Here is a 53704-nt window from a genome sequence, read left to right as displayed (position 1 = left end):
GCGTCTCGATGCCCTGGATGAGCAGCCAGGCGCTGTTCGGCGAGATGGCCGAGCCGAGATCGCGCAGCAGCTGCACGCGCGCCTTGATGATGTACGCGAGGCCGTCGCCGACTGCGGCCGTGTAGGACGCGCCGTGGTACGAGGGGTCGGGAACGGTGAGGCCCGGGAACTTGTCGACGTTCTTCGACCACTCGAAGGTGCCGCCGTCGACGATCACGCCGCCGATGGTGGTGCCGTGGCCGCCGAGGAACTTCGTGGCCGAGTGCACGACGATGTCGGCGCCGTGCTCGAACGGCTTGATGAGATACGGGGTCGCGATCGTGTTGTCGACGATGAGCGGCACGCCGTTCTCGTGCGCGACATCGGCGACGCCGCGGATGTCGAGCACGTTGATCTTCGGGTTGCCGATGGTCTCCGCGAAGAACAGCTTCGTGTTCGGGCGGACGGCGCGGCGCCACTCCTCCAGGTCGTCCTGGTTCTCGACGAACGTGACCTCGATGCCGAGCTTGGCGAGCGTGTACTTGAAGAGGTTGTAGGTGCCGCCGTAGATGGAGCTCGACGACACGATGTGGTCGCCGGCCTCGGCGATGTTCAGAACCGCGAAGGTCGCCGCCGCCTGGCCGCTCGCGAGGAGGAGGGCACCGGTGCCGCCCTCGAGCGCGGCGAGGCGCTCCTCGACGACCGCCTGCGTCGGGTTCTGGATGCGCGTGTAGATGTTGCCGAACTCGGCGAGCGCGAAGAGGTTCGCCGCGTGGTCCGCGTTGTCGAAGACGTACGACGTGGTCTGGTAGATCGGCGTCGCGCGAGCCTTGGTCACCGGGTCGGGCTGAGCCCCCGAGTGGATCTGCTTGGTCTCGAAACGCCAGTTCTCGGGTGCGGACATGGCCTGCTCCTGCGGGATCGGATGCCGGGAGCGTGCCCCCCAGCCGGGATCGAGAGTACGGAGGACCCGGGGTTGTCAACAACGTGGGGGAAATGTGACGTAACGCGCTGCGCGCCCGGATTCGCGCTCGATCAGTTCCGCCGGGCGCGACGTGGGTAGCGTTGTGGTCATGGCGAAAAGGCGTGCAGTGGTGACCGGGGCGAGCTCGGGGATCGGCGAGGCGGCGGTGCGCGCACTGCGCGCCGGCGGATGGGACGTGGTCGGCGTCGCACGGCGTGCCGATCGCCTCGCCGCGCTCGAGGCCGAGACCGGTGCCGTCGCGTTCGCGGCGGACCTGACGGCTGACGCCGACGTCGAGGCGCTCGCCGGCTTCCTGGCGGATTCGGGCCCCGTCCACGCGCTGGTCCACGTCGCCGGCGGGGCGCGGGGCACCGACCGCGTCGAGGACGGCAACGTCTCGGACTGGCAGTGGATGTTCGACGTCAACGTGCTCTCGGCGCAGCGGCTGGTCGCGGCGCTCATGCCGCAGCTGCGCCGGGCCGCGGCATCCGACGGTCACGCCGACACCCTCTTCGTCACCTCCACCGCCGCGCAGACCGCCTACGCCGGCGGCGCGGGCTACAACGCGGCGAAGGCCGGCGAGGCGATGATCGCGCACGCGCTGCGGCTCGAGCTGAACGGCGAGCCGATCCGTGTGATCGAGGTCGCACCGGGCATGGTGCACACGCCCGAGTTCACTCTCAACCGTCTCGGCGGCGACAGCGCAGCCGCCGAGCGCGTCTACGACGGCGTCGAGAACCCGCTCACCGCCGACGACGTCGCGGACGTCATCGCGTACGCGCTCAACGCTCCCGGACACGTCAACCTCGACCTCATCACGATGCGTCCGGTCGCGCAGTCGGCGCAGCACCTGCTCGCGCGGGGTGCGCTGCGCCCGCGCGGCACGGAGGAGCTGTGACCCTCACAAGCGGCACCGTCGTCACCTACCCTTCCGGCGCCGTCTCCTCCCGCGGCACCGTGGTCCACGTCGCCGACGCCGGCGACGGGCGGTCGGCCGTCGTGCTCGACCAGACCGCGTTCCACCCGGTCGACACCGCGTGGCCCGACCAGCCCGCGGACCGCGGAACGCTGCGGGTCGGCGCGGGCGAATTCGCGGTGGTCGACGCGGTCGTCGGCGCGACGCAGGGCGACGGCCTGCTGCTCGGCCCGGACGTCCCGGTGCGCACCGGCACCGAAGGGTGGACCTTCGTCGTCGCTCACATCGTCGAGGACGGTGCCGCGATTGCGGCGGGCGACACGGTCGAGGTGACGGTGGATGCCGGCTACCGCGCCGCCCTGTCGGCGGGGCACACCGCGTGCCACCTGGCCTCGCTCGCGCTTGACGCGGCGCTGGCCGGAGCCTGGCGCAAGCAGGTGCAGACCGACGCGCTCGGCGCGCCGGCGTTCGACGCGCTCGCGCTCCAGGAATCGCGGATCCTCCCGGACGGCTCGCGCGACGTGTACCGGATCGGCAAATCGCTGCGGCGCAAGGGGTTCGATCCCGAGGCGCTCGCAGACCTCGACGACCTGGCAGCCCGGATCAGTGCGCAGCTCGCCCAGTGGATCGCCGCCGGCGGCGCCGTGCGCATCGAGCGCAAGGGCGACACGCTCGCCGACCGCCGCGCGTGGGTGTGCGAGCTGCCGGCCGACGAGGCCCGGATCCCGTGCGGCGGCACCCACCTCGCGTCGCTCCGCGAGCTCGCCGCGGCGACGGTCGCCTTCACGTCGACCCCGGTGGAGGGCGGCTTCGAGCTCGTCATGACCACGACGGCGGAGCGTGCCTGACATGGCGATGACACTGCCCGAGCTCGCCGACGCCGGACTCATGGACCCGGAGTGGTCGACAGCGCTCGCCCCGGTGGGTCCCGACATCGCGGCGCTGGGCGAGCGGCTTCGCGCCGAGGTCGCCGCCGGACGCCAGTACCTCCCCGCCGGCGACCGCGTGCTGCGTGCCTTCCAGCGCCCGCTGCCCGACGTCAAGGTGCTCATCGTCGGGCAGGACCCGTACCCCACGCCGGGGCATCCGATCGGCCTGTCGTTCGCGGTCGATTCGCATGTGCGCCCGCTGCCGCGAAGTCTGGGGAACATCTACCAGGAGCTCGAGTCCGACCTCGGCATCCCGCGCGCCCCGCACGGCGACCTGTCGGCGTGGAGCGACCAGGGCGTCATGCTGCTCAACCGCGTCCTCACCGTCGCGCCGGGGGCGCCGGCATCGCACCGCGGCTGGGGCTGGGAGAAGGTCACCGAGCACGCCATCCGCACGCTCGTCGCTCGCGACAGGCCTCTCGTGGCGATCCTGTGGGGTCGGGATGCCGCGAACCTGCGGCCGCTGTTGGGCGCGACGCCGATCATCGAATCGGCGCACCCGTCGCCGCTGTCGGCCAGCCGTGGGTTCTTCGGCTCGCGGCCGTTCTCGCGGGCCAACGAGCTGCTCGCGCGACAGGGCGCCGATCCCGTCGACTGGCGGCTGCCCTCGTAGGGCATCAGGCCGGCCGCAGACATCGAGGAGGAGCACATGCTCGAAGAGGAATACGAGAAGGACCGCCGCAAGCTGCCGCGCCACCTGCAGCGGCAGCCCGAGCCCGAGCGTCCCTTCTCGTTCACGATCCGTCCCGTCGAGGATCGCGACATCCCCGACATCCGCGAGATCTACAACTACTACGTCACCAACTCGGTCGTGACGTTCGACGAGGACGTCTGGTCGGTGGCGCAGTGGCGCAGGAAGCGCGACGGTCTCGCCAAGCAGGGGCTCCCGTTCCTGGTGGCGGAGTCGCCGTCGGGGCAGATCCTCGGCTACGCGCTCGTGCAGCCGATGTCGAGCAAGTCCGCATACCGGTTCTCGGTCGAGAACTCGATCTATCTCGGCCAGGCGGCCACGGGCAAGGGACTCGGCCGGGCCCTGCTCGAAGCGCTCATCGAGGCGTGCGAGGCCGTCGGCATCCGGCAGATGGTCGCGGTGATCAGCGACAAGGGCGCCGAGGGCTCGGTCGCCCTGCACGAGAAGCTGGGCTTCGTCGAGGTCGGGCGCATGGGGCGCGTGGGATTCAAATTCGGCCGCTGGCTGGGCACGATCTACATGCAGAAGGCTCTGAAGCCCGCGAAGAAGAAGGGCCTCTTCGCGCGCTGACCGTCAGCGGCCTGGCCTCGCGGAGCCGGAGCTCTGCCGGTTCCAGTCCCGCACTGCATCGACCAACTCGCGCCAGGCGCCCACCACCTCCTCGTCCGGAAGTTCGGCCTCGCGCGCATCCGCGCCGGACCACGTCGCGCGGATGAACCACACGAAACCGTCGGGCATCGGATCCCGGCGGCGTGTCGCCCCCCGCGCATCGGCGGGGGCATGGCCGGCGTCGTCGCCGGTCGCGGTGCCCGCCTCGCTCCACGGGCACCGGTCGATGAGCGTGATCCAGTCGGATGCCTCCGCCTCGGGCGGCTGCGCCGACCAGCGCCGCGTGATTCCGGCGATGCCGCCGGTGCGCGCGACGTCGACCTCGACCGCCGGCGGCGCGGCGGACGGTGTGGTCGGGTCAGGACTCGGCTTCTCGGTCATCCGGGATCACGCCGACGCTCGTCCACCCGGCGCGGACGGCGTCGACCTCCTCCGACTCCTCACCGTACTCCGCAGCCGCCGCGGCGAGGGTGGCGCGGGCGAACACGGTGAAGTCCGCGGTGGAGGGGAGCGTCCCCGACGTGAGCGCGCGGTACCAGATGAGGCCGGCACGCTCCCACGCGCGGCCTCCGAGCGCCTTCGCTGCGAGGTAGAACGCGTGGTTGGGGATTCCCGAGTTGATGTGAACACCGCCGTTGTCGTCGCGGGTCTCGACGTAGTCGCGCATGTGGGCCGGCTGCGGGTCCTTGCCGAGCACGTCGTCGTCGTACGCGGTGCCCGGTGCCTTGAGCGACCGCAGCGCGACGCCCTGCACGGCATCCGTGAAGATCCCCTCGCCGATGAGCCAGGTCGCCTCGTCGACGGTCTGCCCCTCCCGGTGCTGCTCGGCGAGTGCCCCGAAGACGTCGGCGATCGACTCGTTGAGCGCGCCCGACTGGCCGCGGTAGAGCAGCCCGCCCTCGTCCTCGATCACGCCGTGGGCGAGCTCGTGCGCGATGACGCTGAGCGATCGGGTGAAGCCGCGGAACACCTCGTCATCGCCGTCGCCGAACACCATGCGCTCACCGTTCCAGAAGGCGTTGTCGTAGTCGCGGCCGTAGTGCACCGTCGCCAGCAGCGAGCTGCCCGAGCCATCGATGCTGTCGCGCGCGTACGCGTCCCACCAGAAGTCGTACGTCGCGCCGAGCCCGTCGTACGCCTCGTCCACGGAGGCGTCGCCGGTCGCCGGGTCGTCCTCGCCGCGCACCCGCGTGCCCGGCAGCACCTCGCGGTGCTCGGCGTCGGAGATCTCGCGGTCGGGCGCCGGCGTCGCCTCCGCGACGAGCGTGCCGGGCTCCTGGATCGACAGACGGAGGCGAGAGCGCACCGGACGGTAGTCGCGCGGCGCCGTGAGGGTGCGTTGCGCGGCCTCGGCCGCTCGAGCCCAGTTCTCCTCCTGCACGGCGGCGATGCGGGCGAGCAGGTACGGGGGGACGATTCCGGGGCTCATGCTCCGAACTTATCGGCGGCCTCCGACGACGCTGGTCGCCTCGCCGCCGCCGGAAGGGGTCAGGACGAGCCGGCGTCGATGACGGGGATGGATGCCAGCAGGCGTCGCGTATAGGACACCTGGGGCTGCAGCAGCACCTTCTCGGTCGGGCCCTCCTCGACGATCCGGCCGTCCTTCATGACGACGACCTCGTCGCACAGGTTCTGAACGACGCCGATGTCGTGCGATACGAGCAGGAGAGTCAGCCCGTCGCGCTCTCGCAGCTCGCCGAGCAGCTCGAGGATCTGCGCACGCACCGTGACGTCCAGCGCCGACAGCGGCTCGTCGCCGACGAGCAGGCGCGGGCGGTGCACGATCGCCCGCGCGAGGGCGATGCGCTGCCGTTGGCCGCCCGAGAACTCGTGCGGGAAGCGGTCGGCCATGTCGGCCTCGAGGCCGACGTCCCTGAGCACCTCTCGCACGCGCGCGCGGCGGTCGCCGCCGATGCCGAGCGCCCACAGCGGCTCGCCGACGATGCGGCCCACGCTCATGCGCGGGTCGAGCGACGCATAGGGGTCCTGGAACACGATCCCCGTCTGCCGTCGCAGCCAGTGCAGCGAACGCGCGGAGACCTCTGCGTCGACCGCTTGGCCGTCGAACTCCACGGTGCCCGCGGAGGGCGTGTCGAGCGCGAGCAGCAGTCGGACGAGTGTCGACTTGCCCGAGCCCGACTCGCCGATGAGCCCGACCGCCGAGCCTTCGCGCACGTCGATGTCGGCGTCCTCGAGCCCCGTCGTGTACGACCGCTTCTCGAACAGCTGCGTCTTCGGGGCGGGATAGCGGCGCGTCAGCCCTCGGCCGCGGACGAGCAAACTCATTCCGCACCCCCTTCGGAGGCGTCGCCCCAGACCCCCGACGCGGAACCGCGATCCTCCGGCCGCCACAGCGTCGCCGTCGCGTCACGCAGCAGCTCCTGGGTCACGACGGATGCCGGAGCCGACAGCAGCCGGGACACCGGAGCCGCCTCGACCACGCGTCCCTGTTCGAGCACCACACCGTGCGTCGCGATCTGAGACAGCACCGCGAGATCGTGGGTGATGAAGACGAGCGACATGCCGTCGTCACGCGCGAGCGACAGCAGCAGCTCGAGGATCTCTGCCTGGATCGTGACGTCGAGCGCCGTCGTGGGCTCGTCGGCGATCAGCAGCCGAGGCCTGCAGGCGAGCGCCATCGCGATCGCGACGCGCTGGCGCTGGCCGCCCGACAGCTGGTGCGGGTACCGCGCCACGATGCGCTGCGGATCGGGGAGGGCGACACGGGATGCCTCCGCGACCGCGCGGGCGGCGGCATCCCGCTTCGACAGGCCTTCGTGGATGCGGATCGACTCCGCGATCTGGCGGCCGACGGTGCGGATCGGGTTGAGCGCCGTGCGCGGCTCCTGGAAGACGATGCCGATCTCGTCGCCGCGGAGCTCCGCCAGCTCCGCCTCCGAGAGCCCCAGGATCTCCTGCCCGTTCCAGCGCACGCTCCCCGACGCCGCCGCACCGTCGGGGAGGAGCCCCAGGATCGCGAGGGCGGTGAGCGACTTGCCCGAGCCCGACTCCCCGATGAGTCCGATGCGCGCGCCGTCGGGCACCGCGAACGACACGCCGTCGACGACGCGGCGGTCGCCGATGTCGATCGCGAGGTCGGTCACCTCGAGACTCATGAGACCACCTCCGGGATGTGCAGGCGCGCACGTCGGGTCGCGAAGGGGCTGCGCGACAGGGTCGGGTCGGTGGCCTCGCGCAGGCCGTCGCCGAGGAGGTTCAGCCCCAGCACCGTGATCGTGATGGCGAGTCCCGGCCACACCACCGACAGCGGGTGCACGGCGATGAACTGCTGCAGCTGCGCCAGCAGCAGTCCCCACGACGGCTCGGTCACCGGCGCGCCGAATCCGAGGTACGACAGGCCGGCCTCGGCGAGGACGGCGACCGCCATGCCCCACGACAGCTGCACGATGAACACCGGCGCGACGTTGGGAAGGAGGTGCCGCCACAGGTTCTGCGCGGGCGTGAGGCCGGACGCGCGCCCCGCGAGCACGAAGTCGCTGTGCAGCACGCGGCGCAGCTCCGGCCGCGTGACCCGGGCGATGTTCACGCCGAAGCCGATGCCGACAGCCCAGATGACGACCCAGAGCGATCCGCCCCACACCGCCGAGATCATCATCGCGATGATCAGCACGGGGAACGCGATGAGGATGTCCACGAACACCGCCACCGACTCGCGCACCCACCGCGCGGTGAGGGCACCGAGCGCGGCGAGTGCGATGCCGATGATCGTCGCGATCACGCCGGCGCCGATCGCGACGAACACGGTGGTGCGGGCGCCGGCCATCAGCAGGCTGAGGATGTCGCGGCCCGAGCCGTCGGTGCCGAGCAGGTGCGGCCAGCTCGGCAGCGCCCAGCGGTTCGCGATGTCGACCTTCTGCGGGTCGAACGGCGTCCAGAAGCGGGCGACGATCGCCGTGAGGCCGACGACCGCGACCACGATGAGCCCGAAGCGTCCGGTGGACAGCGCCCACAGCCGCGCGAGCCACGCCCATCGCGACCGGCGTCGCGGTGCGGGAGGCGCCGGGGGCGCAGCATCCGCTCCCGCCAGGCTCTCCGGCGCGTCCCCGCTCCTTGAGCTCGTCGAAGGGCTCACGACGCCTCCCGCTGCCGGGGGTCGATGACGCGGTGCACGAGGTCGACGACGAAGCCGACGATGAGCACGAAGCCGGTGAGGGCGAGGAGCTCGCCCTGCACCTTCGGCAGGTCGCGCGCGGCGACGTCGGCGACGAGCATGCGGCCGATGCCGGGGAGGGAGAACAGCTGCTCGATGACGACGGCGCCCACGATGATGCCCGCGACCTGCAGGCCGAGCACCGTGATCACCGACAGTCCGACCACCGGCAGGCCGTGACGGATGAGCGCCTGGTCCCGCGTGAGTCCCTTCGCCGCGGCGGTGCGCACGAAATCCTGCCCGACGGCCTGCAGTGTCGCACTGCGCACGAACCGCAGCAGCATGGCGCCCTCGACGATGCCGATCGTGAGGGCGGGGAGGATGAGCGAGCGCAGCGCCGCCCACGGATCGCTCCACCCCGACCGGGGGAAGCCCTGCGCGGGGAGCCAGCCGAGCCACACCGCGAAGACCACGACGAGCATCATGCCCGCCCACACCACGGGTACCGCGGCGAGGGTCTGCGCGCCGACGCTGAGTCCGGTGCCCGAGGCGCGCCCGCGCCGCATCGCCGAGAGCACGCCGAGCGGCACGCTGATCACGACGGCGATGGTCAGCGACAGGATGCCCAGCGGCACGGTCACCTCCGCCTTCTGGGCGAGTTCGTCCACGACGCTCGTGCCCGTCAGCAGCGACGTGCCCAGGTCGCCGCGGAACAGCCCGCCGATCCACGAGAGGTACTGCTCGGGGAGCGGGCGGTGAAGGCCCAGCCGCTCCCGGATGGCGTCCTGCTGCTCAGGGGTGGACCCCACACCGGCGATGAGGTGCGCGATGTCGCCGGGGAGCACCCGGAGGGTGACGAAGATCAGCACGCTGGCGACGAGAAGCCCGAGCAGGAGCAGGGCGAATCGGGTCAGCGTGTACCGGATCACCCGTTGCTCTTGGCGATCTCGGCTGCGTCGAGCCGCTCGTTCACGTTGACGGTGGGCATGCCCGAGACGTTGCTCCCGATCGCGACGACGGAGGCTCCGTTGTACAGCCAGTCGGCGGCCGCGTCCTCCGAGACGATGCGGGCCGCCTGCGTGAGCAGGTCCGCGGCCTCGGACTCGTCGGTCGCGGCGAGCGACTGGGCGTACAGCTCCTGCACCTCGGGGTTGTCATAGGTGAAGTAGTAGTCGGGGTTCGCCCAGTTCTCGAAGTCGCGCGCCTCGGTGTGCAGCACGAAGCTCAGGTCGTAGTCGTGATTGGTGTAGACGTCCGTGAGCCACGTGGTGAAGTCGACCGAGTCGACGTCGAGGGTGATGCCGACCTCGTCGAGGTCCGACACCAGGATCTGCGGAATCGTCGTCGAGTAGAAGCTCGGGATGGTCAGCGTGAGCTCGAGGCCGTCCTCGTAACCGGCCTCCGTGAGCAGCTCCCTCGCGGCCTCGGGGTCGTACGGCACGACGTCCGCCAGATCCTCGTAGCCGGGGTCGAGCTCGGGGATCGGTCCGTACTGGGTCTGCCCCGACCCGAGCGCCTCGATGATCGCGTCGTGGTCGATGGCCTGGCGGATCGCCTGCCGCACGCGCTGGTCGGCGAGCGGGCCCGACGACTGGTTGAACGCGAGCGTGCCCTTGTCGGTGGACTGGCCGAGCACGAGGGCGAAGTCGCCGCCCGCCTCGACCTGCTCCTTCAGGTTCGCGTCGAAGCCGGTCAAGACGTCGACCTCGCCGGCGAGCGCCGCGTTGAGCGCGGCCTGGTTGTCGGGGATGTACTCGAACACGACCTCTGCGGCGCCGGCCGCGTCGCCCCAGTAGGCGTCGTTGCGCGCGAACGTGATGCTGTCGCCCTGGCGCCATTGGGTGAGGACGAACGGACCTGTGCCGTTGGCCTTGGTCTTGTAGTCGACGGTGTCACCCTCCTTGAGGATGATGCCCGCCCGGCCGGTGAGGTTCCACAGCAGGCTCGAGTCCGGCTCGCTGAGGGTGAGCGTGATGTCCTGGCCCTCGGCGGCGATCGAGGTGACGTTCGCCAGACGCGCCGAGTCCCGCCACTCGGGGGTGTCGCGCCGCGTCGTGAGCGACCACACGACGTCCTGCGGGGTCAGCGCCTGGCCGTCGTGGAACGTCACGCCCTCGCGGAGCGTGAAGGTGTAGGTGAGGCCGTCGGGGGAGACGGTCCAGTCGCTCGCGAGCGCGGGGACGATGTCCTGCTCGGGCGTGCGCGCGACAAGGCCCTGGTAGATGTTGTCGACGAGGATCTGGTCGAGCGCCGATCCCGCCGTCTCCCGGATGTCGAGATTGCTGGGCTCGAGCACCAGCCGGATCGCGACCGAAGCGTCGGGATCGGGCTCGCCGGGCGTCGTCGGCGCAGCGCTTCCGCCGCCACTGCTGCAGGCGGTGAGGGCGAGCAGACCGGCGGTCAGCAGCGACGCTGCGGCGAGGGCGGTGCGACGGAGCATGAAGGTCCTTTCGGGGTGCGTCCCAGGTGCGGGGCGAGGCGCCGGGCTGCCGTGGGGGTCGGGGCTGCCGGTGGGTATCAGCCTAGGGATATCGCCGAGGCTCGCGGCAACCCGGTACCCGGAACGCAACAGAAGCGTTAATGCTTCCCGACCGGCGCCGCAGCTCTCAATCGGCGGCGAGCATCGCCCGCAGTCGCGCCCCCAGCTCGAGCGGGATCTCCTCCTGCACGTTGTGCCCCGACGGGACGACGGAGACGGATGCTGAGGGCACCCGTCGGGCGAATTCCGCGGCGTCGCGCTCCGTGACGTAGCCGCGGTCGCCGCGCAGGAGCGTCGTCGGGGCGGCGACCGCGGTGAGGTCCTCCCACCCCGACTCGCCGAGCACCGAGGCGACCGCGTCCTGTCCCTCGGCGGGCACAGCGGCCGTCGGCACAGCGGACGCGGCATTCGCCAGGCGCGCGAAGTGGTGCTTCCACTCGACGCGGCCGTCGGGGCGGATCCGGGAGTTGAAGAAGACGCCGCGCTCGGCCTTGCGGCGGGTGCCGCCGCCGAGCCCGAACGCGAGTGCACGGTCGACGAGCTGGTCGCGCGACGCCCAGTCGACCGGGCCCGCGAAGAAGTCGCGGATCTGCCTCGCCCCCGCATTCGGGTCGAGGCCCGGTGTGATGTCGATGACGACCAGCTCGCGCACCAGGTCGGGCCGGGATGCCGCGACGGCCGCCGCCGTCAGCCCGCCGAGCGACTGCCCCACCAGCAGCTGCGGGGCGTTCGTCCAGGCGTCGATGCCCGCGGCGACGTCGGGCGCGAGGACGCGCGCGACGTATGCCGCGTCGTCCCGCCAGGACGAATCCCCGTGGCCGGGAAGGTCGATCGCGAGCGCGGGAAGGCCGAGCGCGAGGATCGTGGTGTCCCACGTGTGGGCGTTCAGGCCCGCGCCGTGGAGGAACGTCACCACCGGCTCGGAATCGGGGGAGTCCGCCGGCGTGTAGCGCAGCGCACTCAGGATGCGTCCGTCGGCGAGTGTCAGCGACAGTCGCTCGCCGCGAGGGGCGAGAGCATGGATGCCGGCCTCCGCAGCCTGCTCGGGAAGGAACGAGAACTCGTCGATGGGGTCGCTCACCCGCTCATCATGCCCCACCCGCGAGACGCCCGGCCCCGGGCGAGCGTGCCGTGGGTAGTCTGGCGTCATGACGGCAGAACACCGCGTGCACCTCTCGCGAGCGGCGCGACCCGCCTATCAGGCGCTCTCGGCTTTCTCGAAGACCGTGGGCGGCATCGCCGCCGAGAACGGCATCGACGACCGGCTGAAGGAACTCGTTCAGATCCACGCGTCGCAGCTCAACGGGTGCGCGTACTGCGTGAGGGTGCACGTGGAGCGGGCGCTCGCCGCCGACGTCACAGCCGACGACATCGCGCAGCTGCCGGTGTGGCGTGAGTCCGGCGTGTTCTCCGACCGGGAGCGCGCGGGCCTCGAGCTCGCCGAGGCGTATGTCTACATCCACGAGGACGGCATTCCCGACGACGTCTACAACCGTATCGGCGGGGTGCTGAGCGAGAACGAATACGTCGCCCTCAGCTGGATCCTGGTATCGATCAACGCGTTCAACCGGATCGCCATCGCGGGCCGGTACAGCACGCCGCCCCGCGACGATCTCGTCGGCGAAGACAAGGACGCCGCCGCGGGCGCGGCGTGGTGACGGACGATCCACTGCCGACCGCCCCGGGCGAACCTCCCGACCCGGCGGATCCGGGCCGCGTCACGCTCTCCGACCCCGTCGTCCCCGGCGCCGTGAACCTGCGCGACGTCGGAGGGCTGCGCGCGGGGACGACGATGACGCGCTACGGCGTGCTGTTCCGGTCGGGAAACCTGGCACGGCTCGGCGCGAAGGGCGGAAAGGCCCTGGCCACCCTCGGCCTGCGCCGCATCATCGATCTGCGCGCCGACGACGAGGTCGCCCGCGAACCCAGTCGCATCAGGGGGCTGGACGTCGTCACGCAGCGGGTGCCGCTGTTCCTGGGCTCCGTGGACTCGTTCTTCCGCGACGACCTCAGCCTCGACGAGATGTACCGCCTCATCGTCGACGAGTCGTCGGACGGCGTCGTGGCGGTCGTGCGGGGCATCCTGGCCGATCAGCCGGCCCTCGTGCACTGCACCGCCGGCAAGGATCGCACCGGCGTCACCGTCGCGCTGACGCTGGCGGCGGCGGGCGTCGATGCCGATGAGGTCGTTGCCGACTACGCGCGCACGGAGGCGCTGCTGCCGGCGCGACGCAATCGCTACGTCGTGGCACTGATCCGATCCATGCATCCCCGCGCGGTGAACGTCGAGGATCTCGTCGCGCGCTCTCCGGCCCCGGTGATGCAGGCGCTCCTGGCCGACATCGATGAGCGGTACGGCTCGGCAGCCGAGTATCTGCGCACGCACGGGCTCGCCGACGACGAGATCGCCGAATTGCGCCGCGTGCTGCTGCGCGACCCGTAGGGACGAGGCATCCATTTTCACGGTCCGTAATGAGGTAAGGCAACCCTTCGTCAGCGGTTATAGTGGAGGGGTCATGGTCCAGAACATCCAGCCTCAGAGTGCCGCGCACAACGCGTCGGCGTGCCGGGCATCGCGCCACACGCGCGTCCAGCACCTGATCACGGCCGACGAGTCGTCGCTGGCCGAACTCGAGGCCGTGCTCGCGACGCTGCCGATCTGCTCGACGGGCCGGGTCTTCATCGAGATCCCCGATGCCTCGTGGCTCGCCGCGATCACCGCGCCCAGCCGCATGGTCGTGACGTGGCTCGACCGCTCGCGGCGCTCAGGCGCCCCCGGCACCGGCCGCGGGTGCGCCCCGGGCGAGGCGCTGACGCGCGCTGTCACCGCGTGGGCCGACGAGATGCTGTGCGCCGACGGCGACGAGACCCGCATCCACTTGCTGGGCGGCTATCTCGGCACCGCCGACATCGTCGACCACCTGGTTCAGCTCGGCATCAGCACGGATGCGATCCACACCCCCGCGCAGTACGGCCTCGCCACCGCGCGCTGACACCCCCGTCCCGTTCTCTCCGACGACGCAGGCTGTGCGCGACCCTAGGTATCGAGTCGGTACTTGCCCCAATTGACGGTGCGCCGGTCGAGGAGTTCGCTGGCGGCGGGTGGGCTCGACGCCCGCCCGTTCTCACTGGGAAGGGGCGCATCATGCGCAGGAAGATCATGCTGGGCATCGCGGTGGGGGCCGTGATCGCGCTCGGCTCGGCAGGCGGGGCATTCGCGGGCGAGATCAACGGCAATGGAGATCCGACTCCGGCCCGTGACAACGCCCGCTCGCTCTGTGTGTTCTCCGGTCTCGAGGACTTTGACCTCGAGGAGCCGGTCAGCCCGGGCACCGTCCAGAACTGGGGCACGGTCCCGAAGGAGCTGCGTGACCAGGTCAGCGTTCATGGCGCTGCGCAGGTCGACCTGTTCGGCTTCGAAGAGGGGTGCAACGCACACCTGTACCCGAACGGCGGTTGAGCGCCGCGGCGCGGCCGGGTGCTCTGCCGGCACTCCGGCCGCTCAACGCTCGGGTCAGGCGGCGCGCCGCGTCGCGCCGCGGGGAACGTAGTTGCCGTCTTCGAGTCCGGCCTCGATCTCGAACCGGTTGCGCAGCGGATTGCGCCCGGCCAGCAGATAGAGCACGGGCATGAGCAGTCCGTAGCGCTGCCATTGGCGCTTATGCACCGCCTCGTGCCGAAGCAGCGAGTCGGTGATGCGTCCGTCGCCGGTGAGGAAGCATCCGCCCACGCATGAGCCGCCGCGCGGGAAGGTCCAGCGCGGCATACCCGAGAACACCCACAGGCCCTCGCGCTTGTGGACGGGCCCCGTGCTCCAGAGCGTTCCCCAGACCCACCCGACGGCAGAGCCGTACCAGTACCCCACCCTGCTGACGGGTGAGTCGAGCAGGAACGAGGGGATGGCGGCGTCGATGCGCCGCCCCCGGATCACGGCGCGCTCGGCGGCGGCGCGCCATCCTGCGGGCGGCGTCGGGATGGGACTCACGCCAGCGCCCCGATCACCCGGAGGATCGCGCCCAGGTCGTCGGTGGCCGCCGCGAGGGACGCGGGGGAGTAGCCGGCGAGGGACGCCCCGACCAGAGGCACGCGCTCGCGCAGGCGCGCGACAGCGGCGGTGAGCTCGGCCACAGTGACTCCGAAGGGCTCGGGGTGAGCGTTGCCGGCGATCTCGGCCGGGTCGAGCGCGTCGATGTCGACGTGAATGTACACCGCGTCCGCGCCGGTCGCGAGCACGGCGTCGGCGAGGGCGTCGGCGTCGCGCAGCGCGTCCACCGTGAGGGCCGCGATACCGAGATCCGACACGACCTCCAGCTCGGGATCGTCGAACGAGCGCGCCCCGCCGACGATCACCCGCTCGGCGGCGATCGTGCCCGCAGGCAGCGCCAGACCGGGGTCGCCGTCGCCGATCACGGCGCGCAGCGCCATGCCGGCGAACGCGCCCGACGGCGACGAGTCCGGCGAGTTGAGGTCGGGATGCGCGTCGATCCAGACGACCGCGAGCCCCGGGGAGCGCCGGGCGGCGTGGGCGATCGGCGCGAGGGCGACGCCGCAGTCTCCGCCGATGGTGAGCACGGGCTCGTCCGGCGCGGCGGCGTCGTGAGCGTCGAGCGCCTGCGCGACCATCCCGCGCACGCGCTGCAGTGCGCTGAGACGGTGGATGCCGGTACCCAGCGACTCGCCGGCTTCCATCGGAACCTCGAGCACGGTGGTGGACGCCCGCGGCAGGTCGCCTGCGATCGCCTGGGCGCCGTCGATGAGCTGCATCGCGCGGGAGGACGGGCTTCCCTGCCACTGCGGGACCACGAGGTAACGCGTCATCTCTTCATCTTCGCGCAGACCGCGGGCCGCGGCATCCGTCCCGCCCCTCGTTCGCTGGAGGCATACGCGAGGGGCGCCGGATCCCTGCGGACCCGGCGCCCCTCGAGCGAGCAGTGGGCTCAGTTCTCGATCGCGGCCTGCACCGGAGCACCGGACTTGAGCGCGGCGAGACGCGCCTCGACCTCGGTCAGCTCGCCGACGTCCTCGAGGGCGTTGAACTGCGCGTCGAGGGTCGACGCGGCCAGTTCCTGCTTGCCGGCGGCAAGGGCCTCCTGGCGGCGCACCTTGTCTTCGAACCGGCCGAGCTCGCTCGTCGGGTCGAGCACGTCGATCGACTTGACGGCGTCGTGCACCTTGTTCTGGGCCTCGGCGGTCTTGGCACGGGCGAGAAGCTCGGAGCGCTTGGCCTTCAGCTGCTCCAGCTTCTGCTTCATGCCATTGAGGCCCTCCTTCAGCTTGTCGACGACCTCGTTCTGCGTTGCGATGGTGGGCGCGATCGCCTTGGCCTCGTTCTCCTCGCTGATCTGTCGCTGCAGCGCGATCTTGGCGAGGTTGTCGAACTTGTCGGCGTCGGTGGTGTTGCCGGTCTTGCGCAGCTCGTCGGCCTTGCGGCTGGCGGCGAGGGCCTTGTTGCCCCACTCGGCCGCCGCCTGCACGTCCTCCTGGTGGTCGCGCTCGAGCAGGCGCAGGTTGCCGATGGTCTCGGCGATCGCCGACTCGGCGTCGGCGATGGAGTTGGTGTAGTCGCGGACGAGCTGGTCGAGCATCTTCTGCGGGTCCTCGGCGGAGTCGAGGAGTGCGTTGATGTTGGCCTTCATGAGGGTCGAGATGCGACCGAAGATGGACTGCTTCGCCATCGGATTTCCTTCCTATCGGACTTCAGTACTGGGTCGGTGAGTCTGGTGTGGAGATGGATGCCGCGGCTGCTGCGCGCTGACGGCTCCACGTGTTCGAGTCAGAAGCGGCCACCTCCTCGACGGGCGCGCGTGCCGCCGCCTCCGAAGCTACCGGGTCGCATGCCTCCCGACGAGCGCCCGCCGCCGCCGCCCAGCATGCCTCCGAGGCCGCCCCCCAGCCCGCCGGACGAGCGTCCGCCGCCCAGCACGGAGTTGAGCACGATGCCTCCGAGGACGGCGCCGAGCATGCCCCCGCCCCCGCCCTGCGGCGCGCCACCGAACATGCCGCCCGCGCCGGCGTCGAACGCGCCGACGTCGTTCTGGGCGAGCTGGATCGCCTGGCCGGCGAGCTGGTCGGCGCGCTGCGCCTGCTGCATCGCCTGCTGCGGATCGCTCGCCTGCAGCGCATGGGCGCGTGCGAGCGAGGCGCCCGCCTCGGCAAGGCGCGTCCGCGCCTGGGCCCCGACCGCGCCGCGCCGCGCCGTGATGTAGTCCTCGGCAGCCGATACCTGGGCCTGCGCCTGCATCATGACCTGGCCGACCATCTGCCGGGCGCGCTGCGCCTGGGCCTCGGCATCCCGCACGCCCTGCACGAGCGCGTCGATCTGCGCGTTCGCCGCCTCGAGGCTCTGCAGGGCGGCGAGCGGACGCTTGGCGGTGCCGGTCAGCTGGCCGCGCGCGGCGTCGAGCTGCTGCCGCGTCGACGCGATCACGCCTGCGATCCGCCCGTCGGCGTCGGGGAGCGCCGATGCCACGGCGATGTCGGACTCGAGTTCGGTGACCAGGGCCGCCGCGCTGCGCTCACCCTCGGCGAGGTCTGTCGCGAGCTTGTCGACGGCGTTCTCGAGCAGCGTCGCCTGGCCGACCGCCTCTTCGGCGGCCCGGATCCCGACGGCGGCCTCGCCCCCGTCTCCCGCGCCGATCGCGGCCTGTGCGGCAGCGAGCTGCTCGTCGGCGAAGGCGAGGCGCTGCCGTGCCTGGTCGGGATTGTCCACCACGGTCGCGAGGGCCTCCGGTGCGTACGCCGTCTGCAGGCTCTGCAGCCGCGACGCCGCCTGGCCGAGCGATGCCTCGGCCTTCATCTTCGCGTCGTGCACGCGGGCGAGTGCCTCGGGAGCGTTCTGCTCGAGCTTGCGCAGCTCGTCGAATGCGGCGGCCTTCTCGTCGAGCAGTGCGTTGGAGGCCTCGCACAGCGCGATGATGCGCTCGTTCCATGCCCGCTTTTCCTGTTCGGAGTCGGGGATGTGGTCGTCGAGCTTCTGCTTGAGCCCGAAGGCCTCGTCGAGGCTCTGCTGCGCGGTCGCGATCGCCGCCTCGAACTCGGTCGTCGCGGCATCTCCGAACTGCGCCTTCGCGAAGCCGAGCTCCTGCGCGCTCGTCTTGAGGGCGTCGTCGGTCTCGACGAGCAGCGATGACGCGCGTCTCTCGAGTTCCTCGATGGTCGGCTGCGGCGGGCCGGCGGGGCCGGCCGTCACGGCACCTGTCCTGCGGCGACGCAGGAACATCACGAGCAGCACGAGGCCGACGCCGACCACGACGATCACCAGCAGCCAGGTGAACCACCCGCTGCCGCCCGAGTCGGCGCCCGGGGTGCCGCTGCCGCCGCCGGCGGCGTCGGTGATGCCGTCGGCCGCCGCGTCGACGGCTCCCAGCCAGTCGTCCTGACGGAGGGCGGGCTGGATCTGCTGCTGTTCGATCGCGGCGAGCTGATCCCCGGTGAGCGGGCCGGACGAGTCGCCCGACAGGTAGTACTGGCGGCCCTCGGTCGAGATGGCGAGGAGATACTGGGTCGGTCCGAGCCCGTTGTCGTCGGCGGTCTGGTTCGCCCATTCGGCGGCGTCCGCGGGCTCGGAGAACTGCTCCACGTACACGACCCACAGATCGAGTCCGGTGTCGGTCCTGAGCTGCTCCAGACGGCTCTGCGCCTCGGACTCCTCTTCCGGCGACAGGACGTCGGCGTCATCGAGCACGTAGCCCGAGCCGAGCGTGACCGGGGCAGTGGCGAGCGCCGCCCCGCCGCCGATCGCCATGACCGCGACCACCGCAGCGGACGCCAGCGCTGCAGCCCAACGCGGTCGCATCGATCCCCCCTCTGGGACTCGGGTTCCCCCTGCCGCGAGTCTATTCAGCCGCGGGGATACGACGATAGCCCACGGCCCCGTCGCCGCATGTGTGTTCGCCGAGAACGTACGTCCGGCGTCGATTGCGCGTCCCCCCTCGGCAGTGAGGACGGAGGACGGATGCTGCGGCCGCAGGCGCTGGGCCCGGTGAGATGCGGGTCGCTGCCCGGCCGGACGCGGGCGGGCGGGTAGCCTGGCCGATCCGGAGGAGGACCATGGACGATCGCTACGGCGCCGATGTGCTGGCCACGGGCTGGAAGGGCCACGGGGTGCGGGAGCTCCCGCGGGTCGCGGCATCCCGCGACCTCGTCGTCGAGGTGGCCGACGACGGCTTCTGCGGCGCCGTCGTCGGTGCGTCCGGCGGCATGGTCGAGCTCGAGGACCGCCTCGGCCGCCGGCGCCTGTTCCCGCTCGGCGCGGGATTCCTCATCGACGGCAAGGACGTGGTGCTCGGCCCACCGGCACCGGCCGCGGCGCCCACCGGTCCGAAGCGCACGGCTTCCGGCTCGTTCGCGACGGCCGATTCGCGTGCGCGCGTCGCGCGGGCGAGCCGCATCCTGGTGGAGGGCCGGCACGACGCCGAGCTCGTCGAGAAGGTGTGGGGCGACGACCTCCGCGAGGAGGGCGTCGTCGTCGAGTACCTGCAGGGCATCGATCTTCTCGACGCCGCGCTCGACGAGGAGCCGCCCTCGGCCGACCGCCGCTACGGCGTGCTCGTGGACCACCTCGTACCCGGCTCGAAGGAGTCGCGCATCGCCGACGCGATCGCCCGAGGCCGCCACGGCACGCATGTGCTCATCGTCGGCCATCCCTGGATCGACGTGTGGCAGTGCGTCACGCCCCGCGCCGTGGGCATCGAGCGCTGGCCCGAGGTGCCGCGTGGCATCGAGTTCAAGGTGGGCGTGTGCCGGGCGCTCGGCTGGCCCGCGCGCGACCAGGCCGACATCGCCCGTGCCTGGCAGCGCATCCTCTCGTCGGTGAAGTCCTATCGCGACCTCGAGCCCGCGTTCCTCGGGCGCGTCGAGGAGCTCATCGACTTCGTCACCGTCCCGCAGTAACCCGTCGGCGTCCCCGGCCCTGGGTAGCCTGGAGGGGTGACGAACGCTGCCACGCCTGCGCCCGAGCCCCGCACCTTCCGCGAGAGGCCCGTGTCGTTCGTGCGGCGCAGCGGACGCATGTCCGACGCCCAGGAGCGCGCGTGGAGCGTGCTCGCGCCGCGCTACGTGATCGAGGTGCCGCGGGACCGCGCGGCCACCAGCATCCTGCCGGACTCGGCGATCGATCCCAGGGCGGTGTGGGGGCGCGACGCTGCGCTCGTCGTGGAGATCGGCTCCGGTCAGGGGCATGCGATCGTGCATGCCGCGACTTCCCGCCCCGACGCGGACTTCCTCGCGATCGAGGTGTTCCGGGCCGGACTCGCCCGCACCATGCTCGATGCCGACCGGGCGGGGGCACGCAACCTCCGCCTCGTCGAGGCGAACGCTCCCGAGGTGCTGCAGCACCTGCTGCCCGCAGCATCCGTCGACGAGCTCTGGATCTTCTTCCCCGACCCGTGGCACAAGAAGAAGCACACGAAGCGGCGCCTGGTCGCGGAGGGCTTCGCTGCGATCGCCGCGGGCGTGCTGAAGGACGGCGGGATGCTGCGGCTCGCGACCGACTGGGAGGACTACGCGCTGCAGATGCGCGACGTCATGGCGGCCGCGCCGGACTTCGAGGCGACGTTCGAGGGGGAGTGGGCGCCGCGCTTCGACGGCCGAGTGCTGACCGCGTTCGAGCGCAAGGGCGCTCGCGTGGGACGCGACATCCGAGATCTGTCGTACCGCCGCGTCGCGAGGTCATGAGCGGATCCACCGGACCCGCCACCGGCCCGGTCCCGCTGCCGGGACCCACGCCCGACGCGGCGCGCGAGCCGGAGACGGAGCCCGCGCCCGGCACGGTGCCCCGGTCGAGCCGCGACCCCTGGCGGTTCGTCAAGCCCCTCGGCCACCGCGACTTCCGGATGCTGTTCGGCGCCGTGGTGCTGTCGATCTTCGGCGCCGGCATGTGGGCGGTCGTCATGGTCTACACGGTCATCGGTGCGGGCGGCGGACCGGTCGAGCTCTCCGCCGTGGCGGCGGCGAACGCCGTGGGGCTCCTCGTGTGTGCGATCCCGGGCGGCATCGCGGCCGACCGCGTGCCGCGCCGGCTGCTGCTGCGCATCGTGGAGCTCGTGAACCTGCTCGCCATCACGTCGGTGGCTGTGGCGGGCGTGTTCGGCGCGGTGACGATCCCGCACCTCGCGGTCGTGGCTTTCGTGATGGGCGCCGGCGCGGGCTTCTTCTTCCCCGCGTACAGCGCGATCCTGCCCCGCATCCTGCCGCCCGCGCAGCTGCTCGCCGCCAACGGCCTGGAGGGGGCCATCCGACCCGCGCTGCAGCAGGCTGCCGGCCCCGCAGCGGCCGGCGTCATCGTCGCGGCGGTGCTCGCGCCCGCGCACGCCGCGTGGGCAGTGGTGGCCGCCCACGCACTGGCGTTCGTGCTGCTGCTGTTCGTGCGCCCCGAGCCGCCCGCCGCGGCGGGGGAGCAGCACGAGGCGCCCGACGGAGTGCGCGGCGTGCTCCACGACCTGCGCGAGGCCGTGGGGTTCACCGTCCGCACGCCGTGGCTGCTGTGGACCCTTCTGTTCGCGACCGGGTGGGTGCTCGTGTTCGTCGGCCCCGAGGAGGTGCTGCTGCCATTCGTCACGCGGGATCGCATCGGCGAGGATCCGCGTCTGTTCGGCTTCCTCCTTGCGATCTACGGCATCGGAGGGGTGCTCGGCTCCATCGTGGTGTCGTCGATGAAGCTGCCGCGCCGGTACCTGACGGTCATGATGGGCGTGTGGGGCGTGAGCACGCTCCCCTTCGCCGTGGTCGGCGTCACGCGCCAGTACTGGCTGATGGCGCTGTGCCTGTTCCTGGTCGGCTTCGGCTTCAGCTACGGCAACGTGATCTGGGGCACGCTCCTCCAGCGCCGCGTCCCCCGGCACATGCTCGGGCGCATCTCGAGTCTGGACTTCTTCGTCTCGCTGGCACTCATGCCGCTGTCCATGGCGCTCGCCGGGCCCCTCGCCGAGGTCGTGCCGATCGAGGCCATCTTCCTCGCGGCGGGGGTGATCCCGCTGATCCTCGGCGCGCTCGCGTACGTCGTCGCGCGCATGTCCAAGGATGAGATCGACCACCCGCTCGACCACTGACCCCATCCGAGCCGACCGGAGCCGCCGCGCATGCCCGCACATCCCGACGCCCCGCCCGCGCCGGCCGTCCGCACGTGGTCGTGGGGCCTGGCTCCCGCCCTGCTCGTCTGCCTCGCCGCCCCGGCGTTCTTCGTGGTGCGGGTGCCGTGGCTCGGGTGGGTGCTGCTGGCGGCGGGCCTTGCGGTCGCGCTGCTGACGGAGCGGACGGATGCTGCCGCGCGGCGTTCGGCCGCCGCCAGAGCGCACGACAGCACGCAAGCGGCGCAGGACCCGGCGCTGTCGCGCGGTCTCGCCGCGGCAGCCGGCATCCGTCCTCCCTCACTCGTGCGCGACCTCTCGCTGATCGCCGTGGGCCTGCTCATCGTGAGCGCGATCCCGCTCAAGGCCGAGCTCGACAACCTCGCGATCCTGCGGTTCGCGATCGCGCTCGGCGGTGCCGTCGCCGTGCCCTACGTGATCTCGCGCTGGGCGTACCGCGACCGGGCGATCCGCTTTCCGTGGCGCGGCGGCGGCCGGTGGACGCGCTTCCAGTGGACCTGGCTCATCGCCGTGCTGCTGCTCGGCTGGCTGATCCTGCCCTTCTACTTCATCACCTCGGGCGTCTATCTCAACTGGCCGGTCGTCGACACCCCAGAGCTCATCGCGCGCCTGTTCGTCGGGGTCGGTGCCGTCGGGATCTGGGACGAGCTGTTCTTCATCTGCACGTGCTTCGCCCTGCTGCGGCGGCACTTCCCGTTCTGGCAGGCGAACCTCCTGCAAGCCGTCGTGTTCGTGTCCTTCCTGTGGGAGCTCGGCTATCAGGCCTGGGGGCCGCTGCTCACCATCCCGTTCGCGCTTCTGCAGGGCTTCATCTTCATGAAGACGCGCTCGCTCGCCTACGTCGTCACGGTGCACCTGCTCTTCGACGCCGTGGTCTTCCTCGTGCTCGTCCACGCGCACAATCCGGGCATGCTCGACGGGCTCTTCCTGGTCTGACTTCCGCTGCCGGGGTGTGCCCAGCGCGTGCCCAGGGAGAGCGGCTAGGGTGGGCAGCGGATCCCCGACCGGATCCCCGGACGACGGATCAGTACCCGGTACGCGACAAGACTGGCCAGGAGCACAGTCATGTCGTGGGTCATCCTCATCGTTTCCGGCATCCTCGAGGCCGTCTGGGCCACGGCTCTCGGCAAGACCGAGGGCTTCACGAAGCTCTGGCCGTCGGTGATCTTCGGGGTCGCGCTCGTCGCCAGCATGGGCGGACTCGCCTGGGCGATGCGCGACATCTCCACCGGCACCGCGTACGCGGTGTGGGTCGGCATCGGTGCATCTCTGACCGTCGCCTACGCGATGACCACCGGCGACGAGGCGTTCTCGCTGATCAAGGTGCTCCTCATCCTCGGCCTCGTCGGCTGCGTCGTCTGCCTGAAGCTCGTCGGCCACGAGTGACCTCGGAGGATGGATGCCGCCACCCGGCGCAGTCGCAGGGTGGCAGCATCCGCTCCGTCCTCCACCGAAGATGAGAGCTCGATGAAAAAGCCGGGTCACGGTCTGGAACGCGTAGCCGGCGTGTGTGAGCATCCCCGCAGGAGGCCGGCGACAGAGGGGTTGCCGGCGGAGAGGCACGACCATGCCCATGAGAACCAGGCGCGCCTGGGCCATCGCCACCGCGGTCGCCCTGACGTCCACCGTCGCACTGACCGGACCCGCATACGCGGCGCCGAACAACAACTCGGTGCAGAAGATCGAGAAGGCCGTGACGCTCGAGGGGGTGATGTCACACCTCGAGGCGCTGCAGGACATCGCGGACCAGTACGGCGACCGGGCTGCGGGCCGGCCCGGCTACCGGGCCTCGGTCGACTACGTCGTCGGCCAGCTCACCGCGGCCGGGTACACGCCCACCGTGCAGGAGTTCATGTTCCCGTATGTCGACGACAACAGTGAGCTCATCCGGGTCTCGCCGCAGCCGACGACATTCGTCAACGGCACGGACTTCCTGCGCAACGAGTTCGACAGCGGCTCGCCCGAAGGCACGGCGACGGGCTCTCTCACCCCGGTCGGGCTGGTGATCCCCGCGGCCGCGCTTCCGCCGAACAGCAACACGAGCGGCTGTGAGCCCGCGGACTTCGCCGGCTTCCCTGTCGGCGCTGTCGCCCTGCTTCAGCGCGGTTCGTGCGGCTTCGCGGTCAAGGCCCTCAACGCACAGGCGGCAGGGGCGTCGGCGGCGATCATCATGAACGAGGGGCAGCCCGCGAGCCCCGGCGTCGCCGACCGCACGGGACTCATCCGAATGATCGGCGATGCGACGGGGCTCACGATCCCCGTCGTGGCGGTCACGTCGGCTGTCGGCGAGAACCTCGCATCCACGCCCGGCGCCACCGTCACTGTCACCGTCGACTACGACAGCGAGCAGCGCCCCGTCTGGAACGTGCTCGCCGAGACGGCGACCGGCAACGACGACAACACCGTGATGGCCGGTGCGCACCTCGACAGCGTGCAGGACGGCGCGGGCATCAACGACAACGGCTCGGGAAGCGCGTCGCTGCTGGAGACGGCGATCCAGATGAGTAAGACGAAGCCGAACAACACCGTGCGCTTCGCGTGGTGGGGTGCCGAAGAGGAAGGGCTGCTCGGCTCGGAGCACTACGTCGGCGCACTGTCGGATGAGGAGCTCGCGGACATCGCGCTCTACCTCAACTTCGACATGATCGCGTCGCCGAACTACATGTTCGGCATCTACGACGGTGACAACTCGGGCGGCACGGCGGCGCCGGGCTTCATCCCCGAGGGCTCCGCCGAGATCGAGGACGTGTTCGAGGCGTTCTACGACGGCCGCGGGCTGCCGTCCCAGGACAGCGAGTTCTCGGGACGCTCGGACTACGGGCCCTTCATCGCCGAGGGCATTCCGGCGGGCGGCCTGTTCACCGGCGCCGAGGTGCCCAAGACGGCCACCGAGGCGGCGCTCTACGGCGGCGTTCCGGGGGCCCCGTACGACCCGTGCTACCACGACCCGTGCGACAACCTCACGGGTGCGGGCCAGGACACGGCGCTCTACGACGCGCTCCGCGAGGACTACGACCTCGTCGGCAACATCAACACGTTCGCGCTCGACGTGAACGCGGACGCCGTCGCCGCGGCGGTGATGACCTTCGCGTTCGACACCTCGACAGTGAACGCCGTCAGTGCTCCCGGCAAGTCGCACGGTGCGGGCAGGAGCATGGACGCATTCACGGATCGCGCCGCGCAGTGATCGACGGATGCTGCGCCCCGCCGACTCGGCCGGGGCGCAGCATCCCTCACCTTCAACCTCACGTCGAGATGACTTCTTCGTGAACTCTTGACGACGGGGCCCCTGAGGAGGACATTCGATCTTGCGAAGAGAAAACAGAAACGTAGGAACCGAAAGGGACCCGGAACACAGAAACCCCTTCGCATTGACGATCCCCCCGGCGCTTCGGCACCGAGGGGATCATCGCTGTGAGCCCGACGTCGTCGGGGCTCTCGTCCGAAGCCGGAGCCCCGGCGAGGCGTGCGCGGCTGCCACGCCCCGCTCGTATTCTGACGACGTGGATTTCAGCCAGTTCCTGAGCACGCCGATCACGTGGTGGCAGGTGCTGTGGGCGATCGTCGCCCTGCTCGCCGGGTGGATCGCGTCGCGCATCGCCAAGCGCACCGTGACCGACCTCATGCGGCACGTCCCCACGGCGACGCCGGCCGCGACGCGGTTCGCCGCCCGCTTCGCGCAGTACACGCTGCTGCTGGTCGGCTTCGGGCTCGCGCTCGCGTTCCTCGGGGCCAACGTGCAGCCGGTGCTGGCCGTGGTGATCGTGCTGGTCGTCGTCGCGGCGCTCGTGCTCAGAGGCGTCGCCGACAACTTCGCCGCGAGCGTGCTCATCGCCACGCGAAAGCCCGTCATGGTCGGCGAGGAGATCACCGTCGAAGGACCGGACGGCAAGCCGCTCACCGGCACCGTCATCGAGCTCAACTCCCGTGCAGTGGTGTTCGCCACACCCGACGGGCGCACCGCCCACGTGCCGAACTCCAAGCTCCTCGCCGAGACCCTCGTCAACAACTCCCGTCACGGCGGCAGACGGAGCGAGGTGCAGGTGCGCGTGGAGCGCTCCGGCACGGCGGTCGACGAGGTCGTGGGGGCGCTCGTCGAGTCCGCTGCCGCCGTGGAAGGGGTGCACGCCGATCCGGCGGCCGGCGTGCTCGTCACCGCCGTGTCGGCGACGCGCATCACCGGACGCGTGCTGTTCTGGCACGACGCGGCGCAGGGCCTCGCCGTCACGTCGGACGTGGTGACCGCTCTCACGGCGGGGCTGGCGCAGCACGGGTGGTCGTCGACGGTCACGAGCGAGGCGGTCGCGCCGCCGCTCGTGCCGGGCGATCCCGTCTGACGCCGCGCATCCGTGCCAAGGTGGAGTCGACTGAGGCCCCACGTACCCAGGAGCAGGAATGCAGCGACCCCTCGCCGGCTTGAGCAGGCGCAATCTCGTCACCGAGCTCACCGCGGGGGTCACCCTCCTCGCGATCGCGATCCCGCTCAACATCGGCTACGCGCAGATCGCAGGCCTGCCGGCGACCGCGGGCCTGTACGCGCTGATCGTGCCGACGATCGTCTACGCGCTCGTGGTGTCGTCGCGTCAGCTCGTGGCGTCGCCGGATGCCGCGGCCGCCGCACTCGTCGCCTCGTCGATCGGGGGACTGGCCACCGCGGGCAGCGCGGACTACGCGACTTTGGCCCTCGCGCAGGCGATCATCTGCGGCGTCATGTTCGTGCTGATGGCGGTGTTCAAGCTCGGCTTCCTCGCGAACTTCCTCTCCAAGCCGATCCTGATCGGGTTCGTCGGCGGTCTGGCACTCGACATCCTGGTCAGCCAGATCGCGAAGATGCTCGGCGTGAAGATCGACTCCGGCGGCGAGTTCGTCGACAAGGTGTTCGGTCTGGTGTCCAACCTCGAGACGATCAACGCGTGGTCGCTGGCGATCTCGGCCGTGTCGGTCACGATCCTGCTGCTCGGCGCGCGGTTCCTGAAGGTCGTGCCGTGGGCGCTCGTCGTGCTCGTGCTGTCGACGCTGCTCGTCGTGCTGACGGGCCTCGATCGGCGGGGCGTCGACGTCCTGGGGGACGTTCCCGCCGGGCCGCCCACGCTCACGTGGCCGGTCATCGACTGGCAGATGTGGGGGGCGCTCATCCCCTCGGCGATCGCGCTCACCCTGGTCACCACGGCTGAGGGCCTCCTCGTCTCCCGGTCCTATGGCGAGAAGCACGGCTATCCGTTCCGCGCCAATCGCGACCTCCTCGCGTTCGGCCTCGGCAACATCGCCGCCGGTGCCCAAGGCAGCTTCTCGATGGGATCGTCCACCTCGCGCACGGCAGCGATGGACCAGGCAGGGTCGCGCACCCAGCTTCCGTCGCTGGTTCTGGCGGCGGGCACTCTGCTGCTCCTGCTCTTCGGCACCGCGCTGCTCGCCGACATCCCGTCTCCCGCCATCGGCGCCGTCGTCGGCGTCGCGATCCTGCCGCTGCTCGGCGTCCGCGAGTTCCGCGAGCTCTGGCGACAGGATCGCTTCGAGTTCGCGATCGGTGCGGTGTGCTTCCTCGTGACGCTGTTCATCGGTGCGATCCCGGGCATCCTCGTGGCGTTCGTGCTCGCCCTCATCAACCTCGCCAAGCGCGCGGCGAACCCGTCGATCGACGTGCTCGCCGCCGACGACGACGCGAAGCAGTCGCTGCTCGAGGACGCCGCGGAAGGTGCCACGACCGCACCGGGCCTCGTGGTCGTGCGGATGGCTGCGCCGCTGTTCTTCGCCAACGGCACCGTCTTCTCCGCCGCCGTGAAGCGCGCGGTGACAGGGGCCGACGACCCCGTGAAGCACGTGGTCATCGACATGGAAGCGGTGACCGACATCGATGTGACAGGCGCGGAGGCATTCGCATCGCTCGAAGAGTGGCTCGACCAGCAGGGAGTGAGCCTGGCGTTCAGCCGCGTCAGGACCCCGACGAGAGCGCGCCTCGAAGAGCTCGGGCTCGTGTCGGGCCAGACGTTCTTCGCGACCAACCGCGAAGCCGTCGCGGCGCTCGAAGCACCCGCGTCGCGGGAGTGAAGACCACGGCCGACGGGGCCGGGACGAAGGGAACGAAGTCATGCAGCAGCGGGAACCGGAAGCATCGATTCGGGCGGCGCACGCCGCAGCCCTCGCGGCGCTGCCGTTCGACGACACCGACGACTTCGCCGCCGCGGACCGTGGATTCATCGGGACGCTCGATGATCCGCAGATCCGCAACGACAAGGGCGAGGTGGTGTGGGATGCCTCGACCTACGACTTCGTGCAGGGCGAGGCGCCCGAGTCGGTGAACCCGAGCCTCTGGCGGCAGTCCAAGCTCGCCGCCACCTGATGCTGCGCAACGGCGTCCTGGTGTACGTCGAGCGCGACGCCGACCCGGCCACGCCGCTGCAGCTGACGCTGTCGAAGTCGCGGCTGATCCAGCTCGCCGGAGGCGGCACGGACTCGGACGGCATCGACGTTCGCGGCGACATCGACGTGCTGAAGCAGATCCTCGGCGTCCTGGACCAGGGTGATCCGGACTTCCAGATCGTCCTGCCGTAAGCGGGTCCGCGGACCTCGAGGTCTGAGTTTCTCCGCCTAGCAGGCGGGCCCGGGAGGGTCAAGGCGGTCCCGACCACCCTCCACGCGCGCGAGACTCTGCGCATGGGCCGGTGGCGACGCGTGTGGAGCGTGCCCCTGCTGGTGCTGTCACTGTGCGTCGCGGGTTGCGGCATCACGGTGCCGAGCGATCCGCAGGGCACGCTCGATCGGGTGCGCGGCGGCGAGCTGCGCGTCGGTGCGTCGCCGTCCGGGGGGCTCGTGATCATCGACGGGACGGGCGTCGGCGGTTCGCTTGCCGAGATCGTCGACGATTTCGCCGCGTCCGTCGACGCCGAGGTCACGTGGACCATCGGAAGCGAGGAGGACCTCGTCGACGGGCTCGAGACCGGCGCCCTCGATCTCGCGATCGGCGGCATGACCGACGCGACGCCGTGGTCGACCCGCGTCGCCGTCACCCGGTCGTACGACTCGATCCCCGGCGCCCGCGGTCCTGTGGTGCTGTTCGCACCGCTGGGTGAGAACGCGTGGCTCGCCGCCCTGGAGGGCTACCTCGATCGGGAGGTGGCGCGATGAAGAAGATGGGACGCACCGACCTTCCTGCTGAGCAGCAGAAGGCCCTGCGCAGTGCGATCCGGTGGGAGTGGTTCACCATCGGGTACACGCTGGTCACCATTGCGCTCATCGCGCTCGTGGTCGGCGGCTCGCAGGCGATGAAGACCGCGTGGATCGAGGACATGCTGTCGCTGATCCCGCAGATCTCCTTCCTGGTCGCCCTGCTGTTCATCCGGCGTCCTCCCACTCGGGCCTTCCCGTTCGGGCACCACCGCGTGATGGGGGTGGGGCACCTCGTCGCCGGCGTCGCGCTGCTCGCGGTGGGTGGCAATCTCGCCTACGAGGCGATCAGCGGGCTCGTGCGCGCCGACCATCCCTCGATCGGAACCGTGTACCTGTTCGGGCAGACGATCTGGCTCGGCTGGTTCATGGTGGCCGTCATGAGCGTGATCGTGATCGGCCCGTTCTTCTACGGGCACGCGAAGGCGAAGCTGGCGCCGAAACTGCACAACAAGGTGCTGTACGCCGACGCCGACATGGCCAAGGCCGACTGGACCTCCACGGTGGCCTCGATCGTCGGCGTGCTCGGCGTCGGCATCGGGCTGTGGTGGCTCGACGGTGTCGCGGCGCTGTTCATATCGCTCGGCATCATGTGGGACGGCTGGCGCAACAGTCGCGGCGCCATCCGCGACCTCATCGACCAGCGCGCGCGCACCGAAGACGACGCACGTCCGCATCCGCTCATCGCCCGCATCGCCGACCGTGTCGAGGAGTTCGGGTGGGTGCGCGAGACCGCGGTCCGCATGCGCGATATGGGCCAGGTGTTCCACGTCGAGGTGTTCGTCGTCCCGCGCGGCGACGAGGTGCGGCTCGAGCAGATCGAAGAGGCTCGCAGCGCCATCGCGCGGCTCGACTGGAAGGTGCAGGACGTCGTCGTCATCCCGACTCCGTCGCTCCCCGACGAAGCCGAGCCGGCGAAGCACCACGCGTCGTCGGCGGGCGCCTGAGGCGCAGCATCCGTCAGTCGGCGACAGGCGCCCCGCCGTCCGCCCAGATCTCGTCTGCGGCGGGGGACGGCGACTCCTCGGGAATGGGCACGATCGCCAGAGGCACCCCCGGCGTCACGAGCAGGTGCGCCGTGCGCATCATGCCCTCTCCGTCGTTGACCTCCAACCAGTGCACGCCTCCGGCGAGACCGGCTTCCACCTCGTCGCGCAGGTCTTCCAGGCGGCGCCCTCCGACGCTGTAGTGATCGCCGCCGTAGTAGATGTCGATCCTCTTCATCGCCGCTCCCGTCGCCGTCAGCCTCCATCCCAGGCCCGCGGGGCGTCTGACGCCTATCGTCTTGACAAGCGCACGCGAGCGGTCTAGCCAGCGCCGCGGTCGCGCCCCGTGCCGGACTCCGCCCGTCACTTATTCAGCGACTTCGTGCCCCGCCTGGTCGTGGTTGTTGAGCGGCGCCGGCATCGCCGGCTCCGGCACCAAGTACAGCCCTGTCGACGAGTTCGCGGTATAGGCGAGCGCATCGATCCAGGCCGGGTTCAACTGCGGTTTCCGGCTTCCGTAGAACTTGTACACAAGGGCGCACCGCGGGTGCACCCAGACGGTGGTGCGTCCGTCACCGATGCTGGCATCGTCGCGCCACGTGAAGTGGAACGCCTCGCCTCGCCGCAGCTTCGTGCCGATCACGAGTTGCAGGTGAGCGAGCGTCCGGTCGTCGAAGTCGACCTTCACGGTCCCTTCGTAGATCAGCTTGCCCATGATGGGCCTCCGGGCGGAGATGCCGCCGAACGAAGCGCTGGGGGCGCAACAGGGGGGTCGTCGATCAGCTCCACTCCCGATGATCCTCTCCGGGCAGGTTGTCTCCCAGCCCTTGACAGGATGCCGCGCAGATGCGGGGTCGGCGGCTCAAGGCCTTTCAATCGCTCGACACCGACGTCTGGTGGTGCGGCGCCCCGACCGGCTTGGACTCGCTTGAACCACGCTGGCGGAGGAAGATCGACAGCGCGATCATCGCCCCCACGGCGAGGAATTCGGATTGCCAGTTCTGAAGGGTCCGGTTCCAGAAGTCCGGGGTGACGAGGTAGTCGGCCCAGGTGATGGCGGGCTGACCGTGTTCGGCGTTTTCCGCGTTCATCACGACGGTGCCGGCGAGGGACTGTGCCAGCCACGACAGCACGAAGACGGCCCCCATCACGAGCAGCAGCGAATTGGAGAAGATCGTGAGACGGATGCCGCGAGCCCGCGCCCACGCAGGGGAATCGGGCCGTGCGTGCTCGGCGACGAGCTGCTCCTCGTCGGTGTCGGGTCCCTCGTCGCCGGGCTTCTTGGACTCGGGGGAGCCTCGCTGAACCAGCCAGATGGTCGCGGCGATGAAGAGGAAGAACTGGAGGAACTCGGACTGCCAGTTCTCAGCCACATCCACCACGAACTCCGAGGACGTCACGAAGGCGCCGAAATTCAGCGTCGGAAGGCCATGCTCGTGGAGACGCTCGTTGTTCTCGAAGAAGCCTGCAATGGACTGCCCGGCGAGAGCGAGGACGAACAGCAGGCCGAACGCCAGGCTCAGTGCGTTATCGCGGATGGAGCGCATGGTCACCGTCCCATCAGCGGCACGGCGATCATGTACCCGAGACCCCCGGCGAGCAGGGCGATCCAGCACCAGAACACGGCGACCTCGCCGCGGCGTGGACCCTCCTCCTCAGGCGTGAAATCGACCATCTCCTGCTCCTCTCATGCGGGCGAGCGTCACGTGATGGTCACAGACTGCGTCTGTGCGCGACGCCGAGGAAAGGGCTTGACAGCCTCGTGTCGACGAGGAAAGCGTTCCGGTCAGACCGCGTCGCGCAGCGATCCTCCCCGGGCCGCGCACACGGCGCCGGCCCAGTACTGCGCGGAGCGCGCTGTGCGGCTCATCACCGCTGGGCTGAACGCTCCACCACGACATCGCGCTGCGGGCCGTAGTCGAGCGGCGAGAGCACGAATGCGACCACGGCGGCGAGTGCGAGCGCACAGGCGATCGCGCAGATGCGTGTCATGACCATGGGCGTGCGGTCGCCGGCTCGCCGGTGAACGGCGAGGAAGATGACCCATCCGACGAGGGCCCCCACCGTGTTGACGATGAGATCGGTGGTGTCGAAGCTGCCGGTCGAGATGACGTGTTGGGCCATCTCCAGCAGCAGGCTCGCGCCCAGCGCGACGACACCCGCCTTCCACCACGACCAGCCCGGAGCGAGTGCTCCCACGAACAGCCCGAACGGCACGAAGAGCGCGAGATTGATCACCATCTCGGCGGGGCTGCTCGCCCCCGCATCTCCGCTCGGCACGAACGGCACGAGCTTCAGGGGCCGCGCAAGCCCTGCGGCGTCACCGATCCATGGCATCTCGAGCTTCCACAGCACCACCCACGTCAGGAGCACCAGGTACACCGCGAAGGCGACGATCAGCACCACGCGATCGCGGCCCGACCCAGGTCTGGTCGTCGAAGAGGTCACACGGCATCTTCTCGCGTTCCGCTGGGTATCCACTTCGGCGATCCGTTAGTATCTGCGTATGAGTGCAGATACGCGAGCATGTGGATACTCGACGGACAGCCCGTATGTCGAGCTCGCGGTTGAGGTGTTCTCGATGCTCGCGGACGCGACGCGCGTGCGGATCGTCATGGCGCTTCGCGATGCCGGTGAGCTTCCGGTGAACCGTCTTGCCGACATCGTCGACAAGTCTCCTGCCGGAGTGTCGCAGCACCTGGCGAAACTGCGGCTGGCGCGGATCGTGGCGACTCGCCAGGAGGGCCAGAAGGTGTTCTATCGCCTGGAGAACGAGCACGCCTCGCGTCTGGTCGCTGATGCGATCTTCCAGGCGGAGCACTCCCTGGGCGGCGTTCCGCGTCATCACCAGGCCGATCAGGCGGTCGCGGAATGACGAGCGCTCACTCCCACGCGGCCCACGATCATGAGCGCCGGCACGATCACCACCGTCATGACCACCAGCACGGGCACGACCACCACCACGACCACGACCACGAGCATCCGACTGGGCTGAAAGGCTTGCTCTACGGACTGTTCGTCCCGCACTCCCATGACGCGGCAGACTCCATCGACGACGCTCTGGAGGCGCACGGCGCCGGCATCCGGGCATTGAAGGTGAGCCTGGTGATCCTCTTGATCACCACGCTGCTGCAGGCGGCCGTGGTGACCTTCAGTGGATCCGTCGCGCTGCTGGCAGACACGGTCCACAACTTCTCCGACGCGCTGACGGCGGTCCCGCTGTGGATCGCGTTCGTGCTCGGCCGGCGGGCTGCGACCCGCCGATACACCTATGGCTTCGGCCGCGCGGAAGACCTCGCCGGCCTGTTCATCGTCTTCGTCGTCGCCCTGTCGGCGGTGGTCGCGGGGTGGCAATCGATCGACCGCATCCTGCATCCCCAGCCCTTGGAGAACATCGGCTGGGTGATCGCGGCGGGTGTGATCGGGTTCCTCGGCAACGAGGCCGTCGCGATCTACCGGATCCGGGTCGGGCAGCGGATCGGATCGGCCGCGTTGGTGGCCGACGGAGTGCACGCCCGCACCGACGGGTTCACCTCCCTCGCCGTCGTTCTCGGCGGGCTCGGGGTTCTGGCCGGCTTCCCGCTGGCGGACCCCATCGTGGGCCTGGTGATCTCCGCCGCGATCTTCGTGCTGCTGATCGGCACCGTCCGCAGCATCGGCCGCCGCCTTCTGGATGGCGTCGAGCCGCAGCTCGTCGAGCGGGTCGAGCACGCCATCGAGCATGTCGACGGCATCCGGCGCGTCGACCGTGTGCGGCTGCGGTGGGTGGGGCACCGCCTCGAAGGCGACGCGATCGTCACCACGGCCCGGCCCGCACAGGTCGCCGCAGGCGACGTAGAGCGCAGTGTCCGAGCCCACCTGCCGAATCTGGACGAATTCATTGTCAGCGTGCGACACGCCCCCACCACGAACGAAGAATGACCGTGTCGGCGGCGTGACAGGCAATCACGCACGTCGCGCGAATCCTCGCCGCGTGCGGACAGAAGGAGCGCGTTCTCGAGGCGATGGCCGAGCTCCCCGTCGAAGACCGCGCGGTCGCGCGCACCGCGGGGGAGACGGGGCAGCTCAGTGCAGAGAGTAGGAGGAAGCTTTTCGCGCATCTGGCTCGATGGACCCCTCGTGTGGTTGAGATCGATACAGTGTCGGGCCAACGGTCTATATACTGCTCTATACAAACCGGAGGAGGGGGAGTCATGACCGTCACCTCAATCGATATCGACCCGAACAAGTTGCGCCGAGCGAAAGAGCTCGCCGGCACGACCTCCAATCGCGAAACGGTGGATCTCGCCCTGCGCACTCTCATCGCCGTCCGTCGCCAGCCGGCGGCCGTGGAGCGGATCATCGCCCGTACGTTCGAGCCCGACCAGATCGACGCGCCGACGATCCCGCCAGCGACGGCGACTGCCGGCCAGTGACGACCTACCTCGTTGACAACAGCATCTGGCAGAAGGCGTCAACGAGCGAAGCGATTGCGACAAGGCTCCGGGAGCTCTCACCCACGCACCTGATCATCACCTGCCCGCCGCAAGTTCTCGAGTACTGCCATTCGGCCCGGAGCCCGCAGGAGTACCAAGAACTCCGCGCGGACATGGAGCAGTTCTTACCCGCGTGGGAGCATCCCGACGAGCAGCAAGCCCTGGACGTCCAGCAGGCACTATGGGACACCGGGCTCATGCGCGCGGCAGCGGCGTTCGATTGCCTCATTGCGGCGTACGCGGTCGTCAACGACGCTGTCATTCTGAACTCCGACCACGACTTTGGGTTCATCGAGATCGCCACGCGGGGCGCGATCCGGCAGGAGTACGTGGCGGCCTAGGGGACTTCCGACCCGACCCGATCCGTTGCGCTGTTGCGTTCATGCCGCCGACAGTGACACCGCAAGAGCAGAGGCGCACCCAAGTTGGGTCCCTTATCGGTCGGGTCTTCTCCCTGAGACCATTGGTTTGTGACCGAAGCAGTCCCGATTCGTCGTCGACTGCGAAGAGTTTGACGTCGTCGGAGGCGGTACCTCCATTCACCACGTCTGGGTGAGCGGCCCGAATCCGGGCTGCGGGTTCTGGGTAGGAGGATCGGGCGCAGTAGCGCTCACGGACGAGCCGGTCCGCTCCGGAGATCCGCGCGTTCCTTTCGGAGATCGACCGCGCACCGGCTTCCTAGTCGGATGAAGAGCTTCAACCGGGCGGCTACGACGCCACCCGCGCATTCCTGGTCGGACATGCGAGACTCCGAGAATGCGATCTGTCGCCCTCGCTTGCGTGTTAGTCCTCGCCAGCGCCTTCCTCGCTGGCTGCGCGGTGCTCGGCGAGAAGCCCGCCCCAGTGACGTCGGCGACAAGCCCGTCAGGCGAGGTCGTCACAACAGACTGGTCGGACTTCCCCGCTCATGCTGGCGTTGATGGCGAACCACTGCTTGAGTACCCCGACCAAGCTGAGCTCCCCGATCGCGCACGCGAAATCATCGCAGGGATCAGCCGGGCCATCGAGAGCGAGTCCGGGCTGACGCTGACACCACTTCAGCCGGAGGCCGAATGGTTCGACGACACGCGCTGGCATGCGCAGAGCGGCAATGGCTACGGCGGGCAATCCATGCTGACGACCGTCAACTGCTGCGAACTGCAGTCGGAGTCAGCACCCGATCCCCGGACATGGCACGCCGCGCTGGGTGCCGCGAGCGACGCGGCAATCGAAGTTGGGCTGGACGGTTTCGTCCTCGACGAGCACACCAGCGACTGCAACGGTGACGAGGATTGCTGGCTTTGGTCGGCCACCGCCACGGACGGCGTGCAGTGGGTGTATCTCACGATTCAGGACGGCTCCCGCGACCCCGGCGGCGAAGCAGCCCGGAACGCCAAGGAGTTCTGGTGGCCCCTGGCCAGCATCGCCATCGGCTACGGCGCCACCGTCATCGAGTCGGGTCGTCGCGAAGAGTACGTCGAAGCGATGCAGCCGTTCATCGGTCAAAACCGCCCTCCCGCGACGACGTCAGACTGACAACCGCCCAAAGAGCCTGAGGTCTCCACGACACAGCGAGCGATAGCGGGTCCTTGACCGCCGGTCGTCCACGTCGTGTTCGTGAACCCGTTCTCGAGCCGTTCACTCGTGTGTCCCAAGTCGGACAATGGGCTCATGCTTGTTGTGATCTCTGGACTGCCTGGGACGGGCAAGACTGCCGTCGCCGCGGAGGTTGCTCGCAGGGCTAAAGCCGTCCACCTTTCGATCGACACCGTCGAGGATGCGCTCCTTGGTGCCGGACTCCCGCGTTCGTGGACTACTGGTGTCGCCGCGTACGAAGCGGTGCGCGCCGCGACCGAGCAGAATCTGGCCCTGGGGCGCATCGTCGTGGTCGATGCGGTGAACGACAGCGAGCCCGCGCGCGATACTTGGCGTCGCGCGTCCGCGACAGCGAGGGTCCCGCTGAAGTTCGTTCTCCTCGCCCTGGATGACCAGGTGGAGCATCGTCGTCGGCTGGAAGGTCGACGCCGAAACCTTCAGAACGTTCTCGAGCCGAGCTGGGATGACGTGAGCGGTCGTCGCGAGTCCTTTGAGCCGTGGGGCGACGTGCACCTGCGGGTGGACGCCCGCGAGTCGACGCAGCATGTTGCGAGCGTCATTCTGTGGCAGCTCATCCCGCCGACGGCCAACTAACTCACAGCTCGACCTCGGTGAGCCCACGACCGCAAGTGGGTCGCTGACAGTGCGCAAGCCAGTCTCTGCCGGCCGCATCACATGTCGCTGAAGTCATTGCCGGGAGACTGAATCTCGGTGATGGTGTCGCCAGTGAGCCCAAGCAGTACGAACATGATGCCGACCCCGCCGGGGTTCACGAGGGAGTTCGTACCGGGCACCTCGAGCTCGCCGACCTCCAACCAATCCGCAATGCCGTCACTATCCGCGTCCCATCCGTCTCGCGCGCCGGCGGCGACGGCATCCTCGCGGGAGGATCCGACCGACAGCTCGCCGTCCTCGGTGACGATGGGGACCCCGCCAATGGCCGGCGCGGTGACGGCGACGTTCACCCTATCCGCGTGCTCGCCGGCCACGATGACTTTGACGCCGTCCCAGGTGTAGCTGGTTCCCCAGTAGCCGCCGTAAGGTCCTTCGATGTCCTCGCCCGTGCGCGGCCGCCCCGTGAGCTCCTCGATGGCGACGAGGAGATCTTCCGCCTCACCTGCGCCCTCGAACAGGAACTCGTCGGCGACACCGTCGTGCTCGTAGGTGACGCCGTCGATGCCGACGATGAGCTCGTCCTGGGGAGTCGGGGTCGGTGCGGGGGTCGTGGCTGCGGGCGTGGCGGTATCGGGTGTGCCCGACGGCGCCGTGGTCGGCGCAGCGGGGGACGCGCACCCGCTGAGCAGCACGGCGGAGGTGAGCAGGAGACACGGGGTGAGGCGAGCGCGCACGGCACGACCATAGCTGCAGCAGCGCTTCCTCCACGCATCCGGCATAACCCAACTCGAGCTCACGCAATGCGGCGCAGGGCTCTCTGTGTTGTGCGCGTGCACGGTTGTCGGTCCTTGACCGTGCGGAGACTCGAGGGTGCGACTGATCTCGGCGTTCAACGTCGGCCGGGCGACGCGGTCCCGGCTGCTCAGCCGCCGGGACAGTCTCCGGATGTTCCGTAGCACACGGGATGGTGGGGCCTGCCGCCGTCGGCGGGAGCGGGCTGCGGTGCGAACCGGCCCTCCGGGACTTGGAAGACGAGGGCGGCTAGTAGCGCGAGCGTGAAGGCGATAGTGGTGAGCCAGATCACTGCCCGTCGACGTGCGAAGATCGCGGCCACTACAGCGATCAGCAGGCAGCCTACGGCCGTGGTTGCGATCGCGACGTAGCGGTCGCCCTGCTCCGGAGTGGCCAGGACCGGATCGCTCCAGATGCGGAAGTACACGCTCGCCCAGTGCGCAGGCAGAGCAAGGGCGGCGACGCCGCCCACCACGAGCAGCACGACCGCTACGCCACTCGCGACGGCGCGGGCGGAGAACCGGTCGGCGGAACGCAGTCGCAGCGCGACTCCGGCGAGGACTCCCGCCACCGCGGCGCCGAACAGGCCAGAGGCCTGCCACACGAAGGGGATGAGGAAGATCGGCGACACCAGGGCCTGCGGTTGGTCCAGCGTCCGCGGATACGCGATCAGGATGCCCGCGAAGGTGGACGCCGGAGCGAGAGCAAGCGCCCAGACCGCGACCGCGCGTGGGCCGAGGCGCCGGCCGATGAGGCCGACGGTCACCACGGCGAGCGTCCAGACCAGCAGCTGCGGGCTCGTGATTAGCGCGGTGATGCCCTCCAGGCTCATGGTGCCGGGACCGGCGAGGAGTGCGAAGTACAGGAAGGACCCCGCGAGGAACGCGGTCGCGCCCACGGCTGCCGTGAACACGGCCTGACTTGGGGCGCCCTTGCCGCGTCCCGAGGGGTGATGCTGGCCGCCGGTGAGCGGCGCGGCGTCCGAAGAGATCGCGGGGCTCGGGGTGGGCGGCGTCGGCGGGGGTTCGGTGTCCGGCATCGCTTCGATGCTAGACGGGAGCCCCGGCGGCGACAGAGTTGCGCTGACGAGGTGGGCTGGCGCCCGGATGCGCGAACGCCCGTCGGTTCGCGCATGAGGTGCGAGGCGTGCCGGCCAGACGGCGTTCGATTGGGGTCAGGCGGCGGGCGCGGTAGCGGGAGTGAGCACGATGAGCGGACTGTGCGCGATCATGTCGTCGACATCGTCACGACGCCACCGGCGTGCGGCGGCCTCGATGAACGGCCGAGCTTCCTCGGGGTCGGTGATGACCCGCGCCGTGGCAGGAACGTCGGCCTGGATGCCCTTCTTCAAATGCACGATGACGTTGGGGTCTGCGGTGATGTTGTGGATCCAGTCCCTGGTGCGGTCTCGACGCGGCATCCCGGTGATAAACAGCACGCCGTCCTCATCGTGCAGGAAGATCTCGATGCGGCGAGGTAGCCCGCTACGGCGACCCGTCGTCGTCAAGTCGATGAGCTGACTTCGGTGCAGGGCCGTGGCGACGTCGTTGTTCACACCTGTTGAAGCAATCCAGCTGCTGCACACATTCCGGGCGCTTCATTGGTGACCAACATCCTCGGGCGCCAGGGCCAAGTCTGTCGCCAGCGGGTTGTGGTCGCTCGATCGCTGCGCTTAAGCCGGTAGCCCAACGCGCAACGCGTTCACCCGTCCGGCTTAGGGCCGATATTCCTCCCTACGAGGCGCAAAGGGCTCAGGCGGAAGCATCGTCTGTGCGTTCATCTGCTCGGGCGGTTTAGCTACCGAGAGGAAGAAGCCGAGAGCCTTCACGAGCGTGCCGCCGATCACCGCGGCTACCCGCCAAGCTAGGGAACGATCGCGATCGGTCACGTCGCAAGCATCCATCATCGGGATGCCGACCGTCTAGCGATTGGCGAGTTCGGAGGGCGCGATTGCCGGTCCATCCGCGGGCGTTGGGTGAGGCAGCGCTGAGTCGTGAGCCTAAGCAATCCCTTCGACGACGCGCCCTGTGCGGACGAAGGCGTCCAGCACGTCATCCAGTTGGGCAGTTCGTGGCACGTCAAAGAAGGCGAAGCGCGCACTCCGTCCCGGGTGGACCAGGAAGTCCAGCCCGGTGTCGGCGGCGAGCTCGCTGCCGGCGACGCCGTACGAGCCGGGGTCGTCGTTGGTGAACTTCAGCGTGATGTGACGTTCGGTCCGTTGGACTTCGATGTGCGGGACAGCCGGGGTGATTTCGAAGGCGAAGGTTTTGCCCGATCGGAGGATGAGCGCTCGTCGGTCGGTGAGGACGTAGCGGGTTCGACGTTTGCGCTGCGACTTGACGATGAACCGACCGGCCAGGAGGAATAGCCCGACGGATGTCCAAATGATGACGCTGCCGATACGCGGAGCTGTCGGAGCTTGCAGAGAGATCGCGATCCCGCCTACCGGGATGAGCACACCGAGCGGCAGGAGCCATGCATCCGCGACGGTGAGCAGTTTTCGCGGGTCGGGCGCCCCCGCCCAGATGACCTCTTCGCCTCCCGCATCGGCAAATTCGTCGGTCACCGAATCATCGTCACACACGCGTCGTCGAAGCGGCCACAAGCCGGTCCGCTTCGGTGCGGTCAACCCGATATCGTCGAGCTGTGCCGAGTGTGCCCTCGCTATTGATCGTGGTCGGCGTCGCGACAGTGTCGTTCGGGAGCTTGTTGGCCTTGAAGGCGTCTTCGATCGCGGACATCATGTGGATGCGAAACGAGAGCCTTACCCGACACTCGCGGTTACTAGCAGTGCCGCGGCGATACTATTTCTGGTTGTGCCGCGTAGGAGGCGTCGTTCTGTCGGCGGGTGGCGCGGTCGTCGCGATCAGTGCTGTGGCCAGACTTGTGGCCTGAACAAGGGCCAGCCCGAGGCCGGGCGCTAAGCGCGAAGCCGGAGGCGAGCAGCGGAACTAGAACCGGCGCCCCGCACGTGCCGAGGACGATCGGCGAGGGAGCGGGCGGCCGAGCCTTTGGCGAGAATGGACTGTGCCGACAATCGATCCGGGGACGATTCTGCCGAATCTGATCTTGGGTGTGCTTGCGGTCGCGGTCGGCATTCCTATCGTGATCTATCGCCGAGGCCTCTTCCGAGCCACGGTTCGGAACCTCGAGGCGGTGAATCGTCGGTCGAGCAAGGGGGTCTCGCGGCCTTCTTCACCGTTCTGGGTCGGCACCGCTGGCGTCGCATTCGTCGTGCTCGGGATGATCATGGTTGCCGGCGCCGTCCTCGGCGCAGTCCAACTCGCCGCGTAGAGGACCGCGCTTCCCGCACGTGAGCGGGTGGCTCAACGCGCGGGTCTGCCTAGGACCGGTCGAGAGCCAATGTGCAGACATCAGATCTTGAACAGGTCGGACGTATCGTCAGGCGCGTTTACAGCACCTGCGCCAGCAGATGTGTGCGGCATGAAGAATGTGGCTAGGACGGAGATCAGACCGGACACAACGCCCGCCACAAATCCGATCAGCGGGTAGCCCCAGAAGAAGTGCCATGTCGCCGTCAGTCCAGTCCCGATTCCAACAAGTGCCCAGCCGATGATGGGAGCGAGGAAGCTGAGCAGCGCGAAGGAGATTCGCCCTCCGGTCGTGTCTAACTTGCGCGCTGTGGCAACGGTCCCAATCGCGACGAAGATGGCCGAGATAAGGCCCAAGATGCTTCCCCAGCGCAATACCGCGAGGCGGTCGCCGGTGCTCCAGATAGCGAAGGTGTCGTAGTAGACAGCCATGATCGCCACCGCGATCACGACTCCGGTAATGGAGCCATACCCAATGACCTTCCAGTACAGCCTCATCGTCGACGACTTCACGTGCTCAGGCTACGACGACGAGGCACCACGCGATGTCCAATGAGCGGTCGCTCAGCGTACGGATTCCCGCCCGCCTGCAGCCGCTGCCAGCATGCCGGAGGAGACGAAGGTCGCCACGCCGATGCCTGGCTGGAGCGCCGTCCCGACGATCGCCAGGCCGATTCCGCACCACAGTGCGACCGCTGACCATCGGCGCAACGTTAGAGCGCCGACGGCCCCGACAATGAGGCCGATCGTGCACAGGATGATGCTGGGCAGCACGGCCGCGACCCACAAGCCCCATCCGGTCTCGCCGGCGGGACGGGGCGTGGAGTAGAAGGTCGCCGCGTAGTACGTCCAACATCCGATCCACCCGATCGAGACCGCGGCCAACACTACAAACGCGACCGCGCGACCGCGCGACGGCCTCCCAACCGACACCAGCAGCCCAACCACCAGCAGCAGAGCCGACATCCCGCCGAGCCCCACGGCCACTCCCAGGTAGCCGATGCCGTCGGCGCACAACCAGCTGCCCTCCGGCCCCCACTCCCCACCGATACCCCACGAACAGTTGAAGTGCAGCGTCTCGCGTACGAGGCCGAGCGCCCAGGGCCCGAAAACGAAAGCCAAGACCCCGCCGAGCAAGACCGCCACCGCGGGTTGCGGTCCGCGCACACTCCGGACGTCCGTCGCTGTCGAGCGTGCGTCGTCCTCCATGGAATGAGCCGTCACCTTCCCGACGCTATCCTCCGCACGACCCCATGTCGCCCGGCTTGCGAAGGGTCGCTCACCGCACGAGAGCCAATCCTGCTAGCGGCTTGCCGCGCCTTCGTCGCCCGCTAGCCGTGTGCGTCGTCGTGGTGCTGAGGCCCAAAGGAATCCCGCTCAGGGACGGCGCGAGCGACATCCACGGGAGGCACTTCAGGCCAGATTCGTGCGGCGTTGGAATCTGCCTCACCATGCGCGACGATTTCCACTGCGACGGAGTCCCATCGGTACGCCTCCGCCCCGGCCGCGGGTCGCTGTGAGGTGATGTAGTACAGCCCCGGCCACGCGAGTGCGCCGATTGGAGGGCCATCGGGGTCTGGATTCGCGAGGGTCACGCCTGCCTCGGCGGCGATGTCGCGACCAACGTGGAAGGGTAATCCGACCAATTCGGGCACCATGACCACATCCGCGAATCGTTCGACCACGGGGCAGACACTACGCCGACGACGGCAGTCAAGAAACGGCCCGAGGGGTCGGTGTGTCCGTGCGTCAGCGTGCCTCGTCGGGTAGCCAGCTGCACGCGCTCGACTAGCGATCTTCGACGTCGACCAGCCAGCCCGCCTGCACTCGCGCCTTCCGCTCAGCGGGTGGTTCGCCGATGCGGTTGTCGACCGTCGGCAGGCTACGTCCGGCCGAGGGCAGCCGCACGCCGCGGGTCGGCTCGAGCGTGACGGTGCCAGGCAGAGGCACAATGTCAATCACGTACCGCGCCGGGCGCGAGTCGGCGAACACGCCGCCGCCGAGGTCACGACCGACCAGCGGCCACTCCTCGCCGTCAGCCGGCATGACCGCGTTCGCAGGCGCGCCGTGACCCGGGCGACGCAAGGAGCGACGTTCCCAGACTTCAAAGGTGGCGGGGTGCACGGCGGTTACGCGGCCGCGTACTCGATCGGGGAATTCCTCTTCGTGATGCGATTCGACCGCATCCACTGTCGCGAGCAGGGCCGGACCGAGCAGTTCAGCGAGCGACGCGTCAGGGGTGCGGGTCGCGATGCCGAAGTCGACGTCGTCGCCCACCTCGAATGCGTCACCGCAGCACGCCCACTCCCACTGGGTCAGCCACACCCGCGTCATGCAGCCCACGGTAGCCAGTCTGCTTCGCCTGCGGCTCCATCGCCGGTTTTTATCCGGAGAAGCATCGCCGACCATAGGCTGAAAAGGTGAGCGATGAGCACAACCCACTGATCCCCGCCGGCTATGACATCGCGTGGTCTGTCATCTGCGCTCTGGTGATCGCGTTCACGATCGTCGCGCTCGTCAGTCTCGCTCGAGCCGCGAAGCGTCTCACCCCGGCGCAGGGCCTGCTGTGGGCAGCGCTCGTGCTCTTGGTTCCGGTCCTCGGCGCGCTTGCCTGGCTTGCTATTGGGCGCCGCACGGTCGCCGTCAGTCAAGACGGTTAGCTGGGCGAGTATCCGCGTCCGATAGGCGGCCCTCCGGCGGGCTGTCCACAGCGCCTCCAGCGGGCTGAGGCTCGCCAGCGTTCGCAGGTGAACTCCTCCGCCGTGACGATCTACATCGCAGCTCTCTTCCTTATTGGCCTCGCCATGGCGGTCTTCGGGACGCTACTCCCACTCGGCGGCGGGTCGACTGTCGCGCTCGTAGGTGCCGCCGCGATCGGCGCCGCCCTGGTCCTCATCGGCATCAGAATGATGAAGCCGAACGAGCGATAGGCGGTCGTTATCCGTGCGTCAGCTTGCCTCGTCGGGGGCCTTGACGTACTTCAACTCATCCTTGAACATCGCCCAACGACCGTCTTGAGCGGTAAACAGGTAGGACGCACCATACCCCTCAGCGTCGGCCCAGCCGGTTTCGCCCTTCTGCGCCATGCTGCCACGCGACTGGCACACCGGCTTGCGCGAGCGGGCCTGCCACGCAGCGTTTGCATCGGGCGACAGCAGCTGGGCGCCGCGCACAGGAGGAGCGGCCGCAGCCTACTTCGAAGGCCCGGTGTTGTCGGAGCGCGCGGCAGTTCGCTCAGCTCACGCTGAGATTGACTGAGCATGTTAACCGATGGTGATGAGTCCGCGTTCCGACGTCGTCGCTCCCCGATGGCGCCCGCCGACGCTGTAAGGGTCTGCGCTGCAGTAGATGTCGATCCGCTTCATCACTGCTCCCGTGGACGGCGGCCCGGCGTCACCCCACCACGTCGTGCTCGTGCTCCTCACGCAGCGGCGGCATCGACGGCTCGGGCACGAGGTAGAGGCCGGTCGGCGAGTTCGCCGTGTAAGCCAGAGCGTCGATCCACGCGGGGTTCAGCTGAGGTTTGCGGCTGCCGTAGAACTTGTAGATCAGCGAGCACCGCGGGTGGATCCAGACGGTTGTCCGCCCGTCACCGATGCTGGCGTCGTCCCGCCAGGTGAAGTGGAACGGCTCGCCCCGACGCAGCTTCGTGCCGATCACGAGTTGAAGATGCGCGAGTGTGCGGTCGTCGAAGTCGACCTTGACGGTCCCTTCGTAGATCAACTTGCCCATGATGGGCCTCCGAGGGAGATACTGCCGGCGAAACGAAGCGCGGGGGCGCAAGAGAAGGGGATGCCGATCAGCTCCTTCCTCGATGATCCTCCCGAGCATCCCAGCCGCATAGGGCTTGACAGCAATTCGGACGGATACGGTGCAAGGTGGCCCCCGGCGCACGTCACTCGCCCGAGATCGCCGTCTCGTGGTGCGGCGCGCCGACGGGCTTCGACTCGCTCGAGCCGCGCTGGCGCAGGAAGATCGACAGTGCGATCATCGCCCCGACCGCGAGGAACTCCGACTGCCAGTTCTGCAGCGTCCGGTTCCAGAAGTCCGGTGTGACCAGATACTCCAGCCATGTCATCGACGGCAGCCCGTGCTCCGCGCTCTCGGAGTTCATCACGACCACGCCCGCCAGCGACTGCGCCAGCCACGACAGCGCGAAGACGATCCCCATCACCAGCAGCAGGGAGTTCGAGTAGATCGTCTGACGGATGCCTCGAGCCTTGGCCCACGCGGGGGAGTCCGGTTGTGCGTGCTCGCCGACGAGCTGCTCCTCGTCCGTGCCCGGTCCCTCATCACCGGGCTTCTTCGACTCGGGGGAGCCGCGCTGGACGAGCCAGATGGTCGCGGCGATGAACAGGAAGAACTGCAGGAACTCCGATTGCCAGTTCTCGGCCACGTCGACGACGAAATCCGACGAGGTCACGAACGCGGCGAAGCTCAGCGGGGCCATGCCGTGCTGCTGGAGCTGCTCGTTGTTCTCGAAGTAGCCGGCGATGGACTGACCAGCGAGCGCCAGCACGAAGAGCGCGCCGAAGGCGATGCTGAGGGCGTTGTCGCGAAGCGGCCGCATGGTCATCGCCCGACCAGCGGGATCGAGATCATGTACGCCAGCCCGCCCGCGAGCACCGCGATCCACGACTTGAACATGACGCCCTCGCCGCGCCGGAGGCCGGCCTCCCCGGGAGTGAAGTGCACCATGGTCGTCTCCTTCCGTCGGCGTGCGAGTCTGCCGACGTGCCTCAGCATCGGGCGGGTAGCGACACCGCGGAACGCCCTTGACAAGGTCGGGCGGAACCCGTCGTGGGTCGTGGACAGCACCTGGAAACGCGAGAGGCCGGTGCGCGCGGACCGGCCTCTTGCCGTGGTGCCCCGACAGGAATCGAACCTGCGACTCTTGTGCGACACGTCGCGGTCCTCCTCCGTCAGCGGGAAGTTGTTCGCCACCGGGAGCGTCTCGACGCCCTGCTCCATGAGTTCCGACGCGGCGGCGAGCCACTGAATCTGATGCATGGTGTCGCGGGCCAGCAGGAACGCGAGAAGACCCCGCACACCTCGTGGTCATCGGTCATGTGATACAGCCGGGCGACCTGCAGCCGGCCCTGCATTCCTCCTGGAGTTTGCGCGCGTAGACCGCGTCAGGCTTCTCCAGCGCCCACCCTGTGCTGAATGTCTTGTCGGTGAAGTTAAACCTCGCTCTCCTGTTCAGACCGGGTCAGCAACACAGGTCATGCCGGATTGCGGCTGCTGCCAGGATCGTCCCCGCGCGTCGATCTCCTACTTCTGTTCGCCGGTCCCGAGATCCTGTACGGGCGCGTCCGGCGCGTCCTTTGCGGGTCCGACGCCGACCGGTAGGCCGGCTTCGGGATGGTTGAGGTCGAAGGCCGGCCGCTCGCTGCGGATGCGAGGGATGGACGTGAAGTTGTGCCGCGGGGGCGGGCACGACGTCGCCCACTCGAGCGAAGCGCCGTATCCCCAGGGGTCGTTGACCGTGACCTTGGGCGCCTTGCGGGCGGTGATCCAGACGTTGAACAGGAACGGGATCATCGACGCGCCGAGCAGGATCGCGCCCGCGGTGGATACTTGGTTCTCCCAGGTGAACTGGTCCTGGTCGGCGTGGTCGGCGTAGCGGCGCGGCATCCCTTCCACGCCTAGCCAGTGCTGGATGAGGAAGGTGAGGTGGAACCCGATGAACAGCATCCAGAAGTGGATGTAGCCGAGCCGCTCGTTGAGCATGCGGCCCGTGAACTTCGGCCACCAGAAGTAGAAGCCGGCGAACATCGCGAATACGACGGTGCCGAAGACGACGTAGTGGAAGTGCGCGACCACGAAGTACGAGTCGTGGAGATGGAAGTCCAGCGGCGGCGACGCGAGGATGACGCCGGTCAGGCCGCCGAACACGAACGAGACGAGGAAGCCCAGCGCGAACATCATCGGTGTCTCGAAGGTGACCGAGCCGCGCCACATGGTGCCGATCCAGTTGAAAATCTTCACGCCTGTTGGCACGGCGATCAGCATGGTGAGCAGGGCGAAGAACGGCAGCAGCACGGCCCCGGTCGGGTACATGTGATGGGCCCAGACCGCGACGGAATAGGCGGCGATCGCGATGGTGGCGTACACGAGGGTCTTGTAACCGAAGATCGGCTTGCGGCTGACACCGGGAAGATCTCCGACACGATCCCGAAGAACGGCAGCGCGATCACGTAGACCTCGGGGTGACCGAAGAACCAGAACAGGTGCTGCCAGAGCAGCACCCCGCCGTTCTGGGGATCGAAGATATGGGAATCGAGGATGCGGTCTGAGGCCCCCGCGAAGAGGGCGGCCGCCAGAATGGGGAACGCCATCAGGACGAGGATGCTGGTGACCAGCGTGTTCCACGTGAAGATCGGCATCCGCCACATGGTCATGCCGGGGGCCCGCATCGTGATGATCGTCGTGATGAAGTTCACCGCCCCGAGGATCGTCCCGAAGCCGCTCATCCCCAGACCCACGAACCACAGCGTTCCGCCGACGCCGGGGGTGAAGGTGTCGTCGGCGAGCGGGCGATAGGCCGTCCAGCCGAAGGAAGCGGAACCCTGGGGGGTCAGGAAGCCGGATACGGCGATGATGGAGCCGAAGAGGAACAGCCAGAACGCCAACGCGTTCAGACGCGGGAATGCGACGTCAGGTGCACCGATCTGCAGCGGCATGATGACGTTGGCGAAACCGGCGAACAGGGGCGTCGCGAACATGAGCAGCATGATCGTGCCGTGCATCGTGAAGAGCTGGTTGTACTGCTCCCTGGTCGGCACGATCTGCATGCCGGGCTCGAAGAGCTCGGTACGAATGATGAGCGCGAGCAGGCCGCCGAGCAGGAAGAACAGCACCGAGGCGATCAGGTACAGGTAGCCGATGGTCTTATGGTCGGTGGACGTCACCCAACGGACGACGATGTTCCCCCTCTGACCGACCCGACTCCTGCTGAGCAGGGCCGCCTGTCGCGGTGGCGGGGTCGTGGGCCGCGTTGACCGCTGAGTCGGTGGAGACTGGCTGACCATGGTGTGCTCCTCGCAGTTCGCGGTCCGGCGCTGCTGACCGTAAAAGGCGACGTGGAAGCAGACGTACGGGCTTGACCATCAGGAAGCGACGTAGTACCGATGCGCAAGAATCTGGTAGCGGACTTCGTCGCCCGGCGCCGTGTATCGAACCCCGCGGGAGGTCGCCCGCGCCGCGCGTGAAGTGCGCGCCGCGGGCGACGGGTCAGGCGGCGTTGCGAGTCGCGCTGGTGCGGTTGCGATTGCGGTCGACGAGGAGGCCGAGTGCGAGCATCCCCACACCGAGCGCCAGGTGCAGCCAGTTGTCTGCACTGTTGACGGGCACGAAGTTCGCGTCCGGAGCATTGACCGCGAACAGTCCGTAGAGGAACAGGACGAGGTAGATGGCGCCGCCCCAGATCAGGTAGCTGCGAGATGCCCGCGCCCGCGCGGCGACCGCGAGGCCGGCGACGCCGAACAGGATGTGGACGATGTTGTGCAGCACCGACACCTGGAAGACGCCCATCAGCATCGCGTCGGAGTCTGCTCCGGCGCCGTCCAGCTGGTCGATGGGATGGGTCAGGCCCGGGATGAACCCGGCGATCCCGACGATCAGGAAGACGATGCCGACGGCGAGGGCCGTCTTCTGGATCGCCGTCTCGGCGTAGCGCGTGTCGTGCGTGTCGCGCGTGCGGTCGGCCATGATGGCCTCCTTCTTGGTAGGGAACCGCAACGGTATGAGCCGCGAGGTGCGGGCCTCAGGGCCTTGACAAGGGTCGCCCTCATCAGAATCGTTCCGCTGACTCCACGCAGCGCCTTGCCCCGCAGGAATACGCGCGGCCTCGGAATCCACGCCGTTATCGCGCCCCCGCCCGAAGAGCAGCCTGCACAGCGGCGCGCACGCCCTCCTTGAATGGCAGGCCGTGGCCGGGCAGCACGATCCCGGCGTTCGTGGCGGCGAGCTTGCGGAGGCTCACGATGTTCGCCTCCACATCGCGGGTGGCGGCGCGGGCGACCAGGCGGGGGTCTGTGAGCCCGGTGTAGGGGTCCAGGGTGACCAGCGCGTCACCGGTGAAAAGGACGCCCCTCTCGGGCAGGTGGAACGCGCAGTGCCCGTCCGTATGTCCCGGCGTCCAGATCGGCACCGGTGAACCGGGCACCTCCATCGGCTCGCCCGGCCGCACATCGGGCTTCGCTTTGACTCCTTCCACCCACAGCGCACCAGCTGCGGCCATGGCGCCCAGGGTCATCAGCGCCTTGGGGTAGCGAAGCGGGTAGCCCAGCGGGGAGCGCTGGCGACGATAGCGATACGGATGCTGCGCCAGCTCACGATCGGCCTCGTGCACGTGGGACCGGCGGTGGTAGTCCCGCAGCAGTCGCTCGCACATGCCCACATGGTCGAAATGGCCGTGGGTCAACAGCACCGCCCGGATGTCCTCGGGCTCGGCATCCAGCGAGCGCAGTGCGCACGCCAGCAGGCGCCACATGTCGGGAAGTCCTCCGTCCACGAGGGTCAACCCATCATCGGCTTGGATCAGGTAGCAGTTCACACCCGCGCGTTGCAGCCGCGTGACCCCGGGCGCGACCAGGGTGATGCTGGGTCGCTCACCGAACCACCTTCCCGCTTCTCGTGTCGGCGCCGAGCCGGCAGGGGCCGACCGGATTTCACGGCTATGCAAGAGCTTCCTCCTTCAGCGCGGGTCTCGGCCGCGTCACCTGCCTCGGGCGCGGTTCGGCGACTGTCGGGACGCCGCCCACGATGAAGGCGCCATCCACAGCATCCAATGCCTCTCTCAGCGTGCTGAACTCGACGACGTCCGCGCTGTCGCGAACCCACTGCAACCGCACGACCGAGTCGCGGCACTCCAAGTACGCCAGCACCCGCCGTGGGTCGTGGATCCCTGCCACGGGGTCACAGGCGATCCACCCGCCGTCCCCGACCCACACCAGCTCCGGCCGTGGTCCACCGGAGGCGGTCACGCCGCGTCGGGTGGCATCTCGTTGCGCACGCATCGTCCTCACCCTTCTGTGTCATCCCCTCAGAAGTGACCGGGAACACACCATCGATGACGTAAGGCACGACACGGATGGGGGTTGACGTCAGGCCGAGAAGCAGTCCTTCTTCTCGGCTGCCTTGGTGATGAACGCAGCGTCCCGACGCGCGCGAGCGTCCCGGCTGGACGCTGGTGGACGGGACAGCCAACCGGGCACGACCCCGCACGGGCGGATCGGACACGCACGGGGGCAATCAACTGGCCGCCGCATGCCGTTCACTGCTGTCATTTCGACCGCACATCTTCGGGGCGCTGTCAATCATCTCCGCAGGACACAGGAGATGCCGGTACACCGGCGGCATGAAGCACCTCTCTTACGCAGACAAGACCGCCTTCGTCGATGACGAGACGGCGGATGTGATGCTCGAGTACGCCGGCCTTCTTGCGGCGGAACACAGCGGCGACACCGTCTCCCTTCGGGCCATCGGCCAGGACGGCAATGAAGTGGAGGCGACCTTCGTGCTGAACATGGCGACCAACATCGTCGCCGAGTCCACCAATTCCGACGTCGAGCCTCCCGCCAACCCCGTCGTGGTGGAGTACATGCGGGAGAAGATCGCGATGATCCGCAATCCTCCACCGGCCCGCGCGATCGAGGACCGCGACCTGACCACCGGATCACTCGGGTTCGGGGACGAGCCGTAGTCTCGTTCCGGCGGACCCACGCCGCGACACGTGTCTCAGCGGGGCTCGGGCAGCCTCCACCACCACCAGAGCACCCCACACGACATCGGGGGGAGACTTCGTGGGTGACGCCTTCGACTCTCGACATGTCGCTGATCTTCGATGCCGAGTCCGTCCGGTCGAGACGGTCCTCGAACTCACTAGGCGCCGCCCGCGTCTCGCGAGCAATGCGATGCAGTTCTTGACGGCAGCGTCCGTGGCGTCGTCGTCGTTGGATGCGGCGGTGACTGATCGCCCTATTCCGTGGGAAGCTCGGCGAGGGAGACGGGTACGCCCGGGGTGATCAGGAGCCGGTAGGGGGCGCGTGTGCCGTGGCCGTTGAGAGCTTCGATCCAGCCGGATACGCCGGCTGCCAGAATGTCCTCGATCTGCTGTTGGACGTCCTCGAGGGAGTGTCCGGAGATGCGGTACGACTCGCCGCCGTACACCACTTCCACGGTGCCCATGATTCACGCCTCCGTTCTCACCGGCAGGGTAACTCCGTGCTCGTTTCGGGGTGAGGGGTAGTGCATGAAGAGGATGGGGTGTTGCGTGATGTGGATCAGTCGTAGCGTGTGCGGTGTGGCAACGACCGGCTGGTCCCGCATGCCCGCGCTGAACCCGGCATGGGTCGATGCCTTGATGTTCACCGCCGACTCGCCAGAGGGCCGCCACGTCGTCGCCGAGCCGGAACCACCGGCCCACACCGCCGACACCGGCGATCTGGCCGAGTTGGACGTGTGACCCGGCGGAGGAGCTCACGATGCCGACCATTCGCAGCAGTGCCGACCAGGCGGACGCGGCGGTCGCCGCCCTCGAGACCTACTTCCCCGGGGTGCAGGTCGGATCCGATCAGGGCACGCCGCTGCAGTTCTCGATGACCGCGTCGTCCCTGCCGCAGGGGGTCAGCTTCCTCGATTTCACGATCGGCGGACGGCCGCTGACCACCCGGGTCAACGACACCGGCGGGTTCATGTTCGCTCGAGCGGTGCAGTTCGACGGCGAAATGACGCTGGGGCGCGCAGACGTGGACGCCGCCCAGCCGTACATCATCCATCCCGGGTTGCACAGCCGGTACGACGTCGCCCACGCCCAGGTGCTCGCCATGGATTCCGACGCCTTCCTCAGCCGACTGGGGGAACGCGTCACACGGGGCTCCGGCAGCTTCCAGTTCACCGGGATCGGCCCGCGCACCCCCGAGTACGGGAAGTATTGGGACGCGGTCGTCGTCACCGTCGCGCACGCGATCCGCACCGGAGCGGTCGACGATCCACTGGTCGCGTCGAGTCTCCTCGACCTCGTCGTCACCTCCAGCCTGGCGTGCTTCACCCACACCTGGGACGATGCCCCCTCCGAGACGCTCCCGACGCTTCCTGCCGCGGTGAGGCGCGCCCGCGCGTTCATCGACGACAACGCGCACACCCCGATCGCGATGACCGACATCGCCCAGGCGGCTCGGATGAGCGTCCGCGGCATCCAATACGCGTTCGCCCGTGAACTCCAGATGACACCCACGGAATACCTGCGCCGCGTCCGGCTGACCCAGGCGCGAACCGCACTGTTGACGGGGAACCCGTCGGCCGGCGACACGGTCGCCGCGATCGCCCGCTCCTGCGGGTTCGCCCACCCCGCCCGGTTCGCTGCGACCTACCGCAGCCAGTACGGGGAGAACCCCTCCGACACCCTCAAACGGACCGGGAACGGGCACCCCTTATGAGCGCGCCCTACATCGAGACAGCTGTCCATCTCACCGACGCCGACCAGACCGAACAGCACCTGCACGACACGTATGGGCCGGTGGTGATTGAGAACGGACTTCGGCTTTTCCATCAGCACCTTGCCGGTGACGAGCACATTCAGCTCCACCGCGGCCGTTTCGAGGGCTCCTACACCATCGCCATCGAACTCACCCAATTCGTCGTGGCATCCGCGGTCAGCAGCTGCCGCTGGGAAGAGGGGCGCGACAGCGGCGACATGGCCTTCGAACCCGCGCTCTTCCGTCCGCATACTCCGTACGTCAATCACCTCGCAGACAACGAGAACCGTGCCGTCGTCTTCAACGCGGACGCACTCCAGGCCAGCGCCCGCCGCCTCTACGGACGAGACGACGTCGTCCTCGCATTCGACGGCCCCCGTCCCGCCACACCACAAGACGGCGAGATGTGGCTGAGCGTTCTCGACCTTGCCCGCGCCCAGCAGCAGGCCGGGCTGCTCAGCAACGACCTGGTACGCGCGAGCCTGTTCCGGCTGCTCACCGTCACCCTGCTGGACACGTTCCGACTCCTGGGTGACCGACCGGCGCTGCACGCGTCGGCGGCACGCCAGCAGACCATCCACCGGATCGCGGTCGACTACTTCCACGACTACGCGTCACTGCCCATCACCATCGACGACGCCGCGGCCGCCGCCGGCGTGGCCACACGCGAGCTCGTAGCCGCCTTCCGCGCATCTCACCCCGACGACGCGGCGCCGACGGCTTATCTCCGCACCGTCCGACTCGCGGGCGCTCTAGATGACCTCCGCAACGGCGACCCCACTCGCGGCGACACCGTCACGGAGATCTCCCAGCGCTGGGGCTTCACCTCACCCAGCCGCTTCGCCGCGCTCTTCCGAGCCACGTACGGCCTGACACCCGGTCAAGTACTCCGAAGCTGACACACGCACGGGCACACACTCGCACCAGGCGTAGCCGCCGCCGCATATGGCCCGGTCTGAAGCCCCTCCCATGGGCAGGTTCAGCTACGACAGTCGAGCCGACTCCGTTTACATCGACGATCGAATCCTGGCCCACCTGCGCCTGGCGGTGATGAACAAGCTGCGCCGAGCGGAGCTATTCATGTTCGATGTCGAGCTGCGCGGTGACAGCGGGTGGCGCTCGTTCTGGGTTCATCCTGCAGTGCCGCTGCAGTTCCACTTCTGCGGCAGCCGGCAGCCGTACATCAACCGGTCATGGGTGGAAGCACTCATCCGCGCTGCCAGCGGCCCCCACGGACTGTCCATTGTTCCCGAGCCGGAAGAGTCGGCCCAGGATGGCCCGGCAACCACCTAACACATCAGCCAGCCAGCAAACGCGAGACACCTCGGGTTCCTGCCAGGAGCCAGTGGCGGGATGGGTCCACCCCTGAAGAGGGCGGGCGGCATGGACTGCAAAGCCAGGGGGCCACGCGTCGTCTGCGATGACACTCGACGTGTATGCGGACCTCTTCGACGACGTTGCGGCCGCTCTCTATCCTCAAGCGGGCATTGAACGCCGGCGGCGCGCTCAGCGCGCAT

Annotated in this window: 68 protein-coding genes, 1 tRNA gene, 1 pseudogene and 1 riboswitch (1 of these 71 running past the window's edge); of the genes and pseudogenes, 34 read left to right on the top strand and 36 right to left on the bottom strand. The window is 69.0% G+C overall.

The features are described 5' to 3' along the window. Positions 1-883, bottom strand: partial view of a bifunctional o-acetylhomoserine/o-acetylserine sulfhydrylase gene (locus JNB61_RS09855; RefSeq protein ID WP_220339478.1) — the 5' portion only. It extends 440 nt beyond the left edge of the window; 883 of the gene's 1323 nt are visible here — the first part of the coding sequence; its start codon is at positions 881-883; the stop codon falls past the left edge of the window. Positions 884-1052: 169 nt separating this feature from the next. Here JNB61_RS09855 and JNB61_RS09850 point away from each other — a divergent pair, with 169 nt between their 5' ends. Genes JNB61_RS09850 through JNB61_RS09835 form a run of 4 tightly spaced genes read left to right on the top strand, consistent with a single transcriptional unit; the run spans position 1053 to position 4049 of the window. Next, positions 1053-1841: an SDR family oxidoreductase gene (locus JNB61_RS09850; RefSeq protein WP_220339477.1), complete on the top strand. Its 789-nt coding sequence runs from the start codon at positions 1053-1055 to the stop codon at positions 1839-1841. Then, on the top strand, positions 1838-2707 hold the full coding sequence (locus JNB61_RS09845) for a metal-dependent hydrolase (protein ID WP_220339476.1): 870 nt from the start codon (positions 1838-1840) through the stop codon (positions 2705-2707). Before JNB61_RS09850 ends, JNB61_RS09845 begins: the two co-directional genes overlap by 4 nt. Before the next feature lies 1 nt (position 2708). Beyond that, a complete protein-coding gene (locus JNB61_RS09840) occupies positions 2709-3401 on the top strand; it encodes a uracil-DNA glycosylase (RefSeq protein ID WP_220288183.1) in 693 nt (230 codons plus the stop codon). 36 nt (positions 3402-3437) lie between these two features. Continuing rightward, positions 3438-4049: a GNAT family N-acetyltransferase gene (locus tag JNB61_RS09835; RefSeq protein ID WP_220288182.1), complete on the top strand. Its 612-nt coding sequence runs from the start codon at positions 3438-3440 to the stop codon at positions 4047-4049. A gap of 3 nt (positions 4050-4052) precedes the next feature. Here the strand turns inward: JNB61_RS09835 and JNB61_RS09830 are convergent, their stop codons facing one another. From JNB61_RS09830 to JNB61_RS09795, 8 genes are all read right to left on the bottom strand, one after another. Continuing rightward, positions 4053-4469 carry a protealysin inhibitor emfourin gene (locus tag JNB61_RS09830; protein WP_220339475.1) on the bottom strand — a complete coding sequence of 139 codons (417 nt, stop codon included), beginning with the start codon at positions 4467-4469 and terminating at the stop codon, positions 4053-4055. After that, positions 4447-5517 (bottom strand): M4 family metallopeptidase, encoded by a 1071-nt coding sequence (locus JNB61_RS09825; RefSeq protein ID WP_220339474.1) that lies wholly within the window; start codon positions 5515-5517, stop codon positions 4447-4449. The genes JNB61_RS09830 and JNB61_RS09825 overlap by 23 nt, the downstream gene beginning before the upstream one ends. A 59-nt stretch (positions 5518-5576) precedes the next feature. Then, on the bottom strand, positions 5577-6374 hold the full coding sequence (locus JNB61_RS09820; RefSeq protein WP_220288179.1) for an ABC transporter ATP-binding protein: 798 nt from the start codon (positions 6372-6374) through the stop codon (positions 5577-5579). Further along, a complete protein-coding gene (locus tag JNB61_RS09815; protein ID WP_220288178.1) occupies positions 6371-7204 on the bottom strand; it encodes an ATP-binding cassette domain-containing protein in 834 nt (277 codons plus the stop codon). The genes JNB61_RS09820 and JNB61_RS09815 overlap by 4 nt, the downstream gene beginning before the upstream one ends. After that, positions 7201-8061 (bottom strand): ABC transporter permease, encoded by an 861-nt coding sequence (locus JNB61_RS09810; RefSeq protein ID WP_220339533.1) that lies wholly within the window; start codon positions 8059-8061, stop codon positions 7201-7203. Before JNB61_RS09810 ends, JNB61_RS09815 begins: the two co-directional genes overlap by 4 nt. A 116-nt stretch (positions 8062-8177) precedes the next feature. Continuing rightward, on the bottom strand, positions 8178-9128 hold the full coding sequence (locus JNB61_RS09805) for an ABC transporter permease (protein WP_220288177.1): 951 nt from the start codon (positions 9126-9128) through the stop codon (positions 8178-8180). Continuing rightward, positions 9125-10639, bottom strand: a complete 1515-nt coding sequence (locus JNB61_RS09800; protein ID WP_220288176.1) for an ABC transporter substrate-binding protein — start codon at positions 10637-10639, stop codon at positions 9125-9127. The genes JNB61_RS09805 and JNB61_RS09800 overlap by 4 nt, the downstream gene beginning before the upstream one ends. Positions 10640-10805: 166 nt before the next feature. Further along, entirely contained in the window at positions 10806-11759 is a 954-nt protein-coding gene (locus tag JNB61_RS09795) for an alpha/beta hydrolase (protein ID WP_308291241.1), read from the bottom strand. A gap of 67 nt (positions 11760-11826) precedes the next feature. On the opposite strand from JNB61_RS09795, the gene JNB61_RS09790 reads away from it, so the two are divergent. From JNB61_RS09790 to JNB61_RS09775, 4 genes are all read left to right on the top strand, one after another. Further along, the gene (locus JNB61_RS09790) at positions 11827-12336 is read left to right on the top strand and encodes a carboxymuconolactone decarboxylase family protein (protein ID WP_159845487.1); all 510 of its coding nucleotides are present in this window, start codon (positions 11827-11829) and stop codon (positions 12334-12336) included. After that, positions 12333-13121, top strand: a complete 789-nt coding sequence (locus tag JNB61_RS09785) for a tyrosine-protein phosphatase (protein ID WP_308291240.1) — start codon at positions 12333-12335, stop codon at positions 13119-13121. The genes JNB61_RS09790 and JNB61_RS09785 overlap by 4 nt, the downstream gene beginning before the upstream one ends. Before the next feature lie 73 nt (positions 13122-13194). Further along, positions 13195-13671, top strand: a complete 477-nt coding sequence (locus JNB61_RS09780; protein WP_220288174.1) for an SIP domain-containing protein — start codon at positions 13195-13197, stop codon at positions 13669-13671. A gap of 152 nt (positions 13672-13823) precedes the next feature. Then, on the top strand, positions 13824-14138 hold the full coding sequence (locus JNB61_RS09775) for a hypothetical protein (RefSeq protein WP_159845483.1): 315 nt from the start codon (positions 13824-13826) through the stop codon (positions 14136-14138). Between the two features lie 54 nt (positions 14139-14192). Here JNB61_RS09775 and JNB61_RS09770 read toward each other — a convergent pair whose 3' ends face one another. The 4 genes from JNB61_RS09770 to JNB61_RS09755 all read right to left on the bottom strand — a co-directional run bounded on the left by JNB61_RS09770 (position 14193) and on the right by JNB61_RS09755 (position 18473). After that, complete coding sequence (locus JNB61_RS09770) at positions 14193-14663, bottom strand: Fe-S oxidoreductase (RefSeq protein ID WP_220288173.1); 471 nt, start codon at positions 14661-14663, stop codon at positions 14193-14195. Continuing rightward, on the bottom strand, positions 14660-15610 hold the full coding sequence (locus tag JNB61_RS09765; RefSeq protein ID WP_220339531.1) for an arginase family protein: 951 nt from the start codon (positions 15608-15610) through the stop codon (positions 14660-14662). The genes JNB61_RS09770 and JNB61_RS09765 overlap by 4 nt, the downstream gene beginning before the upstream one ends. A 5-nt stretch (positions 15611-15615) precedes the next feature. Continuing rightward, positions 15616-16353, bottom strand: a complete 738-nt coding sequence (locus tag JNB61_RS09760) for a PspA/IM30 family protein (protein WP_056370369.1) — start codon at positions 16351-16353, stop codon at positions 15616-15618. A gap of 98 nt (positions 16354-16451) precedes the next feature. After that, positions 16452-18473, bottom strand: coding sequence for a TPM domain-containing protein (locus tag JNB61_RS09755; RefSeq protein ID WP_220339472.1), 2022 nt, complete (start codon positions 18471-18473; stop codon positions 16452-16454). 254 nt (positions 18474-18727) lie between these two features. Between JNB61_RS09755 and JNB61_RS09750 the strand changes: the two genes are divergently transcribed. The 12 genes from JNB61_RS09750 (at position 18728) to JNB61_RS09695 (ending at position 29876) form a co-directional block, all read left to right on the top strand. Then, the gene (locus tag JNB61_RS09750) at positions 18728-19570 is read left to right on the top strand and encodes a DUF3097 family protein (RefSeq protein ID WP_220339471.1); all 843 of its coding nucleotides are present in this window, start codon (positions 18728-18730) and stop codon (positions 19568-19570) included. 36 nt (positions 19571-19606) lie between these two features. After that, the gene (trmB, locus tag JNB61_RS09745) at positions 19607-20353 is read left to right on the top strand and encodes a tRNA (guanosine(46)-N7)-methyltransferase TrmB (RefSeq protein WP_374226637.1); all 747 of its coding nucleotides are present in this window, start codon (positions 19607-19609) and stop codon (positions 20351-20353) included. A gap of 158 nt (positions 20354-20511) precedes the next feature. After that, positions 20512-21726: an MFS transporter gene (locus JNB61_RS09740; RefSeq protein WP_222855339.1), complete on the top strand. Its 1215-nt coding sequence runs from the start codon at positions 20512-20514 to the stop codon at positions 21724-21726. A gap of 30 nt (positions 21727-21756) precedes the next feature. After that, positions 21757-22701, top strand: coding sequence for a CPBP family intramembrane glutamic endopeptidase (locus JNB61_RS09735; RefSeq protein WP_220339470.1), 945 nt, complete (start codon positions 21757-21759; stop codon positions 22699-22701). A 55-nt stretch (positions 22702-22756) separates the two neighbouring features. After that, positions 22757-22821, top strand: a riboswitch (guanidine-III (ykkC-III) riboswitch). A 9-nt stretch (positions 22822-22830) separates the two neighbouring features. Then, complete coding sequence (locus JNB61_RS09730; protein ID WP_220339469.1) at positions 22831-23151, top strand: DMT family transporter; 321 nt, start codon at positions 22831-22833, stop codon at positions 23149-23151. Positions 23152-23332: 181 nt separating this feature from the next. Next, entirely contained in the window at positions 23333-24952 is a 1620-nt protein-coding gene (locus tag JNB61_RS09725; protein WP_220339468.1) for a M28 family peptidase, read from the top strand. A 316-nt stretch (positions 24953-25268) separates the two neighbouring features. After that, positions 25269-26102 (top strand): mechanosensitive ion channel family protein, encoded by an 834-nt coding sequence (locus JNB61_RS09720; protein WP_220339467.1) that lies wholly within the window; start codon positions 25269-25271, stop codon positions 26100-26102. A 58-nt stretch (positions 26103-26160) separates the two neighbouring features. Continuing rightward, positions 26161-27813, top strand: coding sequence for a SulP family inorganic anion transporter (locus JNB61_RS09715; RefSeq protein WP_220339466.1), 1653 nt, complete (start codon positions 26161-26163; stop codon positions 27811-27813). A gap of 40 nt (positions 27814-27853) precedes the next feature. Beyond that, the gene (locus JNB61_RS09710; protein WP_220339465.1) at positions 27854-28105 is read left to right on the top strand and encodes a hypothetical protein; all 252 of its coding nucleotides are present in this window, start codon (positions 27854-27856) and stop codon (positions 28103-28105) included. Beyond that, positions 28105-28317 (top strand): alkyl sulfatase C-terminal domain-containing protein, encoded by a 213-nt coding sequence (locus JNB61_RS09705; protein ID WP_220339464.1) that lies wholly within the window; start codon positions 28105-28107, stop codon positions 28315-28317. The genes JNB61_RS09710 and JNB61_RS09705 overlap by 1 nt, the downstream gene beginning before the upstream one ends. Before the next feature lie 102 nt (positions 28318-28419). Further along, positions 28420-28890, top strand: a complete 471-nt coding sequence (locus JNB61_RS09700) for a hypothetical protein (protein WP_220339463.1) — start codon at positions 28420-28422, stop codon at positions 28888-28890. Continuing rightward, positions 28887-29876, top strand: coding sequence for a cation diffusion facilitator family transporter (locus JNB61_RS09695; RefSeq protein ID WP_220339462.1), 990 nt, complete (start codon positions 28887-28889; stop codon positions 29874-29876). Before JNB61_RS09700 ends, JNB61_RS09695 begins: the two co-directional genes overlap by 4 nt. 13 nt (positions 29877-29889) lie before the next feature. On the opposite strand, the gene JNB61_RS09690 is transcribed toward JNB61_RS09695, so the two are convergent. The 5 genes from JNB61_RS09690 to JNB61_RS09675 all read right to left on the bottom strand — a co-directional run bounded on the left by JNB61_RS09690 (position 29890) and on the right by JNB61_RS09675 (position 32363). Further along, positions 29890-30153 carry a hypothetical protein gene (locus JNB61_RS09690; protein WP_220339461.1) on the bottom strand — a complete coding sequence of 88 codons (264 nt, stop codon included), beginning with the start codon at positions 30151-30153 and terminating at the stop codon, positions 29890-29892. 129 nt (positions 30154-30282) lie between these two features. Next, a complete protein-coding gene (locus tag JNB61_RS09685; RefSeq protein ID WP_220288160.1) occupies positions 30283-30630 on the bottom strand; it encodes a DUF7882 family protein in 348 nt (115 codons plus the stop codon). Positions 30631-30787: 157 nt separating this feature from the next. Then, complete coding sequence (locus JNB61_RS09680) at positions 30788-31462, bottom strand: DUF6766 family protein (RefSeq protein WP_220339529.1); 675 nt, start codon at positions 31460-31462, stop codon at positions 30788-30790. A 2-nt stretch (positions 31463-31464) separates the two neighbouring features. Next, on the bottom strand, positions 31465-31590 hold the full coding sequence (locus tag JNB61_RS20270) for a hypothetical protein (RefSeq protein WP_262927508.1): 126 nt from the start codon (positions 31588-31590) through the stop codon (positions 31465-31467). Positions 31591-31784: 194 nt separating this feature from the next. Next, on the bottom strand, positions 31785-32363 hold the full coding sequence (locus JNB61_RS09675; protein WP_220339460.1) for a VanZ family protein: 579 nt from the start codon (positions 32361-32363) through the stop codon (positions 31785-31787). Between the two features lie 58 nt (positions 32364-32421). On the opposite strand from JNB61_RS09675, the gene JNB61_RS09670 reads away from it, so the two are divergent. Then, the gene (locus JNB61_RS09670; protein ID WP_220339459.1) at positions 32422-32790 is read left to right on the top strand and encodes an ArsR/SmtB family transcription factor; all 369 of its coding nucleotides are present in this window, start codon (positions 32422-32424) and stop codon (positions 32788-32790) included. Here JNB61_RS09670 and JNB61_RS20265 read toward each other — a convergent pair. Then, entirely contained in the window at positions 32772-32897 is a 126-nt protein-coding gene (locus tag JNB61_RS20265; RefSeq protein WP_262927507.1) for a hypothetical protein, read from the bottom strand. The genes JNB61_RS09670 and JNB61_RS20265 overlap by 19 nt on opposite strands. A gap of 18 nt (positions 32898-32915) precedes the next feature. Here JNB61_RS20265 and JNB61_RS09665 point away from each other — a divergent pair, with 18 nt between their 5' ends. The 5 genes from JNB61_RS09665 (at position 32916) to JNB61_RS09645 (ending at position 36559) form a co-directional block, all read left to right on the top strand. Beyond that, positions 32916-33836: a cation diffusion facilitator family transporter gene (locus JNB61_RS09665; protein ID WP_223214744.1), complete on the top strand. Its 921-nt coding sequence runs from the start codon at positions 32916-32918 to the stop codon at positions 33834-33836. Between the two features lie 272 nt (positions 33837-34108). After that, the gene (locus JNB61_RS09660; protein ID WP_220288156.1) at positions 34109-34330 is read left to right on the top strand and encodes a type II toxin-antitoxin system VapB family antitoxin; all 222 of its coding nucleotides are present in this window, start codon (positions 34109-34111) and stop codon (positions 34328-34330) included. Continuing rightward, the gene (locus JNB61_RS09655) at positions 34327-34731 is read left to right on the top strand and encodes a PIN domain-containing protein (protein ID WP_220288155.1); all 405 of its coding nucleotides are present in this window, start codon (positions 34327-34329) and stop codon (positions 34729-34731) included. The genes JNB61_RS09660 and JNB61_RS09655 overlap by 4 nt, the downstream gene beginning before the upstream one ends. Positions 34732-35146: 415 nt before the next feature. Continuing rightward, positions 35147-35905, top strand: a complete 759-nt coding sequence (locus JNB61_RS09650) for a hypothetical protein (RefSeq protein WP_220339457.1) — start codon at positions 35147-35149, stop codon at positions 35903-35905. An 81-nt stretch (positions 35906-35986) separates the two neighbouring features. Continuing rightward, positions 35987-36559, top strand: a complete 573-nt coding sequence (locus JNB61_RS09645) for an AAA family ATPase (protein ID WP_220339456.1) — start codon at positions 35987-35989, stop codon at positions 36557-36559. Between the two features lie 77 nt (positions 36560-36636). Here JNB61_RS09645 and JNB61_RS09640 read toward each other — a convergent pair whose 3' ends face one another. The 5 genes from JNB61_RS09640 to JNB61_RS09620 all read right to left on the bottom strand — a co-directional run bounded on the left by JNB61_RS09640 (position 36637) and on the right by JNB61_RS09620 (position 40113). Continuing rightward, entirely contained in the window at positions 36637-37314 is a 678-nt protein-coding gene (locus JNB61_RS09640) for a hypothetical protein (RefSeq protein ID WP_220288152.1), read from the bottom strand. 188 nt (positions 37315-37502) lie between these two features. Beyond that, positions 37503-38411 (bottom strand): hypothetical protein, encoded by a 909-nt coding sequence (locus tag JNB61_RS09635; protein ID WP_220288151.1) that lies wholly within the window; start codon positions 38409-38411, stop codon positions 37503-37505. 135 nt (positions 38412-38546) lie between these two features. Beyond that, positions 38547-38927 (bottom strand): nitroreductase family deazaflavin-dependent oxidoreductase, encoded by a 381-nt coding sequence (locus JNB61_RS09630; protein WP_220288150.1) that lies wholly within the window; start codon positions 38925-38927, stop codon positions 38547-38549. A gap of 444 nt (positions 38928-39371) precedes the next feature. Next, positions 39372-39938 (bottom strand): hypothetical protein, encoded by a 567-nt coding sequence (locus tag JNB61_RS09625; RefSeq protein WP_220339455.1) that lies wholly within the window; start codon positions 39936-39938, stop codon positions 39372-39374. Positions 39939-39948: 10 nt separating this feature from the next. Then, complete coding sequence (locus tag JNB61_RS09620) at positions 39949-40113, bottom strand: hypothetical protein (RefSeq protein ID WP_220339454.1); 165 nt, start codon at positions 40111-40113, stop codon at positions 39949-39951. Between the two features lie 286 nt (positions 40114-40399). On the opposite strand from JNB61_RS09620, the gene JNB61_RS09615 reads away from it, so the two are divergent. After that, positions 40400-40666, top strand: a complete 267-nt coding sequence (locus JNB61_RS09615) for a hypothetical protein (RefSeq protein WP_220339453.1) — start codon at positions 40400-40402, stop codon at positions 40664-40666. Positions 40667-40746: 80 nt separating this feature from the next. Here the strand turns inward: JNB61_RS09615 and JNB61_RS09610 are convergent, their stop codons facing one another. The 3 genes from JNB61_RS09610 to JNB61_RS09600 form a co-directional block, all read right to left on the bottom strand. Then, positions 40747-41217, bottom strand: a complete 471-nt coding sequence (locus JNB61_RS09610; protein WP_220339452.1) for a hypothetical protein — start codon at positions 41215-41217, stop codon at positions 40747-40749. Between the two features lie 51 nt (positions 41218-41268). Then, positions 41269-41826 (bottom strand): hypothetical protein, encoded by a 558-nt coding sequence (locus JNB61_RS09605; RefSeq protein WP_220288145.1) that lies wholly within the window; start codon positions 41824-41826, stop codon positions 41269-41271. Positions 41827-42492: 666 nt separating this feature from the next. Beyond that, the gene (locus tag JNB61_RS09600; RefSeq protein ID WP_308291246.1) at positions 42493-43038 is read right to left on the bottom strand and encodes a DUF6578 domain-containing protein; all 546 of its coding nucleotides are present in this window, start codon (positions 43036-43038) and stop codon (positions 42493-42495) included. A gap of 86 nt (positions 43039-43124) precedes the next feature. Here JNB61_RS09600 and JNB61_RS09595 point away from each other — a divergent pair, with 86 nt between their 5' ends. Both JNB61_RS09595 and JNB61_RS09590 read left to right on the top strand, forming a co-directional pair. Beyond that, positions 43125-43364: a PLDc N-terminal domain-containing protein gene (locus tag JNB61_RS09595; RefSeq protein ID WP_220288143.1), complete on the top strand. Its 240-nt coding sequence runs from the start codon at positions 43125-43127 to the stop codon at positions 43362-43364. Between the two features lie 87 nt (positions 43365-43451). Continuing rightward, positions 43452-43634 carry a hypothetical protein gene (locus JNB61_RS09590; RefSeq protein ID WP_220288287.1) on the top strand — a complete coding sequence of 61 codons (183 nt, stop codon included), beginning with the start codon at positions 43452-43454 and terminating at the stop codon, positions 43632-43634. A gap of 18 nt (positions 43635-43652) precedes the next feature. Here the strand turns inward: JNB61_RS09590 and JNB61_RS09585 are convergent, their stop codons facing one another. The 8 genes and pseudogenes from JNB61_RS09585 to JNB61_RS09555 all read right to left on the bottom strand — a co-directional run bounded on the left by JNB61_RS09585 (position 43653) and on the right by JNB61_RS09555 (position 49264). Then, positions 43653-43790 (bottom strand): hypothetical protein, encoded by a 138-nt coding sequence (locus JNB61_RS09585; protein WP_220288142.1) that lies wholly within the window; start codon positions 43788-43790, stop codon positions 43653-43655. 307 nt (positions 43791-44097) lie between these two features. Then, positions 44098-44436, bottom strand: a complete 339-nt coding sequence (locus JNB61_RS09580; RefSeq protein ID WP_220288141.1) for a DUF7882 family protein — start codon at positions 44434-44436, stop codon at positions 44098-44100. Between the two features lie 163 nt (positions 44437-44599). Further along, positions 44600-45274, bottom strand: coding sequence for a DUF6766 family protein (locus JNB61_RS09575; RefSeq protein WP_220339528.1), 675 nt, complete (start codon positions 45272-45274; stop codon positions 44600-44602). Positions 45275-45276: 2 nt separating this feature from the next. Further along, a complete protein-coding gene (locus JNB61_RS20260; protein ID WP_262927506.1) occupies positions 45277-45402 on the bottom strand; it encodes a hypothetical protein in 126 nt (41 codons plus the stop codon). 164 nt (positions 45403-45566) lie between these two features. Next, a tRNA-Ser gene (locus JNB61_RS09570) sits at positions 45567-45655 on the bottom strand. 323 nt (positions 45656-45978) lie between these two features. Further along, positions 45979-47738: pseudogene (ctaD, locus tag JNB61_RS09565) on the bottom strand (aa3-type cytochrome oxidase subunit I). 202 nt (positions 47739-47940) lie between these two features. Beyond that, the gene (locus tag JNB61_RS09560; protein ID WP_220339450.1) at positions 47941-48417 is read right to left on the bottom strand and encodes a DUF4383 domain-containing protein; all 477 of its coding nucleotides are present in this window, start codon (positions 48415-48417) and stop codon (positions 47941-47943) included. A 154-nt stretch (positions 48418-48571) separates the two neighbouring features. Beyond that, complete coding sequence (locus JNB61_RS09555; protein WP_308291245.1) at positions 48572-49264, bottom strand: MBL fold metallo-hydrolase; 693 nt, start codon at positions 49262-49264, stop codon at positions 48572-48574. 804 nt (positions 49265-50068) lie between these two features. Between JNB61_RS09555 and JNB61_RS09550 the strand changes: the two genes are divergently transcribed. Then, entirely contained in the window at positions 50069-50413 is a 345-nt protein-coding gene (locus tag JNB61_RS09550; protein WP_220339449.1) for a hypothetical protein, read from the top strand. Positions 50414-50688: 275 nt separating this feature from the next. Here JNB61_RS09550 and JNB61_RS09545 read toward each other — a convergent pair whose 3' ends face one another. Then, positions 50689-50898, bottom strand: a complete 210-nt coding sequence (locus tag JNB61_RS09545) for a hypothetical protein (protein ID WP_220339448.1) — start codon at positions 50896-50898, stop codon at positions 50689-50691. A gap of 115 nt (positions 50899-51013) precedes the next feature. Between JNB61_RS09545 and JNB61_RS09540 the strand changes: the two genes are divergently transcribed. The 4 genes from JNB61_RS09540 (at position 51014) to JNB61_RS09525 (ending at position 53480) form a co-directional block, all read left to right on the top strand. After that, positions 51014-51175, top strand: coding sequence for a hypothetical protein (locus JNB61_RS09540; RefSeq protein ID WP_220339447.1), 162 nt, complete (start codon positions 51014-51016; stop codon positions 51173-51175). A 19-nt stretch (positions 51176-51194) separates the two neighbouring features. Continuing rightward, entirely contained in the window at positions 51195-52148 is a 954-nt protein-coding gene (locus tag JNB61_RS09535; protein WP_220339446.1) for a helix-turn-helix transcriptional regulator, read from the top strand. After that, complete coding sequence (locus JNB61_RS09530) at positions 52145-53086, top strand: helix-turn-helix domain-containing protein (protein ID WP_220339445.1); 942 nt, start codon at positions 52145-52147, stop codon at positions 53084-53086. The genes JNB61_RS09535 and JNB61_RS09530 overlap by 4 nt, the downstream gene beginning before the upstream one ends. A 70-nt stretch (positions 53087-53156) precedes the next feature. After that, entirely contained in the window at positions 53157-53480 is a 324-nt protein-coding gene (locus tag JNB61_RS09525; RefSeq protein ID WP_220339444.1) for a DUF7882 family protein, read from the top strand. Positions 53481-53704: the final 224 nt, after the last annotated feature.

The organism is Microbacterium ureisolvens (genome assembly GCF_019511645.1).
Lineage (GTDB): Bacteria > Actinomycetota > Actinomycetes > Actinomycetales > Microbacteriaceae > Microbacterium > Microbacterium ureisolvens_A.
The sequence above is the reverse complement of the archived record's forward strand: the minus strand, read 5'-3'. Positions and strand labels throughout refer to the sequence as shown.

Bases quoted from the DNA above. Each gene is read 5' to 3' on its own strand.
- JNB61_RS09850 (WP_220339477.1), top strand. From the start codon at position 1,053: ATGGCGAAAAGGCGTGCAGTGGTGACCGGGGCGAGCTCGGGGATCGGC.
- JNB61_RS09840 (WP_220288183.1), top strand. From the start codon at position 2,709: ATGGCGATGACACTGCCCGAGCTCGCCGACGCCGGACTCATGGACCCG.
- JNB61_RS09835 (WP_220288182.1), top strand. From the start codon at position 3,438: ATGCTCGAAGAGGAATACGAGAAGGACCGCCGCAAGCTGCCGCGCCAC.
- JNB61_RS09830 (WP_220339475.1), bottom strand. From the start codon at position 4,469: ATGACCGAGAAGCCGAGTCCTGACCCGACCACACCGTCCGCCGCGCCG.
- JNB61_RS09825 (WP_220339474.1), bottom strand. From the start codon at position 5,517: ATGAGCCCCGGAATCGTCCCCCCGTACCTGCTCGCCCGCATCGCCGCC.
- JNB61_RS09820 (WP_220288179.1), bottom strand. From the start codon at position 6,374: ATGAGTTTGCTCGTCCGCGGCCGAGGGCTGACGCGCCGCTATCCCGCC.
- JNB61_RS09815 (WP_220288178.1), bottom strand. From the start codon at position 7,204: ATGAGTCTCGAGGTGACCGACCTCGCGATCGACATCGGCGACCGCCGC.
- JNB61_RS09800 (WP_220288176.1), bottom strand. From the start codon at position 10,639: ATGCTCCGTCGCACCGCCCTCGCCGCAGCGTCGCTGCTGACCGCCGGT.
- JNB61_RS09790 (WP_159845487.1), top strand. From the start codon at position 11,827: ATGACGGCAGAACACCGCGTGCACCTCTCGCGAGCGGCGCGACCCGCC.
- JNB61_RS09780 (WP_220288174.1), top strand. From the start codon at position 13,195: ATGGTCCAGAACATCCAGCCTCAGAGTGCCGCGCACAACGCGTCGGCG.
- JNB61_RS09775 (WP_159845483.1), top strand. From the start codon at position 13,824: ATGCGCAGGAAGATCATGCTGGGCATCGCGGTGGGGGCCGTGATCGCG.
- JNB61_RS09760 (WP_056370369.1), bottom strand. From the start codon at position 16,353: ATGGCGAAGCAGTCCATCTTCGGTCGCATCTCGACCCTCATGAAGGCC.
- JNB61_RS09755 (WP_220339472.1), bottom strand. From the start codon at position 18,473: ATGCGACCGCGTTGGGCTGCAGCGCTGGCGTCCGCTGCGGTGGTCGCG.
- JNB61_RS09750 (WP_220339471.1), top strand. From the start codon at position 18,728: ATGGACGATCGCTACGGCGCCGATGTGCTGGCCACGGGCTGGAAGGGC.
- JNB61_RS09740 (WP_222855339.1), top strand. From the start codon at position 20,512: ATGCTGTTCGGCGCCGTGGTGCTGTCGATCTTCGGCGCCGGCATGTGG.
- JNB61_RS09735 (WP_220339470.1), top strand. From the start codon at position 21,757: ATGCCCGCACATCCCGACGCCCCGCCCGCGCCGGCCGTCCGCACGTGG.
- JNB61_RS09730 (WP_220339469.1), top strand. From the start codon at position 22,831: ATGTCGTGGGTCATCCTCATCGTTTCCGGCATCCTCGAGGCCGTCTGG.
- JNB61_RS09725 (WP_220339468.1), top strand. From the start codon at position 23,333: ATGCCCATGAGAACCAGGCGCGCCTGGGCCATCGCCACCGCGGTCGCC.
- JNB61_RS09715 (WP_220339466.1), top strand. From the start codon at position 26,161: ATGCAGCGACCCCTCGCCGGCTTGAGCAGGCGCAATCTCGTCACCGAG.
- JNB61_RS09710 (WP_220339465.1), top strand. From the start codon at position 27,854: ATGCAGCAGCGGGAACCGGAAGCATCGATTCGGGCGGCGCACGCCGCA.
- JNB61_RS09705 (WP_220339464.1), top strand. From the start codon at position 28,105: ATGCTGCGCAACGGCGTCCTGGTGTACGTCGAGCGCGACGCCGACCCG.
- JNB61_RS09700 (WP_220339463.1), top strand. From the start codon at position 28,420: ATGGGCCGGTGGCGACGCGTGTGGAGCGTGCCCCTGCTGGTGCTGTCA.
- JNB61_RS09695 (WP_220339462.1), top strand. From the start codon at position 28,887: ATGAAGAAGATGGGACGCACCGACCTTCCTGCTGAGCAGCAGAAGGCC.
- JNB61_RS09690 (WP_220339461.1), bottom strand. From the start codon at position 30,153: ATGAAGAGGATCGACATCTACTACGGCGGCGATCACTACAGCGTCGGA.
- JNB61_RS09685 (WP_220288160.1), bottom strand. From the start codon at position 30,630: ATGGGCAAGCTGATCTACGAAGGGACCGTGAAGGTCGACTTCGACGAC.
- JNB61_RS09680 (WP_220339529.1), bottom strand. From the start codon at position 31,462: ATGCGCTCCATCCGCGATAACGCACTGAGCCTGGCGTTCGGCCTGCTG.
- JNB61_RS20270 (WP_262927508.1), bottom strand. From the start codon at position 31,590: ATGGTCGATTTCACGCCTGAGGAGGAGGGTCCACGCCGCGGCGAGGTC.
- JNB61_RS09670 (WP_220339459.1), top strand. From the start codon at position 32,422: ATGAGTGCAGATACGCGAGCATGTGGATACTCGACGGACAGCCCGTAT.
- JNB61_RS20265 (WP_262927507.1), bottom strand. From the start codon at position 32,897: ATGCTCGTGGTCGTGGTCGTGGTGGTGGTCGTGCCCGTGCTGGTGGTC.
- JNB61_RS09660 (WP_220288156.1), top strand. From the start codon at position 34,109: ATGACCGTCACCTCAATCGATATCGACCCGAACAAGTTGCGCCGAGCG.
- JNB61_RS09650 (WP_220339457.1), top strand. From the start codon at position 35,147: ATGCGATCTGTCGCCCTCGCTTGCGTGTTAGTCCTCGCCAGCGCCTTC.
- JNB61_RS09635 (WP_220288151.1), bottom strand. From the start codon at position 38,411: ATGCCGGACACCGAACCCCCGCCGACGCCGCCCACCCCGAGCCCCGCG.
- JNB61_RS09620 (WP_220339454.1), bottom strand. From the start codon at position 40,113: ATGTCCGCGATCGAAGACGCCTTCAAGGCCAACAAGCTCCCGAACGAC.
- JNB61_RS09600 (WP_308291246.1), bottom strand. From the start codon at position 43,038: ATGACGCGGGTGTGGCTGACCCAGTGGGAGTGGGCGTGCTGCGGTGAC.
- JNB61_RS09585 (WP_220288142.1), bottom strand. From the start codon at position 43,790: ATGGCGCAGAAGGGCGAAACCGGCTGGGCCGACGCTGAGGGGTATGGT.
- JNB61_RS09580 (WP_220288141.1), bottom strand. From the start codon at position 44,436: ATGGGCAAGTTGATCTACGAAGGGACCGTCAAGGTCGACTTCGACGAC.
- JNB61_RS09575 (WP_220339528.1), bottom strand. From the start codon at position 45,274: ATGCGGCCGCTTCGCGACAACGCCCTCAGCATCGCCTTCGGCGCGCTC.
- JNB61_RS20260 (WP_262927506.1), bottom strand. From the start codon at position 45,402: ATGGTGCACTTCACTCCCGGGGAGGCCGGCCTCCGGCGCGGCGAGGGC.
- JNB61_RS09560 (WP_220339450.1), bottom strand. From the start codon at position 48,417: ATGGCCGACCGCACGCGCGACACGCACGACACGCGCTACGCCGAGACG.
- JNB61_RS09550 (WP_220339449.1), top strand. From the start codon at position 50,069: ATGAAGCACCTCTCTTACGCAGACAAGACCGCCTTCGTCGATGACGAG.
- JNB61_RS09545 (WP_220339448.1), bottom strand. From the start codon at position 50,898: ATGGGCACCGTGGAAGTGGTGTACGGCGGCGAGTCGTACCGCATCTCC.
- JNB61_RS09535 (WP_220339446.1), top strand. From the start codon at position 51,195: ATGCCGACCATTCGCAGCAGTGCCGACCAGGCGGACGCGGCGGTCGCC.
- JNB61_RS09530 (WP_220339445.1), top strand. From the start codon at position 52,145: ATGAGCGCGCCCTACATCGAGACAGCTGTCCATCTCACCGACGCCGAC.
- JNB61_RS09525 (WP_220339444.1), top strand. From the start codon at position 53,157: ATGGGCAGGTTCAGCTACGACAGTCGAGCCGACTCCGTTTACATCGAC.